Origin of the sequence: Muricoccus nepalensis, assembly GCF_006438825.1 — a bacterium.
Classification (GTDB): Bacteria; Pseudomonadota; Alphaproteobacteria; order Acetobacterales; family Acetobacteraceae; genus Roseomonas; species Roseomonas nepalensis.
The window spans coordinates 1-55,309 of sequence record NZ_RCZP01000014.1 but is presented as its reverse complement, the minus strand read 5'-3'; the positions used below and the strand labels follow the sequence as shown (position 1 = coordinate 55,309).

Annotated in this window: 53 protein-coding genes and 3 pseudogenes (1 of these 56 cut by a window edge); 26 read left to right on the top strand and 30 right to left on the bottom strand. The window is 71.0% G+C overall.

The window, feature by feature from the left end:
* The 3 genes from EAH89_RS33090 to EAH89_RS15280 all read right to left on the bottom strand — a co-directional run.
* On the bottom strand, positions 1 to 2,505 hold the 5' portion of the coding sequence (locus EAH89_RS33090) for a hybrid sensor histidine kinase/response regulator (protein ID WP_140884560.1). The gene continues 168 nt to the left of window position 1, outside the view; 2,505 of the gene's 2,673 nt are visible here — the first part of the coding sequence; it begins with the start codon at positions 2,503 to 2,505; the stop codon falls past the left edge of the window.
* A gap of 4 nt (positions 2,506 to 2,509) precedes the next feature.
* Entirely contained in the window at positions 2,510 to 3,676 is a 1,167-nt protein-coding gene (locus EAH89_RS15285; RefSeq protein WP_140884559.1) for a TRAP transporter substrate-binding protein, read from the bottom strand.
* Between the two features lie 115 nt (positions 3,677 to 3,791).
* Positions 3,792 to 4,757, bottom strand: a complete 966-nt coding sequence (locus EAH89_RS15280) for a Bug family tripartite tricarboxylate transporter substrate binding protein (protein WP_161993615.1) — start codon at positions 4,755 to 4,757, stop codon at positions 3,792 to 3,794.
* Between the two features lie 216 nt (positions 4,758 to 4,973).
* Between EAH89_RS15280 and EAH89_RS15275 the strand changes: the two genes are divergently transcribed.
* From EAH89_RS15275 to EAH89_RS15265, 3 genes are all read left to right on the top strand, one after another.
* A complete protein-coding gene (locus EAH89_RS15275; protein WP_140884557.1) occupies positions 4,974 to 5,219 on the top strand; it encodes a hypothetical protein in 246 nt (81 codons plus the stop codon).
* Positions 5,220 to 5,278: 59 nt separating this feature from the next.
* On the top strand, positions 5,279 to 5,518 hold the full coding sequence (locus EAH89_RS15270; protein ID WP_140884556.1) for a hypothetical protein: 240 nt from the start codon (positions 5,279 to 5,281) through the stop codon (positions 5,516 to 5,518).
* A gap of 208 nt (positions 5,519 to 5,726) precedes the next feature.
* Positions 5,727 to 6,197 carry a sugar transferase gene (locus EAH89_RS15265; protein ID WP_161993614.1) on the top strand — a complete coding sequence of 157 codons (471 nt, stop codon included), beginning with the start codon at positions 5,727 to 5,729 and terminating at the stop codon, positions 6,195 to 6,197.
* A gap of 262 nt (positions 6,198 to 6,459) precedes the next feature.
* On the opposite strand, the gene EAH89_RS15260 is transcribed toward EAH89_RS15265, so the two are convergent.
* From EAH89_RS15260 to EAH89_RS15250, 3 genes are all read right to left on the bottom strand, one after another.
* Positions 6,460 to 6,786, bottom strand: a complete 327-nt coding sequence (locus EAH89_RS15260; RefSeq protein ID WP_140884554.1) for a hypothetical protein — start codon at positions 6,784 to 6,786, stop codon at positions 6,460 to 6,462.
* A gap of 796 nt (positions 6,787 to 7,582) precedes the next feature.
* A complete protein-coding gene (locus EAH89_RS15255) occupies positions 7,583 to 7,963 on the bottom strand; it encodes a hypothetical protein (RefSeq protein WP_140884553.1) in 381 nt (126 codons plus the stop codon).
* Between the two features lie 310 nt (positions 7,964 to 8,273).
* Complete coding sequence (locus EAH89_RS15250) at positions 8,274 to 8,792, bottom strand: integrase core domain-containing protein (RefSeq protein ID WP_161993613.1); 519 nt, start codon at positions 8,790 to 8,792, stop codon at positions 8,274 to 8,276.
* A 433-nt stretch (positions 8,793 to 9,225) separates the two neighbouring features.
* Here EAH89_RS15250 and EAH89_RS15245 point away from each other — a divergent pair, with 433 nt between their 5' ends.
* The 4 genes from EAH89_RS15245 to EAH89_RS15230 all read left to right on the top strand — a co-directional run bounded on the left by EAH89_RS15245 (position 9,226) and on the right by EAH89_RS15230 (position 11,851).
* A complete protein-coding gene (locus EAH89_RS15245; protein WP_140884551.1) occupies positions 9,226 to 9,687 on the top strand; it encodes a curli assembly protein CsgF in 462 nt (153 codons plus the stop codon).
* A 3-nt stretch (positions 9,688 to 9,690) separates the two neighbouring features.
* Positions 9,691 to 10,608, top strand: coding sequence for a CsgG/HfaB family protein (locus EAH89_RS15240; RefSeq protein WP_140884550.1), 918 nt, complete (start codon positions 9,691 to 9,693; stop codon positions 10,606 to 10,608).
* A 43-nt stretch (positions 10,609 to 10,651) separates the two neighbouring features.
* Entirely contained in the window at positions 10,652 to 11,386 is a 735-nt protein-coding gene (locus EAH89_RS15235) for a hypothetical protein (RefSeq protein WP_140884549.1), read from the top strand.
* Positions 11,387 to 11,455: 69 nt separating this feature from the next.
* Entirely contained in the window at positions 11,456 to 11,851 is a 396-nt protein-coding gene (locus EAH89_RS15230) for a hypothetical protein (RefSeq protein WP_140884548.1), read from the top strand.
* 24 nt (positions 11,852 to 11,875) lie between these two features.
* Here the strand turns inward: EAH89_RS15230 and EAH89_RS15225 are convergent, their stop codons facing one another.
* The 3 genes from EAH89_RS15225 to EAH89_RS15215 all read right to left on the bottom strand — a co-directional run bounded on the left by EAH89_RS15225 (position 11,876) and on the right by EAH89_RS15215 (position 14,955).
* Complete coding sequence (locus EAH89_RS15225) at positions 11,876 to 12,631, bottom strand: glucose 1-dehydrogenase (protein WP_140884547.1); 756 nt, start codon at positions 12,629 to 12,631, stop codon at positions 11,876 to 11,878.
* 191 nt (positions 12,632 to 12,822) lie between these two features.
* Positions 12,823 to 13,731: a LysR family transcriptional regulator gene (locus tag EAH89_RS15220; protein ID WP_140884546.1), complete on the bottom strand. Its 909-nt coding sequence runs from the start codon at positions 13,729 to 13,731 to the stop codon at positions 12,823 to 12,825.
* A gap of 780 nt (positions 13,732 to 14,511) precedes the next feature.
* Positions 14,512 to 14,955, bottom strand: a complete 444-nt coding sequence (locus EAH89_RS15215; RefSeq protein WP_140884545.1) for a PACE efflux transporter — start codon at positions 14,953 to 14,955, stop codon at positions 14,512 to 14,514.
* Between the two features lie 89 nt (positions 14,956 to 15,044).
* On the opposite strand from EAH89_RS15215, the gene EAH89_RS15210 reads away from it, so the two are divergent.
* Both EAH89_RS15210 and EAH89_RS15205 read left to right on the top strand, forming a co-directional pair.
* The gene (locus EAH89_RS15210; protein ID WP_140884544.1) at positions 15,045 to 15,953 is read left to right on the top strand and encodes a LysR family transcriptional regulator; all 909 of its coding nucleotides are present in this window, start codon (positions 15,045 to 15,047) and stop codon (positions 15,951 to 15,953) included.
* A 569-nt stretch (positions 15,954 to 16,522) separates the two neighbouring features.
* Positions 16,523 to 16,987, top strand: a complete 465-nt coding sequence (locus EAH89_RS15205; protein WP_140884543.1) for a DUF427 domain-containing protein — start codon at positions 16,523 to 16,525, stop codon at positions 16,985 to 16,987.
* A 404-nt stretch (positions 16,988 to 17,391) separates the two neighbouring features.
* Here EAH89_RS15205 and EAH89_RS31275 read toward each other — a convergent pair whose 3' ends face one another.
* Entirely contained in the window at positions 17,392 to 18,888 is a 1,497-nt protein-coding gene (locus EAH89_RS31275) for a carbohydrate-binding domain-containing protein (RefSeq protein ID WP_161993612.1), read from the bottom strand.
* Positions 18,889 to 19,194: 306 nt separating this feature from the next.
* Between EAH89_RS31275 and EAH89_RS31270 the strand changes: the two genes are divergently transcribed.
* Entirely contained in the window at positions 19,195 to 19,347 is a 153-nt protein-coding gene (locus EAH89_RS31270; RefSeq protein ID WP_161993611.1) for a hypothetical protein, read from the top strand.
* A 921-nt stretch (positions 19,348 to 20,268) separates the two neighbouring features.
* Positions 20,269 to 21,064, top strand: a pseudogene (locus EAH89_RS15195) (IS5 family transposase).
* Positions 21,065 to 21,083: 19 nt separating this feature from the next.
* Here EAH89_RS15195 and EAH89_RS15190 read toward each other — a convergent pair.
* Positions 21,084 to 22,238 carry an epoxide hydrolase family protein gene (locus tag EAH89_RS15190; RefSeq protein ID WP_206667564.1) on the bottom strand — a complete coding sequence of 385 codons (1,155 nt, stop codon included), beginning with the start codon at positions 22,236 to 22,238 and terminating at the stop codon, positions 21,084 to 21,086.
* A gap of 787 nt (positions 22,239 to 23,025) precedes the next feature.
* On the opposite strand from EAH89_RS15190, the gene EAH89_RS15185 reads away from it, so the two are divergent.
* The gene (locus tag EAH89_RS15185) at positions 23,026 to 23,241 is read left to right on the top strand and encodes a hypothetical protein (RefSeq protein ID WP_140884540.1); all 216 of its coding nucleotides are present in this window, start codon (positions 23,026 to 23,028) and stop codon (positions 23,239 to 23,241) included.
* A 38-nt stretch (positions 23,242 to 23,279) separates the two neighbouring features.
* On the top strand, positions 23,280 to 23,951 hold the full coding sequence (locus EAH89_RS15180; protein ID WP_140884539.1) for a flavin reductase family protein: 672 nt from the start codon (positions 23,280 to 23,282) through the stop codon (positions 23,949 to 23,951).
* Position 23,952: 1 nt separating this feature from the next.
* Here EAH89_RS15180 and EAH89_RS15175 read toward each other — a convergent pair whose 3' ends face one another.
* The 3 genes from EAH89_RS15175 to EAH89_RS15165 are packed head-to-tail and all read right to left on the bottom strand — an operon-like array spanning position 23,953 to position 26,760.
* Complete coding sequence (locus tag EAH89_RS15175; RefSeq protein WP_140884538.1) at positions 23,953 to 24,492, bottom strand: 3-isopropylmalate dehydratase small subunit; 540 nt, start codon at positions 24,490 to 24,492, stop codon at positions 23,953 to 23,955.
* A gap of 11 nt (positions 24,493 to 24,503) precedes the next feature.
* A complete protein-coding gene (locus tag EAH89_RS15170; RefSeq protein ID WP_140884537.1) occupies positions 24,504 to 25,781 on the bottom strand; it encodes a 3-isopropylmalate dehydratase large subunit in 1,278 nt (425 codons plus the stop codon).
* A gap of 4 nt (positions 25,782 to 25,785) precedes the next feature.
* Positions 25,786 to 26,760 carry a Bug family tripartite tricarboxylate transporter substrate binding protein gene (locus tag EAH89_RS15165; protein ID WP_140884536.1) on the bottom strand — a complete coding sequence of 325 codons (975 nt, stop codon included), beginning with the start codon at positions 26,758 to 26,760 and terminating at the stop codon, positions 25,786 to 25,788.
* A 149-nt stretch (positions 26,761 to 26,909) separates the two neighbouring features.
* Here EAH89_RS15165 and EAH89_RS15160 point away from each other — a divergent pair, with 149 nt between their 5' ends.
* The 8 genes from EAH89_RS15160 (at position 26,910) to EAH89_RS15125 (ending at position 34,704) form a co-directional block, all read left to right on the top strand.
* A complete protein-coding gene (locus EAH89_RS15160; RefSeq protein WP_241667037.1) occupies positions 26,910 to 27,572 on the top strand; it encodes a glutathione S-transferase family protein in 663 nt (220 codons plus the stop codon).
* Entirely contained in the window at positions 27,565 to 28,797 is a 1,233-nt protein-coding gene (locus tag EAH89_RS15155) for a CaiB/BaiF CoA transferase family protein (RefSeq protein WP_140884534.1), read from the top strand. Before EAH89_RS15160 ends, EAH89_RS15155 begins: the two co-directional genes overlap by 8 nt.
* Positions 28,798 to 28,810: 13 nt before the next feature.
* Positions 28,811 to 29,419 (top strand): carboxymuconolactone decarboxylase family protein, encoded by a 609-nt coding sequence (locus EAH89_RS15150; protein ID WP_140884533.1) that lies wholly within the window; start codon positions 28,811 to 28,813, stop codon positions 29,417 to 29,419.
* Positions 29,420 to 29,429: 10 nt separating this feature from the next.
* The gene (locus EAH89_RS15145) at positions 29,430 to 30,218 is read left to right on the top strand and encodes an enoyl-CoA hydratase/isomerase family protein (RefSeq protein WP_140884532.1); all 789 of its coding nucleotides are present in this window, start codon (positions 29,430 to 29,432) and stop codon (positions 30,216 to 30,218) included.
* 1 nt (position 30,219) lies between these two features.
* Positions 30,220 to 31,374, top strand: coding sequence for an acyl-CoA dehydrogenase family protein (locus EAH89_RS15140; protein ID WP_140884531.1), 1,155 nt, complete (start codon positions 30,220 to 30,222; stop codon positions 31,372 to 31,374).
* A complete protein-coding gene (locus tag EAH89_RS15135; RefSeq protein WP_162861320.1) occupies positions 31,371 to 32,588 on the top strand; it encodes a CaiB/BaiF CoA transferase family protein in 1,218 nt (405 codons plus the stop codon). Before EAH89_RS15140 ends, EAH89_RS15135 begins: the two co-directional genes overlap by 4 nt.
* Before the next feature lie 162 nt (positions 32,589 to 32,750).
* Positions 32,751 to 33,626, top strand: coding sequence for a Bug family tripartite tricarboxylate transporter substrate binding protein (locus EAH89_RS15130; protein ID WP_140884530.1), 876 nt, complete (start codon positions 32,751 to 32,753; stop codon positions 33,624 to 33,626).
* Between the two features lie 7 nt (positions 33,627 to 33,633).
* Positions 33,634 to 34,704, top strand: a complete 1,071-nt coding sequence (locus tag EAH89_RS15125) for an acyl-CoA dehydrogenase family protein (protein WP_140884529.1) — start codon at positions 33,634 to 33,636, stop codon at positions 34,702 to 34,704.
* Between the two features lie 309 nt (positions 34,705 to 35,013).
* Here the strand turns inward: EAH89_RS15125 and EAH89_RS15120 are convergent, their stop codons facing one another.
* From EAH89_RS15120 to EAH89_RS15070, 11 genes are read right to left on the bottom strand one after another with little or no spacing between them, the layout of a single operon-like run.
* Entirely contained in the window at positions 35,014 to 35,358 is a 345-nt protein-coding gene (locus tag EAH89_RS15120; RefSeq protein ID WP_140884528.1) for a RidA family protein, read from the bottom strand.
* Positions 35,359 to 35,387: 29 nt separating this feature from the next.
* Positions 35,388 to 36,560, bottom strand: a complete 1,173-nt coding sequence (locus EAH89_RS15115) for an NAD(P)/FAD-dependent oxidoreductase (protein ID WP_140884527.1) — start codon at positions 36,558 to 36,560, stop codon at positions 35,388 to 35,390.
* On the bottom strand, positions 36,557 to 37,150 hold the full coding sequence (locus EAH89_RS15110; protein WP_140884526.1) for a hypothetical protein: 594 nt from the start codon (positions 37,148 to 37,150) through the stop codon (positions 36,557 to 36,559). The genes EAH89_RS15115 and EAH89_RS15110 overlap by 4 nt, the downstream gene beginning before the upstream one ends.
* Complete coding sequence (locus tag EAH89_RS15105) at positions 37,147 to 38,421, bottom strand: serine hydrolase domain-containing protein (RefSeq protein ID WP_140884525.1); 1,275 nt, start codon at positions 38,419 to 38,421, stop codon at positions 37,147 to 37,149. Before EAH89_RS15105 ends, EAH89_RS15110 begins: the two co-directional genes overlap by 4 nt.
* Before the next feature lie 53 nt (positions 38,422 to 38,474).
* Entirely contained in the window at positions 38,475 to 39,854 is a 1,380-nt protein-coding gene (locus EAH89_RS15100; RefSeq protein ID WP_140884524.1) for an FAD/NAD(P)-dependent oxidoreductase, read from the bottom strand.
* Entirely contained in the window at positions 39,851 to 40,171 is a 321-nt protein-coding gene (locus EAH89_RS15095) for a 2Fe-2S iron-sulfur cluster-binding protein (protein ID WP_140884523.1), read from the bottom strand. Before EAH89_RS15095 ends, EAH89_RS15100 begins: the two co-directional genes overlap by 4 nt.
* On the bottom strand, positions 40,152 to 41,270 hold the full coding sequence (locus EAH89_RS15090) for an NAD(P)/FAD-dependent oxidoreductase (RefSeq protein WP_140884522.1): 1,119 nt from the start codon (positions 41,268 to 41,270) through the stop codon (positions 40,152 to 40,154). The genes EAH89_RS15095 and EAH89_RS15090 overlap by 20 nt, the downstream gene beginning before the upstream one ends.
* Positions 41,267 to 42,076 (bottom strand): ABC transporter permease, encoded by an 810-nt coding sequence (locus EAH89_RS15085; RefSeq protein ID WP_140884521.1) that lies wholly within the window; start codon positions 42,074 to 42,076, stop codon positions 41,267 to 41,269. Before EAH89_RS15085 ends, EAH89_RS15090 begins: the two co-directional genes overlap by 4 nt.
* Entirely contained in the window at positions 42,076 to 42,939 is an 864-nt protein-coding gene (locus EAH89_RS15080; protein ID WP_140884520.1) for an ABC transporter permease, read from the bottom strand. Before EAH89_RS15080 ends, EAH89_RS15085 begins: the two co-directional genes overlap by 1 nt.
* Positions 42,936 to 43,982 carry an ABC transporter ATP-binding protein gene (locus EAH89_RS15075; RefSeq protein ID WP_140884519.1) on the bottom strand — a complete coding sequence of 349 codons (1,047 nt, stop codon included), beginning with the start codon at positions 43,980 to 43,982 and terminating at the stop codon, positions 42,936 to 42,938. Before EAH89_RS15075 ends, EAH89_RS15080 begins: the two co-directional genes overlap by 4 nt.
* A gap of 5 nt (positions 43,983 to 43,987) precedes the next feature.
* Positions 43,988 to 45,031 (bottom strand): ABC transporter substrate-binding protein, encoded by a 1,044-nt coding sequence (locus tag EAH89_RS15070; protein ID WP_140884518.1) that lies wholly within the window; start codon positions 45,029 to 45,031, stop codon positions 43,988 to 43,990.
* A gap of 99 nt (positions 45,032 to 45,130) precedes the next feature.
* On the opposite strand from EAH89_RS15070, the gene EAH89_RS15065 reads away from it, so the two are divergent.
* Positions 45,131 to 46,072, top strand: coding sequence for a LysR family transcriptional regulator (locus EAH89_RS15065; RefSeq protein WP_338325533.1), 942 nt, complete (start codon positions 45,131 to 45,133; stop codon positions 46,070 to 46,072).
* Positions 46,073 to 46,778: 706 nt separating this feature from the next.
* On the opposite strand, the gene EAH89_RS33435 is transcribed toward EAH89_RS15065, so the two are convergent.
* The 4 genes from EAH89_RS33435 to EAH89_RS15040 all read right to left on the bottom strand — a co-directional run bounded on the left by EAH89_RS33435 (position 46,779) and on the right by EAH89_RS15040 (position 50,772).
* The gene (locus EAH89_RS33435; protein WP_408906297.1) at positions 46,779 to 47,039 is read right to left on the bottom strand and encodes a hypothetical protein; all 261 of its coding nucleotides are present in this window, start codon (positions 47,037 to 47,039) and stop codon (positions 46,779 to 46,781) included.
* Positions 47,040 to 47,080: 41 nt separating this feature from the next.
* Positions 47,081 to 47,449: a transposase gene (locus EAH89_RS33430; RefSeq protein WP_161993610.1), complete on the bottom strand. Its 369-nt coding sequence runs from the start codon at positions 47,447 to 47,449 to the stop codon at positions 47,081 to 47,083.
* Positions 47,450 to 47,776: 327 nt separating this feature from the next.
* Positions 47,777 to 49,345 (bottom strand): ABC transporter substrate-binding protein, encoded by a 1,569-nt coding sequence (locus EAH89_RS15045; RefSeq protein ID WP_140884515.1) that lies wholly within the window; start codon positions 49,343 to 49,345, stop codon positions 47,777 to 47,779.
* A complete protein-coding gene (locus EAH89_RS15040; protein WP_241667036.1) occupies positions 49,342 to 50,772 on the bottom strand; it encodes an amidase in 1,431 nt (476 codons plus the stop codon). Before EAH89_RS15040 ends, EAH89_RS15045 begins: the two co-directional genes overlap by 4 nt.
* 499 nt (positions 50,773 to 51,271) lie before the next feature.
* On the opposite strand from EAH89_RS15040, the gene EAH89_RS15035 reads away from it, so the two are divergent.
* Complete coding sequence (locus tag EAH89_RS15035) at positions 51,272 to 51,820, top strand: cupin domain-containing protein (RefSeq protein WP_140884514.1); 549 nt, start codon at positions 51,272 to 51,274, stop codon at positions 51,818 to 51,820.
* Here the strand turns inward: EAH89_RS15035 and EAH89_RS15030 are convergent.
* Positions 51,801 to 52,271: pseudogene (locus EAH89_RS15030) on the bottom strand (SMP-30/gluconolactonase/LRE family protein); the annotation flags it as partial. The gene EAH89_RS15035 and the pseudogene EAH89_RS15030 overlap by 20 nt on opposite strands.
* Positions 52,272 to 52,291: 20 nt before the next feature.
* On the opposite strand from EAH89_RS15030, the pseudogene EAH89_RS15025 reads away from it, so the two are divergent.
* The 3 genes and pseudogenes from EAH89_RS15025 to EAH89_RS15015 form a co-directional block, all read left to right on the top strand.
* A pseudogene (locus EAH89_RS15025) lies at positions 52,292 to 52,849 on the top strand (IS3 family transposase); the annotation flags it as partial.
* A 125-nt stretch (positions 52,850 to 52,974) separates the two neighbouring features.
* Positions 52,975 to 54,027, top strand: coding sequence for an alpha/beta hydrolase (locus tag EAH89_RS15020; RefSeq protein WP_140884513.1), 1,053 nt, complete (start codon positions 52,975 to 52,977; stop codon positions 54,025 to 54,027).
* 712 nt (positions 54,028 to 54,739) lie between these two features.
* On the top strand, positions 54,740 to 55,309 hold a 570-nt coding region (locus EAH89_RS15015; RefSeq protein ID WP_277753838.1), incomplete at its 3' end, for an IS5 family transposase.

The window sequence follows — 55,309 nt, the reverse complement described above, 5'->3', positions numbered from 1 at the left end:
GTCGGCGTCGACGACGCCGGCGGTCAGGGCGACCACGGGCACGGCGCCCCCCTCCCCGGCCGGCCGGGCGCGCAGGCGCCGCGCGGCCTCCAGCCCGTCCAGGCCGGGCATGGAGAGGTCCATCAGCACGAGGTCGAAGGGGTCGCCGCACCGGGCGGCGCCCCGCACCGCCTCCAGCCCCTCCGCGCCGCCGGGGGCGAGCTCCGTGCGGTGCCCGGCGCGCTCGAGCAGGGCCTGGGCGACGAGCCGGTTGGTGGGGACGTCGTCGACCACGAGCACCCGGAGCGGGCGCGCGGCGGGCGGCGTGCCGGCGGCCGGGAGGGCGTCCGGCGCCTCCGCGGCGTCGAGGGGCAGCTCCACCCAGAAGAGCGAGCCGGTTTCGCCGCGGGCGATGGCCTCGGCGTCGTCCTCCACGCCGATCCGCCCGCCCATGGCCTCGACGATCCCCGCCGCGATGGCGAGGCCGAGGCCGAAGCCCTCCGCGCGCGGGGTGTCCCCGGCGCCCTCCAGCCGCACGAAGTCGCGGAACACGTCCGCGCGGCGCTCGGGGGGGATACCGGGGCCGGTGTCCAGCACCTCAATCCGGAGCCGCGCGCCGCGGCCCGCGACCCGGCTGCGCAGCACCACGCGGCCCCCGTCCGGCGTGAACTTCACGGCGTTCGAGAGAAGGTTCAGCACGAGCTGGCGCACCCGCATGGCGTCCAGCATCGCCCCCGGCGGGAGGGCGGGGTCGTGCTCGGTGAGGAGCGCGATGCCGGCGCGGAGCGCGGCCGGGCGGATGAGGGCGGCGCAGCCCTCCAGCAGCGGCGCCAGGGCGGCCGGCGCCCGGCGGAGCGGCATGCGCCCGGCCTCGACGTGGGAGAGGTCCAGCACGTCGTTCGCGACGCCCAGCAGGTGGCGCCCGGCGGCCTCCAGCAGCAGCGCGCGCTCGCGCTGGAGCGGGGACAGCCCGGGGTCGCCCGCCAGCGCCTGCGCCATGCCGAGCACCCCGTTGAGCGGCGTGCGGAGCTCGTGGCTCATCCGGGCGAGGAAGAGCGACTTCGCGGCCCCGGCCGCCGCCGCGGCGTCGCGCGCGGCCGCCAGGTCGGCCGCGGCGCGCTTCTGCTGCGTGATGTCCGTGCGGATGCCGACCGAGCCGCCGCCGGGCACCCGGCGCTCCGTCACGAGGATCCAGCGGCCATCGGGCAGGAGGCGCTCCAGCGGCGGGGAACTCCAGGCGTGCCGGGCGTGGGCCAGCGCCTCGGCCACGAAGCGCTCGTGGTCCGGGCCGGCCTGAGGGTACTGCCCGTGCCGGACGCCGTACCGCAGGATGTCGGCGAGCGTCGCGCCGGGCCGGATCGCGGGCGTGCTCTCGCGGTAGAAGTCGCGGTAGCGCTGGTTGCAGACGATCAGCCGGTCCTCCTCGTCCCACATGACGAAGCCGTCCGACATGGCCTCGATGGAGCCCTCGAGAAGCTGGCGGCCGCGGGCGCGCTCCGCCTCCGCCCGGTCGCGCTGAGCCAGCATGACCAGCAGGAGGGCGGCGATGCCGATCGTCAGCGCCGCGAGGCCGCCCCCGGCCATCAGGATCCGCCCCTCGCTCTCCTCCCAGGCCGCGAGCGCCGCGGCCGCGTCCTGGACGACGACCACCTGCATGGCGGGGTAGAGGGTGCGGCGGCGGCCGACGTAGCGGCCCGGCCCCTCCTCCCCGGCCTGGGCCTCGGGCACCGGCTGACCGATCCGGGCCTCGTCGTGCGGCGCGCTGGCCAGCAGCACGCCGTCGTCCGTGCGGATGAGCATCGCGCGCTGGCCGGGCGCCTCCCCCGCCGCGCCGCGGTTGCCGAGGCTGGCGGCGACCACGAAGATCGGCACCTCCGCCACGGCCAGCAGCGGCGGCAGGCCGGGCAGCAGGATCGCGCGCGGGCGGAACAGGGCCCATTCGCCGGTCGCCGGGTTGCGCACGGGGCCGGCGACGGTCGCGCCGCCGCCGGGGGTGCCGAGCTGGCTCGCGGCCTGCCGCAGCGCCGCGTGGGGCAGCGGCGGCGGGCGGCGGCGGGAGCCGGGCAGCGCCGCCGCGACGGGCGCGCCGCCGTCCGCGGGAAGCAGGACGAGGTCGCGCAGGCCGACGCTGCTGTCGACGAGCCCCGTGAGCACGCGGGAGAGCGCGACCGAGCGCCGGGCGGAGGGGCCCTCGGCCTCCACCCCCGGCAGGGCGGCCGCGAGCAGGCCGGACAGGCCGGCCAGGGCGCTGTCGGCGGCGAGGAAGCTTCGGTTGACGGCCGCGGCCGCGCCGTCCGCCAGGGCGGCGACCTCGGCGCGGGCGTTCGCGTCCGCCGTCGCCCGGCCGCGGTGGACGATCTGCCAGGTCGTCAGGCCCTCCAGGACGAGGAGCGCGACGGCGCCGAGCAGGATGCCCCGTCCCGCCGCCGGCAGGCGGAAGCGGCGCGCGGGCGCCGGGCCGGGGCGGGCGGCGGGCCAGGGAAGGGCCCGGGGCACCGCCGGGGCGTGGCCGTCGAACCCGCTCACGGCCTCAGCGCGGCTCCGGCGCCGGGATGCGCAGCTCGTCGCCGACGCGCGAGTTCCAGCCGTCGGCGCAGCCCGGCCCACAGCGGTCCACCCAGCGCGGCATGACGACCTCCCGCACGAGGCGCCGGCGGAGCGCGTCGTCGGCCGCCGTGGCCTGCACGACGGTCATCCGGCCGCGGGCGCGGGGCCCGGCCGGGCCGGCCATCAGCTCGGCCGGGCATTCCGGGCGCCCCGCGTCGCAGGCGAGGCCGATTCCCGTCTCGGCCTCGGCGGCGTCCCAGATCCGCGTCTCCAGCGCGGCGACCTCGGCGCGGAGCACCTCCCGCAGGGCGGGCGGCAGCGCCTCCCAGGCCGCGCGGTTCGCGCCGAAGATCGACACGCCCCAGTTGAGCGCCATGGCGTGGACGTGGCTGGTCACCTCGTTGAGGCCGATCTGCCAGCCCGACAGGGTGCCGGTGACCGCGCACTCGACGACGCCGGCGCGGACCGACGGCACGATCTCGGCGAAGGGGATCACGACCGGGACGGCGCCGAGCGCGGCCATCCACTCCGAGATGGCCGTGGAGGAGGAGCGCACGCGGCGGCCGCGGAGGTCGTGCAGGCCGGCGAAGGGGCGGGCGCAGAAGAGCACCTGCGCGGGATAGGCGTAGACCCCCAGCAACTCCGTGTCGTGCTGCTCTCGCAGCGTGGCCTGCAGCCAGCCGCGTTGGGCGGTGAGCACGCGCCGGAGCGTCGCCATGTCCGGCGACACGCCCGGCAGGTCCAGCGAGGAGAGCTCCGGCTCCTCGGCGGCCGCGACGGAAAGGATCACGGTGCCGAAGGGCGTGACCCCCAGGCGGAGCAGGCGCAGCGCCTCGGGCCCGCGAATGCCGCTGCGGTCGAAGGGGGCGATGTCCGCGACGACCTGCCCGCCCGTGGCCTCGGGCACGCGGCGCGTCCAGAAAGGCTCCTCGAAGCGGGCGTACTGGCTGACGCCGGCCAGGCCGCCGACGACCTGCAGGCGGATCGGCGCGGCGGCCGGGGCCGGCGGCGTGGCGGCGGGCGCCCCTTCCTGGGCGGGGGCGGGCGCGCCGGGAAGAATGGCCGCGAGGAGGGCGCCGAGGAGAAGCGGGGCGAGGCGGCGGCAGGCGCCGCGAAGGGCGCTGCCGATGGCAACCCGAAGCACGCGCATGGTGACCCTCCTTCCGCGACGTCCCCAGACGGCCGCGGGGGCGCGCGGGCCGCCGCCCGGGCCGGTGGCCGCGGCGCGGGCGGCGCGCCGGAAGGGCCGCCGGCGCGCCGCCGGGTCACTCGAGCCGGATGCCGGCGGACTGCACGAGGAGCCCGAGCCGTTCGGCATCCCGCCGGACCAGGGCTGCCGCCCCGGCCGCCGTGCCGCCGCCCGGGATATACCCGCTGTCGACCAACCGTCGGTTAATGGCGGGGTCGGCGATGCTGCGGCCGAGCGCGGCCTCCCAGCGCCGCACGATCTCGGCCGGCAGCCCCGCGGGGCCGAGCACCATGTACCAGACGGACATGTCGTAGCCGTCGAAGCCCGACTCCTGCACCGTCGGCACCTCGGGAAGGGCGGAGGCGCGTTCCGGCAGAGTGGTGGCCAGCGCGCGCATCCGCCCGGCGCGGATATGCGGCAGGTAGGTGGCCAGCGTGTCGATGTTCACGTCGACGTCCCCGCCCATCAGCGCCGTGACGGACTGGCCGGTGCCGCGGTAGGGGACGTGGGTCATCCGCCACCCGGCCTTCTGCGCCAGGAGCTCGCTCGCCAGGTGCTGCTGGCTGCCGACGCCGGAGGTGCCGTAGTTGAGGCCGCCGGGCTTCTCCCGGGCCAGCGCGCCGAGGTCGGCAAGGCTCCGGGCCGGGCTCTCGGCGCGCACCACCACCACCAGCGGCAGGGTGCCGACGAGCAGGATGGGCGTGAAGTCGCGGAGCTGGTCGTAGGGCGGCGGGCGCATCATCGGGGCCACCGCGCATTGGGTGCTGACGGTGCCGGTCAGCAGCGTGTAGCCGTCCGGCCTCGCCCGGGCCGCGGCCGCGGAAGCAAGCGTGCCGCTGGCGCCCGGGCGGTTCTCGACGGTGATGGGCTGGCCGAGCTCCTCCTGCAGGCGGGGCGCGAGCATGCGGGAGACGATGTCCGTGCCGCCGCCGGGCGCGAAGCCGACGAGCATGGTGATCGGGCGCGTCGGGTAGGCTTCCTGCGCCGCCGCGGCGAAGGGCAGCGCGGCAAGGCTGCCGACGAGGGCGCGTCGCGGGACCATGGGCTTCCTCCTGTTCTGTTGTCCGGCGAGGCTGGACCGGGGCGGGCACGACCGTCCAGGCCAACCGCGCGCACGCCCTTGCGAACCCGTCCGCGCTTCCGTGCAGGCCGGTCGCCAAGGGGGAGATCCGGCGGTGACCACCGGGCTGGCCGGGCCGGTGCGCGAGGGCTCAACATAGGTTGTGGAAGCCCGGCGGCGGCTCCGCATGGTGTGGCGATGGAACGAAGCAATCGCTCCCCTCCCCCGCCCGGCGCCGCCGGCGGCGGCCTCCGCGACCTCCCGGTTCTGGCCGAGCGCCGGAACGCCCTGCCGCGGCCCTGGCCCTGGGCCATGCCGCACGGCGCGCAGCGGGTGGCCGTTTTCAGGCGAGGCTCCGTGGGCAGGGAGGCGGCGGAGCAGCCGATGTTCGGGCGGATGGAGGCCCGGGCGCCCGGGCCGGTGCTCCGCCGGTGCCGGTCCTGAGGGAGCCTCCGGCCGCGGCGCCGGCGTGGCAAGAGGGTCGAGGGAGACGCGCGCGAGCCATGACACCCGAGAACACGTCCTGCGAGGAGGCCTTCCGCCGGGCGCGCGCCCAGAAGGCGCGGATCGCCCTGCAGCAGGAGGTCATCGACAACCTCACGGAGCGCGGCCTCACCGAGCTGCTGCCGCCCGCCCGCCGCGTCCTCGCGCGCCTCCAGGGCACGGACCGGCTTATCGGCGAGCAGCTCCGCGGCATCGTCCTGGCCCTGGCGACGTCCGAGGAGCCGCCGCCGGCCGGGTGAGGTCCCCAGGCCGCCTCGGCAGCGCCCGGGCGATCACGGAGCGGGGATCGCGGCAGGGGCACCACACCCTCGTCACACCTTCGCCCGATTGGCCGCCGATAGACCCACGCCTCGGGGACCGGACCATCCGATCCGCGCCGGACCGGGATGCGGCGCATCCCGCCCCACGGTGAAGGGACGTTTAGCCAGCATGCGGACAGCTTGCTTCGTGAACAGGCGGCGCGGCGCGCCACGGCCGGCGCTGGCGCTGCGGCTCGAGCCGACAGGGCACGCGCGGCCGGGTGGCGGCGGGCTGCCGCGGCGCCGGGCGGCGGGGCGGCGCGCGATCGACGTCACCGTGTCGGCGGCGCTCCTCGCGGTCACGCTCCCCTTGCTCGCGCTCGCCGCCCTCGCGGTCCGGCTGGACAGCCCAGGGCCCGTCCTTTTGGGCGAGCCGCATCTCGGCGAGGGCGGGCGGGTCTTCCGGCTGCTCAGCTTCCGCTGCACGGAAGGCGCCGGCGGCGCCGCGCTCACGCGGGTCGGCGGGCTCCTCCGACCGCCGCGGATCGACCAGCTCCCCGTGCTGTTCAACCTCTTCCTCGGCGACATGACCCTGGTTGGCCCGGCGCCCGTGCCCCTCGGCGCCCCCGGCGGGACGGCGGGCCGCCCCGGCCTGACCGGCTGGGCGGCGCTGAGCTAGGACAACGGAGCCCGGGCCGGCGGTCGCGGCGGATCAGCGCAGAAGCCAGCCGAAAAGCTTTCCCAGGCTCCACCACAGGCCCGCGGAGCCGAGGAAGACGAGGACCGCGCAGACCGGCCAGGGCAGTCGGCTGCGGGACCGGGCGCGGCGTTCCGCCGGGAGGGGCGTCATGGCCGGCCACGCGGGATGGCGGGCCGGAAGGGTCCGGGGCGGCGGCCCGTCCCGGTTGAGGCCGGTTCCGGTGACGTGCCGGAACCCGGCCTCATCGCGGATCGAGCCGCTTCTGCGCGCGGCGGAGCATCCAGCCCCAGAGGCCCGGCACCTTGCCGATCGCGTCCCGCAGGGCGCGCAGCTCGGCCTCTGCCCTCGACTTCGCGACGGTCGCCTCCACCGCCTGGCCGCGCGCGACCTGCCGGCCCTCCTCGAGCTCGGCGAGGCGGCGCGCCAGGAAGCTGTCCGACCCGCCCTGCTCGATCTCGCGCAGGCGGGTGCGGGCCTCCTCCAGCTCGCGGCGGAGCTGCACGATCTCGGCCTTCGGGTCCGAGCGGTGGCGGGACGCCCTGGCGGGCTTGGGAGGACGGCGCCTCATGCGTTTTGCTCCTGCGGTCGCGGCCCGGCCCTGGTGCCCCTCCCCCGCGCGAGGGCGTCCTGCCCCGTGCGGCCCGGCGCATCCGGGCCCGGCCGCCCCTACCTCGCAGGGCCCGCGCTCCAAGTCACGCCCCGCGCGGTCGTTTTGACGGCGGCACCCCGTCGCGCCTGCTTGGGGGGCGCACGGTGGTGTTCCCTGGCTTCTTCGTTCCGCCGATCTGCGAGGCTCATGTCTTGTGTCGCCTCTACTGGGTGTTGCCGTCCACTGGTGTCCTCACGGAGGGTAGAGCAGGGCGAGGCAAGTTCCATGCCCTCTGCACGGCGCCAATTTTTCAATAACTTGCGTTACCATGCTCATTCGAAACATCTGAGTTGTAAGGATTTTCGACTTCCGCGGGTCGAAACGGAAGGGGGTGCAGCCGGTCTGGACCGTGCCACGCCATGCACCGCGGGCACGGGGAGGATGGGGCGGCCAGGCGCGCGGGGAAGGGGCAACGGTCGCCGCGCGGCGCGAGTTGGGAGAGCACAGAGACCGGGCGGGGCGACGCCGTGCGAGGGGCTTCTCGGCCTTCGTCCGCAGAGGCATGGCAATCGGGCGCGCGCGACCAAGGACGTCGGAGCCCGGCGGTTAGCGCGGCGAATTACTGGCTGCGCATGGCGGTCGCCGTGGTTCCGATCCTTTCCCAATGCCGCCAGACAAGGTGGGCACTCGGATCCGGGATAAGCACGCCGGACACGGCGGGATCGCCCGCGAACTCGGCCTGTGCGTCAGCCAGACGCTTCACCGCGGAAGGCCGCTACTCGATCCTGCCGCGTTGGCAGGTGCCGGCCAGCGTTTCCTCCTCGGCCGTGCGCCCACCTTCTAGGTCGTCTGTCAGGAACACCGTGTTGAGTGTCGCCGCCTGCCCTTCTTTTGCGGCGACCAAGCGGTAGTGATAGGCCAGTTCTCCGGCTCGGTCGGGCAGGCTCCAACGGATGTCGTACCCGCTGGGGTTCTCGAAGACGTGGCTGTTTGCCTCAACGGGTCGCCCGTTCAAGCGCCGGAGCTTCCCCTGGTTCAAGGAAACCGAGACGGTCAGCGTGTCGCTGCGATTGTTCTGGAACACACAGGACAAGCCATAGCCGGGCAGCATCACCTCGGCCAGCATCTCGGCGGGCAGGGCAATGGGAGCGCTCAAGGAAGCCGGGCGCCGTGCCTCGACGACCCGACCTGTTGAACAGCCCGAGCCTGAAAGCGCCACTAGCCCAACGACGAGGTGAGTCATCCGTATCATTATTGATATTTGGCTAGGGGAACGAGAGTTTCAACGTATCGGTGCCGGCGTTGTAAACGCCCCTCGGGAAGGCGTTCACCAGGACCACAGGAGAAACGAGTGACTGGGGTGGCAAGCCGCCACGCGGTGGACTGGGTCGGATGTTGATGGCGCAATCGCAGGAGCCGGGCTGAGGCGAGGGTGCTTTGGCGGTGTGGTGGCGTTCCAGGGTGCGTCAGGACGAATCCCCGCGCGGGCGGTAGCGGAGCCAGGAGTGTGGGCGGGGGGTGTTGTCGTGCCGCCGCCACTGCTCGATGAGGAGCTTGGCTTCGGCGAGGGTGTTGAACAACTCGGCGCTGAACCGTTCGTCACGCAGCTTGCCGTTGACGCTCTCCAAATCGTCGTCCTTCCAGGGACTGCCGGGGTTGATGAACGCGGCCCTCGCACCCACGCCGCTGAACCAGTCTTTCACGTCCATGGCGGTGAACTCGGGTCTGTTGTCGGACCGCACATGACCCGGCCCGCCGCGCTGAATGAAGGGGGCGGAAGCGTCGATCACGTCCGCGGCCCTGCGTTGTCGGCCCAGGCGGGTGACAAAGTCCTCGCGGGTGAGATCGTCGATCTCGGGAGAACGGCTGGTTTGGTCACGTTCAACAGCCGGAACTTGCGCCTGTCCCGGGTAGGGTCCTTCACGAAGCCGCAGGTGCAGGCCTAGTTCGGCAACAGGCACGTGCAGAAGCTGTCGTTCACCCACGGCCGCTCGAGCCTGTGCCGGCGGGCGGGCAGCTTCAGGCCTTTGCGCGCCCAGCTACGCTCCACGCGCTTGATCTAGCCAACTTCAGGCTGCCGTACTCGCTCCGCCAGTGGTCGTAAGTCTGCGCCGCCACCCCGATCATGCGCACCGCCCCCAACACCGGCTTGCCCCGGGCGATCAGCATCGAAACCTGCCGCAGCTTGGCGACGGCTGAAGGAATACCTTCGGCCCGCCGGCTCGTGGCGGTCCCTGGTCGCCTCAACATTTCCTCTGGTTCCGACGGGCTCACCATGCCGGCAAATGGCTCCCACAGGGAAAGGCCGCACAATACCGTTTCGATTTTCTTATGAATCCTTGTTTAACGAAACCGGCTCGGGTAAGCCTTCTCGAATTCGCAACAATCACGTATGCGTGAGCCACGCTGGGAAGAATAATGCAAAGGTCTGCTGCATCTGCCGTTGCCTTTCTTCTCCTCGCCTTCTCTCCGCCGCAACAAGTCCTCGCACGTGATCTCGTCTACCAGCCTGTGAACCCGGCCTTCGGGGGCAGCCCACTCAACGGTTCCTTCATCCTCGGGCAGGCGAGCGCCAACAACTCGCGCTACGTGGAAAGTCCGCAAGCCAAGCGCCAGCGTCAAGCGCAGGAAGCCTCGGGGCTCAACTCGAACGACCCGGCGGCTCAGTTCCAGCGCCAGATCACGTCCAGCCTCCTGAGCCAGATCGCGTCCACCGTCAGCCAGCAGATCCTCGGCGAGAACGCCCGCGACAGCGGCCAGTTCTCCGTCGGCGGCACTTCCGTGGTGTTCAACCGGGTCGGCGGCCAGATCGTCATCGACATCAACGAGGGCAGCACGGGTGGACGAACCCAGGTGACCCTCCCGGTGCCCAACTTCTGAACCATGACGAGCCTTGGCTCTTCAGCGGCGGCTGCGTGCCTGCTCGCGCTCGCCGCCTGCGGCACCATCCCCGCCACGATGCTGGCCGAGAGCCCGACGCTTGGGCGCCGGACCGAGACGGTCAATGAGCTTCGCGCCCTCCCCGCGCCCCAATCGCAGCTTGACGTGGCGGTGTTCAGCTTCCTCGACCAGACGGGGCAGCACCGGCCGAACAACAGCTTCGCCGAGTATTCCTACGCGGTCACGCAGGGCGGCGCGTCCATCCTCATCAACGCCTTGATGGAGGCCGGCCGCGGCGATCATCCCTGGTTCCACGTGCTCGAGCGCAACCGCGTGGCCGACCTGCTGCAGGAGCGCCAGATCATCCGCGCCAACCGCGCGGAGAACGTGGGACCGGACGCGCGCCCCCTGCCGCCCCTCGGACCGCTCCGCAACGCGGGACTGATCGTGACGGGCGGCATCATCGCCTACGACAGCAACGTCCTGACCAGCGGCTTCGGCGCCACCTATCTCGGCATCGGCGCCTCCACGGAGTACCGCCGCGACAACGTCTCGGTTTTCCTGCGCGCCGTCTCCGTGCTGTCGGGAGAGGTGCTGGTCAGCGTCACGACGGACAAGACCATCTACAGCGTCGGCCTCAGCAGCGGCGCCAACCGGTATGTCGGCTTCAACCGCCTGCTGCAGATCGAGGGCGGCGTCACCACCAACGAGCCCCGCCAGCTTGCGGTGCGCCAGGCCATCGAGAAGGCCGTCCACACGATGATCGTGGAGGGCGCGAGCAAGGGCTTCTGGGGTTTCGCCGACGAAGCACGCGGTCGCGACCTGGTCCGTGAGTACGAGACCACGCGCGACGGCCAGATTCCGCCACAGGTCACCGCTGAACCTCCTCCCAGCGGATCAATGCCCCGTGGCGGGGAATAAGAAGGAGGAACGAACCATATCATCCCGGAAAGACACCTTCACCATGAGAAAAATTCTCCTCGCGGGCGTGGCCGTCCTCGGCCTGTCCTTCGGCGCCATGGCGTCCGACAACACCGCCCAGATCGACCAGGTCGGCAGCTACAACGTGAACCAGCAGACGCAGCTCGGGACCTTCGGCAACGTGCGCGCCAGCCAGGCCGGCAACTTCCAGAGCAGCACCCAGACGCAGGCGGCCGGCAGCACGCAGAATCGCGCCCGGGTGATCCAGACCGGCGGCAGCAACACGGCCTCGCAGGTCCAGAACGGGTCTCAGAACAACGGCGTCTATGGCTTCAACAACCCTGAAGGCGCCTTGATCAACCAGTCCGGCACGAACGGCAGGGGCACCCAGACGCAGTCCGGATCGAACAACTACGTCCGGATCACGCAGTCCGGCGACTCCAACGCCGCCAGGCAGACCCAGAGCGGAAACATGAACTATGCCCGGGCCGGGCAGGTCGACGGCTCGCGCAACACCATCACCCAGACCCAGTCGAGCTCCTCCAACATGACCAGTGCTGATCAGTTCAATGCCACGAACAGCAGCGCCACGCAGAGCCAGAGCGGCAACGACTCCAACTCGGCCTACACTCAGCAGCAGAATGGCGACCGGATGACGGCCGTCGGCACGCAGGTCGGCTACGGCAATAACTACTATACCATCCAGAGCGGCAACAACCAGCTTGCTCTGGTCAACCAGAACGGCAACAGGAACCAGTCCTACGTGACCCAGCGCTAGTTCCTTAGCCTCCGGCGGGGGAGGGCGCCGCCTTGCCCCGCCGTTTCCCTGAAAGACGCGAAGGTGAGAGTGTTTCTCCTCGTTCTGGCCGGCATGACGACGGGACCGGCCTTGGCGGCGGACACCCAGACCATGACCGACCAGGTGACCCAGCGCGTCATCTCCCGCGGCGGTGCCGGCCAGGTCACGGGCGCCACGCAGCAGGGTCCGGGCAACTGGGGCGAGACGAGCCAGAGCGGCACCAACAACACCGCCCGCATCCTCCAGCAGGGATCGGGCAACCTCTCCGTCATCACCCAGAGCGGCAGCAACCTCTCGGCCGAGAGCCTGCAGACGGCCGGCGCCCGGGTGCGGATCGATCAGACGGGTGCAGCCGGCGGCATCCGCGTGCAACAGACCGGCCCGGGCGCGGGCGCCGCCTCCATCTTTTCCTCCGGAGCCCCCGTCACGGTCACCGTTCGCTAGGGCGGCGCGCTTTCCCCCCGCCCGTCAGAGTGACCATCCGCCGTCGACCGAGATCGACGCGCCGGTGACGAAGGCGCCCAGGTCGGCGCTCATCCACAGCACGGCGTCCGCGATCTCCTCCGGCTTGCCCAGCCGGCCGACCGGCTCCAGGTCGATCGCCTTCTGAATGTCGCCGCCGGTGAAGCGGTCCATCATCGGGGTCTCGATGTTGCCGGGTAGGATGGCGTTCACCCGGATGTTGGACTTGGCGTAGTCGAGCGCGGCGGACTTGGTCAGCCCGATGATGGCGTGCTTGGAGGCGGCATAGGCCGCCCCGCCGGCGACCCCGCGGATACCCGCGCCCGACGAGGTGTTGATCACCACGCCGCTGCCCTGCCGGAGCATCTGGGCCAGCTCGTGCTTCATGCAGAGGAAGGTCCCGCGCAGGTTGATGTCGATGATGCGGTCCCACTCGTCGAGGTCGATGTCGGCGACGGGCGAGGCCTTGTTCTCGACGCCGGCGTTGTTGAAGGCGATGTCGAGGCGACCAAAGGTCTCGACGGTCCGCGCGACCGCCGCCTCGACCTGCTCAGGCTTCGATACGTCGCAGGCAAGGGTCAGCACCTCGCCGCCCGACTGCCGCACCGCGGCCTCCGCGTCGCGCAAAGCATCCGCGCTGCGGTCAAGGAGGGCGACGCGCGCCCCCTCGGCCGCGAAGGCGACGGCGGTCGCTCGGCCGATGCCGCTGGCCGCGCCTGTGATGAGGGCAACCCTGCCCTGGAAGCGGTGGAAAGGGGGCATGAGGGGCACCTTGCATGAGCGATGGTGGAGAGGATGGACTGGCCGCGATGTGGGGGAGAAGGGCCCGACAAGGAGGCGCAGGGCGTTCAACGGACCGATGAGCATGGCTCACCGTGCGAGCCGCGTTTGCGGTCCGAAGCTCGGTGAGCTCGTCCGCCCGCGAACCCGCAGGCCAGGCAGACCGGGTGTACTCAGAAGCCGAGCGGGCGAAGCTCGCGGATGGTCGCGATGAGGAGGCGCAGGGCGGCCGGCACCTGCCGGCGGCCCGGGTAGTAGATGTGGTAGCCGGGACCGGTGGTGGCCCAATCCTCCAGCACGAGTCGAAGATCGCCCCTCTCACAGAAGGGCGCGAAGATCGGCTCCAGGCCGTACATCAGGCCCATGCCCGCCAAGCCCAGGGCGAGCATGGCCCTCGTCTCGTCGATGGTGATCCGGCCGGGGACCGGCACGGCGAACTCTCCGTCCGGTCCCTTGAACTCCCACCGGTACAGATTGCCATCCCCGATCCTCACCCGCAGGCAGCGATGCGCCTGCAGGTCCTCGGGGCGCTCGGGAGTGCCGTGGCGATCCAGGTAGGGTGGGGCGGCCGCCACCACCCAGCGCAGATCGGCCGAGAGCCGCTGCGCGACCATGTCCTCGGGCACCGTGCCGCCGTGCCGGATGCCGGCGTCGAAGCCGTTGTCGACGATGTCCAGCAAGCGGTTGCTCGCCACGATCTCGACCTCGACATCGGGGTACCGGTCCATGAAAGCCGGCAGGACCGGGGCGAGCAACAGGGGTGCCGCGTCGACGGGCACGTTGAGGCGTATGCGGCCGGTGGGGGCGTCGCGGAAGCGGTTGAGGTTCTCGGCCGCTTGGCCGATTGCCTCGAACGGCGTCGCGATGGCGGCCCGCAGTTCCTCACCGGCTTCCGTCAAGGTCACGCTGCGGTTGGTCCGGTGGACGAGCCGAACCCCAAGCCGGCTTTCCAGCCCTTTCAGGGCATGGCTCAGGGCGGAGGCGCTGACACCCAGCTCGAGCCCGGCGAGCCGGAAGTTGCGGTGCCGCGCGATCGCCAGGAAGTAGCTGAAGTCGGCGAGGTCCGATCGGGTGACGGTCATGGTGCGCCTGTCCGCTCAAGCGCGCCGTCGCAGGCTTCCCGCGCGGGCGAAGCACGACCGAAAGCGTTGCGTTGGAGCGGCCGCGAGCGGCTCGAACAGCATCATCTAAGCCTTTCGACCCTGATCTTTACCGCCTCCGGCGGGTGGGAGATGCTGGCGTCCCGTAACGCGGCCAAGATCGACGATACCAGTGGATGGGACCCAGCCGCCACGGGTGTGGATCACGAAGTGATCGGTGCTCCAACGCCTCAGGATCCCAAGCGCGAAGTGCCCCCCACGCGATTTCTGGAGGAGGCGTGGGCAGTTTGGCGGCTTTCTTCGGGCCCGGGTGGTCACGCCTGCCAAAGGTCGGAGGTAGCGTGCTCCGCAGCGATCGTGCCGCGGCGTTGTCGCTCATCCCGGCCGTCACCTCTCCCCAAGGGGAGGTGATCCGAACGCGCTCCTGCGCCGACGCTGGTCCTGCGAGCGAGGGTTGCGCCCAATTCAGTCGTCCATTAGCCAAAACGGAAGGGCTGAGAGGGCGCACCGCAGGGGGGTGGAAACGGCCTCCGCGATCGACATAGGCGCTCACGGGCGGCGCCGGAGGTCATCCGGTTCTCACTTCCTCGGTGTTACGGCCTCTGCCGAGCCATGCTGGCGGGACACACGCCGCGTGCACCGTCAGCAGCTTGGGACCCGTGGGACAACGTCCTCCCCGCCATCCGGGACCTGCCCCTGCGAATGCTGATGGCGTCGCACGAACGTGGCACCGTGCCCCGCGGACACCGGTCGCGCGCATTCTCAAGGCGACAGTTCCGCAGCGGCGTCGTCCCAGCTTTGCAGTGGGAAGGCCTGGTCGTAGGCGAGGTTGAAGACGAAGGCGTAGGCCACGTAGAAGGCCGCGATCGCGATATCCATGACGAAGGCCTGGGCGAGGCTGATGCCCAGGTACCACGCGATGGGCGGAAGCAGGATCACGAGCAGCCCCGTCTCGAACAGCACGGCGTGAGCCACCCTCAAGGGAAGGCTCTTGCGGGTGTGTCCGGCCCGACGCTGCATCGCGTGGTCGAAGCCGAGATTGTAGACGTAGTTCCAGGCCGTCGCAGCGAGGGCGCTGCCGACTCCGATCACGCCCATTTCGGAGGCGGGCAGCCCGAAGAGCAGGGTCCCGAGCGGGATGATGAGCGCAAGGCCGATGACCTCGAACAGAACGGCGTGGCGGATACGGTCGCGTGTGCTGCGCATGGTCTTGCCCCGAAATGCCTGGGTGGTCCGCCGATTTCTATCGGTGATACTCGGGACATCAAGTTGGTTTATATCTGGAAGACAGATAGATGGGTGTCACGTTCGATCAGCTTCAAGCCTTCGTTGCGGCGGCCGAGGCCGGGTCCTTCTCCGGCGCGGCCCGAGCGCTTCGCAAGGCGCAATCGGCCGTCAGCACGCAGGTGGCGAACCTCGAGACGGATCTCGGCCTGGACCTGTTCAGTCGGGTGGGTCGGAACCCGGTGCTCACCCCGGCGGGGGAGCGGCTCTTGCTGGAGGCACGCGTGGTGCTCGACCGGCGCGAGCACCTCGTCGGCGTGGCGACCAGCCTGGAGCAGCGGGTGGAGAGCCGGCTCGTGGTCGCCATCGACGAACTCTACCCCGAGCACGCGCTGGGCGCCCTCTTCGCGGAGTTCGCCCGGCACTTCCCCTTCGTCGAGCTCGAGCTGCTCTTCCCGCTGATGGAGGATGTCAGCCGCATGGTGCAGTCCGGCACGGCCGACCTGGGTGTGATGTGGCGGCAGGAGGGACTGCCGACGGAGCTTGGATTCCAGACACTCGGCTGGGTGCCTCTCAAGCTCGTCTGCGGGCGCGACCATCCGCTGGCGAAGGAGAGGGTCGCTTGGGAGGAGCTGAAGCGCTACCGCCAGATCCTCGTGGCCGCGCGTGGCGACGGGCCGGAGAAGCGCCGCCTGAGGGTGGCCGCCGAGGTCTGGTGGGTGGAGAGCCACTGGGTGATCCTGGAGATGGTCAAGCACGGGATTGGCTGGGCCTTCGTCTCCGACCACGTGATCGCCTCCTCCCCCGCCGCGCCGGACCTCGTCACGCCGGACCTGCAGTTCGACAAGGGTGACTGGCCCGTGGCGCTGGAACTGGTCTGGCACAAGCAGCGGCCCTGCGGCCCCGCCGCGACCTGGTTGCGGGAGCGCCTCGCGGCGCAGCGGATCGGTGGCTTGCCAGGCAAGGATAGCGCCGGCTGAGGATTGAACCCTGCGCCGGGCCGCAGCGGCACGCGCCCTTGAATCGATGTTCGCTCCCCCGCACCGGTAGCTCGGAAGCAAACAGGCTCCTCTCGGCTAATCCAGCCAGGACAGCCGTGTTCCCACTTCAGCAGTCTGACGGCGATTGCCCGCTTCCCGGATGCGTCCGCTCATCCCGCCAGCACAGCCGTCGTTTTACCCTCGCGCCTTGAGTTTCGATGGCCGACATCGACAAACGGGACCTGAACGAGCTGGCCGCATCGCATGCGGCGCTCGGCGAGGCCTGAGGGCGCCCCACTGCCGCCCTCTGCCATGCCCAGCAGTTCCGCGGGCAGCTCGCCGATGTTGCCCCAACCGGAGCATGGCCGTGCCCGGCCACTTGCCTGCTCGCTGATGGCCTGCTCGCCCAGAAAAAAGCGTGAGGTTCCACGCCCGGTAGGTTGGAAGCGGCGATGACGGGTTCATCTGTGTTGATGACAGTGCGCCGCGAGCGTCGCGCTGGTTCGTCAGGCGCTGTGCGGACGTGCCGCCCACCGGCACAAGGCGGTAATCTTGGGGGACGAGGAACGATGGAGAACGTTTGGGACTACCCGCGGCCACCCGCATTCGAGCCGGTCTCCAAGCCAATTCGGATCGAATTTGCAGGGCGCGTGATCGCTGTGACAGACGCAGCCTTCCGCGTTCTGGAGACCTCGCATCCCCCCGTCTACTACTTACCCCGCTCCGCCTTCATCGGCTGTACCTTGGAGCCCGTGTCTGGCCGCAGCTTTTGCGAGTGGAAAGGCGACGCAGTCTACTTCAACGTCAGAGTGGGAGATCAAGTGGCGGAGCGGGCGGCCTGGAGCTACCCGGATCCGACGCCGCCGACCTTCGCCGCGATCCGCGACCACCTAGCCGTTTACGCCGGGGCCATGGACCGGTGCTTCGTTGGCGATGAGGCGGTTACACCGCAACCCGGCGGGTTTTATGGTGGTTGGATCACGAGCGACCTCAAGGGCCCCTTCAAGGGCGGACCTGGCACCATGGGGTGGTGAGGACACCCGCTGAGAGGGTGTCGGAAACGGGCAGAGAGACGCCTTGACCGTCTCTCTGCCCACGGCAGCTTGAACCTGACACGGAACCGAGCAGGACTGGCGCTCGCCCACGAACCGCACGCCCTGCTCGAGGTCGCTGTTGCCATCTTGGACGCACCGACAGGCGCCGCGGGATAGAATTGGCCATCGCTGTCCACGCGTGTGACCGCATACTCGAAACCACACTGCCGGCGTATGCCCGCGTCAAATGAATGCGGACGGGCCCGAAGCCTTCTGCTGCTGCAAGGTGGTCCATGCAATGCCGTCGCTTCCTCCCTGCCTCCCACCGAGACGCTTGCCGCGCCGGTGGAGCGGATGATCGACCACAACGAGGACGGCTCCTGCGTGCTACACCTTCCCGACACCTACCCGATGAGGTGGATATCGCCCGCGTGGAGGGTGGTTCCGGGGGCGAAGGTGGCGACGGTGACGGGGGCAGCGGCGCCGGTGCCGTCGGCGTCCCACCAGAGCTTGGCGGCGTCGGTCTCGTAGACGAACTGGCCGGTGCCGGCGGGGGCGGTGGCGAGGCCGGTGGTGTTGGCGACGAAGCGGGTGGCCACGTCCAGGCCCAGCGTCAGCTTGCCGCCGAAGCCGGCGACCGAGACCTCGATCGCGTCCGTGCCGGGCGCGAAGTCGGTGATGCGGTCGCCCGCCTCGGCGAGGCTGTCGAAGCGGAAGACGTCGGCGCCGGCGCCCCCCTCGAGCGTGTCGGCGCCGAGGCCGCCGACCAGCGTGTCGTTGCCCGCGCCGCCGGTGAGCTTGTCGCTGCCGGCGAGGCCGCGGAGCACGTTGTCGAGGTCGTTGCCGTAGATGAAGTTGTTCAGCTCGTTGCCGCTGCCCGACACCGCGCCGGTGCTGAGGTCCAGCCGCTCGACGTTGGCGGCGAGGCTGATGGCGGAGAGGCGGCTGATGACGCGGTCGATGCCGGCGTCGGCCGCCTCGACCACCACGTCGCCGGTGCTGTCGACGATGTAGCTGTCGTTACCCGCGCCGCCCATGAGGCTGTCGGCGCCGGCGCCGCCGTCGAGCAGGTCATTGCCGTCGCCGCCCCAGAGCACGTCGTTGCCGTTGCCGCCCCAGAGGCTGTCGTTGCCGAGGTTGCCGAAGATCTGGTCGTCGCCACCCTTGCCCTGCAGCGCGTTGTCGAGCGCGTTGCCGACGATCACGTTCGCGCCCTCGTTGCCGTTGCCCGCGGTCGCGCTGCCGTCGAGGTCGAGCCGCTCGACGTTGGCCGCGAGCGTGTAGCCGGAGACGCTCGCGACCACGCGGTCGGTGCCCCCGCCGGCGACCTCGACCACGACGTCGCCGAGGTGGTCGACGGTGTAGACGTCGTCGCCGTTGCCGCCCACCAGCCGGTCGGCGCCAGCGCCGCCGTCGAGCTGGTCGTTGCCGTCGCCGCCCTCCAGCGTGTCGCTGCCGTCGCCGCCCAGCAGCGTGTCGTCGCCGGCCAGGCCGACGAGCCGGTCGTCGCCGCCCAGGCCCTTGATCGTGTCCGCCACCGCCGTCCCGGTGAGGGTGTTGTTGCCGGCGTCGCCCGTCAGCGCGGTGGCGGGCACGGCGACCCCCACCGTGTCGGTCCGCTCGATGACGAAGCTGCCGTCGGGCACGGCCTGGCCGTTGTAGGCGATGCCGTCGACGTGGAGGTTGCGGTCGGTGCTGGCCGAGCCGCCCCAGGCGTCGTTCAGGAAGCTCACCTCCACCGTGTGCGCGCCCGTGCCCCAGCTGCCCTTCAGCGTCAGCGTGTCGGACTGCCCGAGCGCGTGGCTCGCCGCCGCCGTCAGCGTGCCGCCGATTGGCGCGCCGTCCACCTTGACCGCGTACTGCGCGTGCCCGTTCCAGGCGTCCTCGCTGATCTTGAGCACCAGCGTGTCCGGACCACTGCCGATCGTGGTGTTCGTTGGGACTGGAGTAGCTGGGACGGGCGTTGGCGATGATGCGCCGGAATCCAGCCAGGGTGACGACGTGTTGAATTCAGGTTCAACGGCCAGGTAGGTCGTTCCGGAGACATTCGCCTCCGAAGCCGACGCGATTTGGTTAGCGGTCAGGCCGAAGACAGCGTTATCGGCGACAGTAGCGATGATTCCCGATTGATTGAGCAGCAACTTAGCGTTTGAGGATCCCAAGTCGTTCAGGACTGTGTTGCCCGTAACCTCGAGGCTGGATTGCGCGTGTGGCGCACCCTCTCCGCCGAAGTGGATGATAGCCGGGTTCTGCGTCTGTGCTCCCTGCTCAATGATACTGTTCTTGATAACGGCACGGCCGCCGACTGGCAGGTCGATGCTGTAGCTTCCGGTACCGTCAGGACCTTCGGCAATCCGTGAATTTGTGATGATCGTGTTCAGAGCACGACTTTTCAGCTCGTTCCCCACCACAACATCATGAAAGTAGCTGTTCGTGACGGATAGGGTGTCGATGATCCCGACGTACAGATTGTGTGTGTAACCGTCGCCCGTACCGTTGTAGGCGAACTCGGAATTCAGAATGTTGATCGTCCCACCCACACTGGCGCTGGAGAGCAGCCCATTCTGGTTGTGGTGGAAGTAGCTGTTCGTGATGGTCAAGGCGCCTTGCTGATAGCGGATGCCTGCTCCGTTCCCGTCCGCGACACTCGCGCCTGAAAAGGAAAAATGGTCCACGGTCGCGTTCGCGTTCGTGGTCATTATCGCCTTGCCGTCAGGGGGCGATACGGTCGCGACCATGTTGACCATGCCACCGACACCTTGGAGGGTGATCGCTGTATTCACCGTCACGAAGTCGTTCGTGTAGGTGCCAGCCTGGACCTGAACGACATCTCCGTCGCGGGACGCGGCGACAGCCGCGGAAACCGTGGAAAACTGTTGGCCGGATCCGACCGTAAGAATGGCCACCTGCAACTCTCCTCAAGAAGATCGGATCAATCGGAGCAAGCAGAAGGCGAGTAGGTCTTTGCAGTGCGCCCAATTCTACGGAGGGCGGCAATGCAACCTGATCTGACTGACTTGGGGACCATCGCGAAACCGACAGATGACCTTTCGCTGTCCTGCTCACTCTTCTTGCCGTTGCCCTGATAACGGGTTCGCAAGGAGTGAAGCACTAGCCTTTTCGATCCTCAACCAAAACTACTCGCTTTTCCGTGATCTTTTGCTCATTCTAGCGGAACGGCCTCTCAAACCGAGGTATTTTAAGAATTTATCCCTTTTTGTGCCAAGCCTGTGGTTGCCCAAAGGTTGTCACAGGCCTGCGGGTGTCCTCGTTTCAGACAGTTGCCTCCCCGCAAGCCATCCCCGCTCGATGTGCCTGACGAGGGGTGGGCGCTGGTCGCGCCTGGCCTGATGCTGCTGCCCGAGGAAGCCGGGCGGCGCGAACACCCGCTGCCGAAGGTATGCAAGGGGCTGCGCTACTTGGTGCGCTACGGCGTGGCTTGGCGGGCGATGGCGAACGATCCTCGGCCCTGGCACGCGGTTGATGACGAAGCCCAGCGCTGGCTGCGGGAAGGCTGCTTCGAGGTGCTGGCGTAGGATCTTCGCGCCCTGCTGCGGCTGGCCCAAGGTCGCGCGGAGAAGCCGGCCGCTGCCGTGCTGGACAGCCATGACCTCCGCTCCACCCAGGAGAGCGGCGCCAGAGCGGCCTGGGACGGGCACGAGCGGACCAGGGGCTCGAAGCTGCACCTGGGCTCGGTCACCTGCTGACGCTGCACGTCACGCCCGCCAATGCCAGTGACCGGTCGGCCGTCTCCACCTTGGCCGAGGCCATTCAGGACTCGACCGGGAACAGCGTGGACCTGGCCTATGTCGATCACGGCCACATCGGTGAGCGGCCCACCCAGGCCGCGGCCGCCCATGGCATCACCCTCGAGGTCGTCAAACTGCCCAAGGCCAAGAACGGCGTCGTGCTCCTGCCCCGGCGCTGGGTGGTCGAACGCGCCTTCCCTGGATCGCCCACTTCCGCCGTATCGCCCGCGACACCGAGCAACTGCCCGAAACCCTCGCAGGACTGCACCTCGTCGCCTTCACCATCGTGCTGGTCCGGCGCACCGCAGAACTCGCAACCAGTGCGTAATACCCTCCAGCCTTCCGGTTCACCTCGTTCGAAGGGGACGGAAGAACGTCCGGACTTCCTCCGCAAGAGCATCAGGCTGTTCCATCGCGGCGAAGTGGCCGCCGCGTGGCATGACGCTCCAGCGGCGGATGTCCGCGTAGGTGCGCTCGGCAACGGAGCGGGGCGGACGGATGATCTCCCTTGTGAACTGGCAGTAGCCGGTTGGCACGTCGACCCTGTCCGGGATTGGCCATGGTCCGTGCAGGCGGGCGTAATAGGGGTGGAAGGATGCGCCGATGCAGCCGGTGAACCAGTAGAGCGAGATGTTGGCCAGCATTCGATCCCGGTCCACCGCGCCATCCGGCGTCCCGTCGTTGTCCGTCCACATGCGGAACTTCTCCGCCATCCAGGCGGCCAGCCCCGCCGGGCTGTCGGTCAAGCCATAGGCAAGGGTCTGCGGCCGCGTGCCCTGAATCGATTGGTAGCCGGTCTCTTCCTTCAGGAAAGCCGAGAGTTCCTGGAGGTAGCGGCCTTCCTCTTCCGTGGCGTTCTCCGGCGGCGTGGGGTCGCGCGGCACGGCCAGGAAGTTGAGGTGTATGCCGATCATCCTCGCCTTGTGTGCAGCGCCGAGGCGGGACGACACGAAGGCGCCCCAGTCACCGCCCTGGGCGGCGAAGCGCTCGTAGCCCAGCACCTCGGTCATGAGGTCCGCGAGGCAGTCGGCGATCGCCTCGATGCCGAAGCGTTTCTGCCCCGGGCGGAAGGACAGGCCGTACCCCGGGAGCGAGGGAGCCACGACGGTGAAGGCGTCCGCGGGATCGCCCCCGAACTTCGACGGCTGCGTCAGGCGGGGGATGAGGTCGAGGAACTCGAAGACCGAACCGGGCCAGCCATGGGAAAGCAGCAGCGGCATGGGGGCGTTTCCCTCGCCGGGCACGTGCAGATAGTGCAGGTCGATGCCATGCAGCGGGACACGGAAGCCTGGAAAGGCATTCAGGGCTGCCTCCTGCGCCCGCCAGTCGAACCCGTGACCCCAGTGATCAAGGAGGCCGCTCAGGTATCCGAGGTCGGTGCCGTAGGTCCAGGGCGGCTCGGGCGCCTGGTCTGGCAGGCGCGTTCGGGCGAGCCGTTCGTGAAGGTCGGTGATCGCCGCGTCGTCCACATGCAGGGTGAAGGGGAGTGGTGCCGAGGTCACGGGTTCCTCCATTGCTGAGGGGTGACTGGATACTGTCCGCCCCCACGCAACAAGGCGTGCGGTGTGGCTGATGACGTCGGCCAGCAAGCCGTACCGAGGACAGGTGGCTAAATCTGTCGTCATCTGGTCAGGCTGCCTCAGTCTGGTCGTTCCGGCCATCGGACCTCAACATGCGAAGGGCTTTCTGTTAGCCAGGGCCCTCCTTCCGGCTTATGTCGCGCCGTGCGATGCCCAACTGAAATTGCGCTGATGATCCCATGCGTCGGTTGTATGAAGAGCGTGTCCCCCGGCCAGGAACGCCGCCACGGCCGCGTTCAACAGCTTGGGATGCTTGATGCAAGGCATGTGGCCCGCACTGGGAAACTCGTCGGAGCGAGCGTCCGGTATAACCCCGCCATGCCGCGCATCGTCTTCGGCCTGGCGCTGTCCATCTCACCCGCCATCAGCAGAACGGGCTGATGCACGCTCCGTAGTTCGGCGTGGAGGTCGTAGATCTACGTCTCGTCGCTCAAGGCAGTTCTACGCTCAGTCCGGCGTCATACCCGTCTCGCCACAGGGCGTCAAAAGGTCATCCTATTGACTTAAACGGCCAATAGGACGAACTTATCGGATGTGAAGGAGCTGGTCCCTGAGGAACGTGGGAGGCAAGCCGCTTTATGTTGCCTGCTCTTGGGCGCCACACCGCGCCATCCCTCCTTGGCACCGCTGCTAGCCAAGCCTCCTCGCCGACGTCCTTCTCGACACGCGCCTCATCCCGCTGGTGAGGGAAGCGGAGCTCCGCAGCACGATGGCGCTGCGCCTCGTCTCCGACCTAAAGGGCGTGCAGGCGATGGATGCGTGGCAAACGCTGACCATCGGCGTGGAGAGCGCGGGCGCGCTGCGGCTTCCGCGGAACGCGCACGTCGCCGGCGTCCGCCGCGCGGCGCTGGACACAGGGGAACGCTCGTCCTCGTCGCGGACGGTACCTACCGAAGCGACGTCGTGCGGACCAACATCAAGCTGAAGACGGCGCGCGACGCTGCGCCTCCTGGAGGGACCGGCATGACGGCCGAGGATAGGTTTCGTTTCATCGACGGCGAGGGGCTGGACACGGCCGTCGCCTACAAGCTCATCGTCGGCTGCGTCGTGCCGCGTCCGGTCGCCTGGGTGACGACGGTGGACACGGAAGGGCGCGTGAACGCCGCTCCCTTCAGCTCCTACAACTACGTCGCCACCTCGCCGCCGATGCTGGCCATCAACATCGCCGCCCGCGCGGGCGATGGCGCGATGAAGGACACGGCGCGCAACATCCAGGCAAGCGGCGAGCTGGTGGTGAACGTGGCGACGGAGGCCACGATGGAGGCGATGCATGCCTCCGCCGAGGAGTACCCGCCGCATGTCAGCGAGGCGGAGGCGCTGGGGATTGGGCTGCTGCCCAGCCGCCGCGTCCGCCCGCCGCGCATCGCGGCCTCTCCCGTGCAGATGGAGTGCCGGCTGGACCGGATCGTGCCGCTCGGGCGTGGCGTGAACACGCTCTACATCGTGGAGGTGGTCGCCTTCCACCTCTCCGCCGAGATCTTCGACGGCTCCCGCGTGGACAGCGTGAAGATGCGACCCATCGCGCGGCTGGGCGGCCCCTACTACGCCGCCCTGGGCGAGATCCTCCATCGCCCGATGCTGCAGCGCCCGCCCGGCGGCGAAGGCTGGGCAGCGGGCGCGGCGGAGAAGCCCTAGGTCAGCGCGCGGCCGCGGCGGCGCGGCGCTCGGCGAACTCCCGCTGCAGCAGCGGGATGGAGCCGCCGGCGCGCCAGATCTCGACCATGCGGGGCGAGAAGGGCCGCGAGGGCAGCACCCGGCCATCGGCGGCGCGGATCAGGCCCGTGGCCGGGTCCGCCTCCAGCACGTCCCCGTCCTCCACCGCGGCGGTGATGCCGGGGCAGGTCATGACGGGAAGGCCGACGTTCAGAGCGCGGCGGATGATGCCGGACTCGCAGGACTCCACCACCACGGCGGCGATGCCGGAGGCCTTGATGGCCACGCTCACCTCCACGTGGTTGTGGTGGCCGAAGTTCCGGCCGCCCACCACGATATCCCCGGGCCGCACCTGCTCCGGGAACTCCGGGCGGAGGCGGCGGAAGCACATGGCGCGCAGCGCCGCCTCGTCAAAGGCCTTGCCGAAGCCCTCGCGGATGATGGAGAACTCGATGATCCCGTCGTCACCGCTGATGTTGTCGCCAAACTTCCATACGCGGCCGCGCAGCAGCGTCTCGTCCATCGCCGCCATCCTCACGCCGCCACGGCCAGCATCGCGCGCGGGTCGATGATGCGCCCCGCCACGGCCGCCGCGGCCACCGCGTAGGGGCCGGCGAGGTAGACATCGGCCAGCCGGCTGCCGTTGCGGCCCTGGTAGTTGAACTGCTGGGTGGAGATCAGCACCTCGTGGTCGTTCAGCTGGCCCTGGTAGCCCCAGCAGGTGGTGCAGCCCGGCGCGAGCACGGTGGCGCCCGCATCGGAGAAGACCTCCAGCAGCCCTTCCCGCGCGGCCGCCGAATAGACCTCCCGGCTGCCGGGCGTGATGTAGAGCGTGACGTGCCGCGCCACCCGGCGCCCTCGCAGGATCTCGGCGGCGGCGCGCATGTCGTCGATCCGGTTGCCGGCGCAAGAGCCGATCGTCGCCTGGTCGATCCGCTGCCCGCTCACCGTCTCCACGGGCACGCCGCCGTGCAGGTCCGGCGGCCGCGTCACCATCGGCGTGATCGCGGAGAGGTCGTAACGCGCCTCCAGCACGTAGTCCGCGTCCGCGTCCGCCTCCACGACCCGGTACGGCCGCCCCTCGGCGCGCGCCGCCACATAGGCCATCGCGGCCGCGTCCACCGGCATGACGCCGGTGTAGGCGCCGCTGTGGAAGAGCGAGGCGAGGATCGTCTGGCGGTCGTCCATCGACAGGTTGGCGATGGCAGGGCCGGTGAACTCCACGCAGCAGCCCAGCAGCCGGTCCGTGGCGCCGAAGTCGCGGATGATCGTCTGGATCAGGTCCCGCGCGGTCACGCCGAAGGGCAGCGTGCCGGTCAGGGCGAAGCGGGCGGAAGGCGGCACGGCCAGCCAGTTCCGGTCCTCGATAAGGGAGACGATCACCTCCGTCGAGATCGGGATGTTCAGCGCCCCCACGGCGCCGAGGCTGGCGATGTTGCCTTCGTCCGAGAAGATCAGCAGACCTGGCCGCGCGAAGCCGCGCTCCACCATCACCAGGTGCCGCAGGCCGCTGCCGGGGCCGAAGAAATTCTCGATACCCTGCGCGTCGCACCAGTCGCGCAGCGTGCGGTGCGTCTCGTGATGGTGCGATCCCATGGCGGCGGAGGTGGAGTGGTCGATCACCATCACCGCCTTGTCCGGGCGGGGGATGCGGTCCACCCCGATCCGCTCCAGGTTGCGCTTGTGCCCCGGCCAGAACAGCTCCTGGCACACGGTGTGGTCGGCGGAGACGGTGACGTATTCCCCCACCTCCACCGCCTCCCGCCCGAGGGCGTGGGCGATGATCTTCTGCGCGATGCTCTGCCCGGCCATGGCGTCAGTCCGCCCTTGTCCCGGCCGCCCGCGAGACCTCCGCCCAGCGGGCGATCTCTCGTCGGACGTGGTCCATCAGCGCCTCCGGCGTGCCCGGGGCGGGGTTGGCGCCCTGGGTCGCGAAGACCTTCCGCACCTCCGCATCACCCAGGGACTCCAGCACCGCGCGGCGCAGCACCGCCAGCCGCTCCGGCGGCACGGCGGCCGGGGCGAGCAGGCAATACCAGTTCTCCAGCTCCAGGTCGGGCAGGCCCGCCTCGGCCATGGTGGGCACTTGCGGCAGCGGCGCCAGGCGCGCCCGCGTCGTCACCGCCAGGGCACGGAGCTGGCCGGACTGGATGAACGGCATCATCGCCGGCCCCTCGCCGATCATCATCTGGATCTGCCCGGCGATCAGGTCCGTGGTGGCGGGCGCCGCGCCGCGATAGGGCACGTGGACGATGTCGATCCCCGTGCGCATCCGCATCAGCTCGCCCGCCAGATGCGGGCCGGTCCCGTTCCCGCCGGAGCCGTAGGAGAGCTTGCCCGGTTGCGCCTTCGCGTAGGCCACGAGCTCCGCCACGCTGCGGGCGGGCACGCCGGGGTGCACGGCGAGGATTTCCGGCACCGTCGCCATCATGGAGATGGCGGCGAAATCCTTCAGCGGGTCGTAGGGCGTCTGCGGCATGAGGCTGAGCGTGCCGGCCAGGGAGCCGGTACCGCCGATCCCCATGGTGTAGCCATCCGGCGGGGCCTTCGCGACGGCCTCCATGCCGATCACCCCGCCGGCGCCGGGGCGACTCTCCACGACCACCGGCTGCCCCAGCCGCTCCGTGATGCCGCGCCCGAGCGCGCGGCTCAGCGCGTCGGTCGGCCCACCCGGCGCGTAGGGCAGGATGATGCGGATGGGGCGGCTCGGGAAGGCCTCGCCCTGCGCCAGGGCGGGGCCGGCCACGCCGAGGGCGGCGAGGCCAAGGCCGGCGAGTTCTCTGCGGCGCATCCGTTTCCTCCTGGCGCGCGCCCCGTTCGGGGCTTGGGCGGATTAGAGCAGCGGATCGCGCCTTTACACAATAGGTCAACTCATAGGCCTTTTGCGGCGCGGCGGCGGGTTGGGGCTGGACGCGGCCGGGGCCGAACCATAAAAGGCATATGACTGACCTAACGAATATTGAGGAACGCCATGCCTGCCCGGACCCCTCGCGCATGAAGCTGCACTGGTCCCCGCGCTCGCCCTTCGTGCGCAAGGTGATGATCGCGGCGCATGAGCTGGGCCTGGCGGACCGGATCCACACCGTCCGCACGGTGGTCCGCCTAGGCAAGCCGAACGACGACCTTCTGCCGGACAACCCGCTGAGCAAGATCCCGACGCTGGTGCTGGATGACGGGAGCGCGCTCTTCGACAGCCTGACCATCGTCGAGTACCTGGACGACCTCGCGGGCGGCCGGCTTTTCCCGCCGAAGCCGGCGCGCTTCGAGGCGCTGACGCGGCACGCGCTCGGCACCGGGCTGCTGGACCTGCTCATCCTGTTCCGCAACGAGCGCGACAAGCCGGCGGAGCGGCAGACGGCGGAGTGGCTGGAGAGCTTCGCGGCGAAGACGCGGGCCTCCCTCGACCGGCTGGAGAGCGAGGCCCCTTCCCTCTCCGCCAAGCCCTTCGACATCGGGCACATCGCGATCGGCTGCGCCCTCTCCTACCTCGACTTCCGCTTCGCCGACCTGGACTGGCGGGCGGGGCATCCCGCCATCGCGGGCTGGCACGCGGAGTTCAGCGCGCGTCCCTCCGTGCGCGCGACGGAGGCGGTGGATGACTGAGGCGCGACAGGGCCCGCTCTCCCATCTGCGGGTGCTCGACCTCAGCCGCATCATGGCGGCGCCCTGGGCGACGCAGATCCTCGCCGATCTCGGGGCCGACGTGATCAAGGTGGAGCGCCCCGGCGCCGGCGACGACACGCGGGGCTGGGGGCCGCCCTTCCTGAAGGACCGGGACGGCAACCCGACGAAGGACGCCGGCTACTTCCTGGCCGTGAACCGCGGCAAGCGCAGCGTGACGGTGGACATGGCCAAGCCCGAGGGCCAGGCGGTGATCCGGCGCCTCGCCGAGGGCGCGGACATCGTGCTGGAGAACTTCAAGGCGGGCGCGCTGGCGAAATACGGGCTGGACGCCACCTCGCTCCGCGCCGTGAATCCGCGGCTCATCTACTGCTCCGTCACCGGCTTCGGGCAGGACGGGCCGCGCGCGGACCAGGCGGCCTACGACTTCGCGATCCAGGCGATGGGCGGGCTGATGAGCGTGACGGGCGAGCGCGACGACGCGCCCGGCGGCGGCCCGCAGAAGGTGGGCGTGCCGATCGTGGACCTGATGACCGGGATGTACGCGGCCGTCGCCGTGCTGGCCGCCGTCGCGCGCCGCAACGAGACCGGCCTGGGCGAGACGATCGACCTCGCCATGCTCGACGTGCAGGCGGCGTTCCTGGCCAACCAGGCGACGAACTGGCTCCTCTCCGGACGCGCGCCGAAGCGCGGCGGCAACCGGCACCCCAACATCCAGCCGCAGGACGTGTTCCCCTGCGCCGACGCGCACCTCGTGCTCGCGGTGGGAAACGACGGGCAGTTCCGCAAGCTCTGCGAGGCGATCGGGCGCCCGGAATGGGCGGATGACGAGCGCTTCGCCACCAACGCCGCGCGCGTGCGCAACAACCCCGCGCTGACGCCGCTGCTGGCCGCGCGCTTCCGCGACTTCCCGCGCGCGGAACTGATGGCCGCGCTGGACGCGGCCGGCGTGCCCTGCGCGCCCATCAACACCGTGCCCGAGGTCTTTGACGACCCGCAGATCCGCCACCGCGCGATGCTGCGCCACCTGCCCCACCCCGTGGCCGGGACCGTGCCGCAGGTGGTCAGCCCGCTGCGCTTCGCCGAGAGCCCGCTGCGCTTCGACCGCGCCCCGCCTACGCTGGGCCAGCACACGGACGAGGTGCTGGCGGAGCTGGGGCTGGACGCGGGCGAGATCGCCGGCCTCGCCGCCCGCGGCGTCACCTGAGAGGAGAGCCAGCATGGCCCGCATCCCCCTCCCCGGCCCCGATGAGCTGAGCCCGGAGCAGCGCAAGGTCTATGATTCCGTTGTCGCCGGCCCTCGCGGCCAGGTCATCGGCCCTCTTCGCGCCGTGATCCACAGCCCGGACCTCGCCGCGCGCTGGTCCGCGCTGGGCGAGATCCTGCGCTTCGGCACCGTGCTTCCGAAGCGGCTGAACGAGCTGGCCATCGTGGTCACGGGCCGCCGCTGGTCCAGCCAGGTGGAATGGTGGGTCCATGCCCGCGTGGCAGCCGAGGCCGGCATCCCGCAATCCGCGATCGACGCGATCCGGCGCGGCGAGCCGCCGGTCTTCGATGATCCCGAGGAGGCGCTCGTCTACGAGTTCGCGCGGGCCCTCCAGCTGGAGGGCCGCGTGCCGCCCGCGACTTACGACGCGGCGCGCGCGCTCTGGGGCGCGCGGGGCGTCGTCGAGCTCACCGCGGTCATCGGCTACTACACGATGGTGTCCATGACGCTGAACGCGCACGAGATCCCGTTGCCGGACGGCGTCGCGCCGGTGCTGGCCGCGCCGGAGAGCGGCCTCGCGCCGCTTCCCCCCGCGCAGCAGCCCGCCAACGCCGCGGAATGAGGAGAGAGGGATGATCCCGGGTCTGGAGGGGCTCGAGCGCTTCCGCGTCGAGCTGGAAGAGCACGTCGCCACCGTCACCATTACCGCGCCGCCCGTGAACGCGCAGGACCGGCGCTTCCGCGAGGAGATCGTCCGCGTCTTCGACGTGCTGCACGACACGGCCGCGGTGCGCGCCGTGGTGCTGACCGGCGAGGGCCGCGCCTTCTCCGCCGGCGCGGACCTGCGCGAGCGGCCGAACCTGGCGGAGGAGCCCGGCGGCTATCCCCGCCACAACCGTCTCGTCCGCGCCTCCTTCGACGCGGTGATGGAGTGCGGCAAGCCGATCGTGGCCGCGGTGAACGGCGCGGCCATCGGCGCGGGCTGCGTGCTGGCGCTGTGCTGCGACATCCTGGTGGTGGCGGAGGACGCCTTCCTGTCCATGACCGAGGTGGATGTGGGCCTCGCCGGCGGCGTGCGCCACGTGCTGCGCTTCTTCGGTCCGTCCGACGCGCGGCTGATGATCTACACGGCCAAGCGCATGACCGGGTCCGAGCTTTACCGGATGAACGCGGCCTCCCTTTGCGTGCCGCGCGAGCGGCTGGTGGAGGAGGCGACGGCCATCGCCCGCCAGATCGCCTCCAAGGCACCGCTGGCCGTGCAGGCGGCCAAGCGCTCCTTCAACCTGACGGAGGAGATGCCGCTGCGCGACGGCTACCGCTACGAGCAGAGCCAGACGGTAGCCCTCGCCCGGACCGAGGACACGCGCGAGGCCCAGCGCGCCTTCGCCGAGAAGCGCAAGCCGGTCTTCCAGGGGCGCTGACGTGCAGGACCTCTCCCTCGACGAACTGGCCGCCCTGGACGAGGACGGCTTCCGCCGGCACGTGCGCGGGTGGATCGAGGCGAACTACCCGCTGGAGGTCCGCCACCCCACGCGCCGCCTCCACTGGCACGAGAACAGGCCCTGGTACCTTGCCCTCTCCCGCAAGGGCTGGCTGACGCCGGGCTGGCCGCGGGAATACGGCGGCATGGGCCTGGATGCCGCGCGCCAGCTCGTTATGATCGAGGAGATGGAGCGCTTCGGCGCCGCGCGCGTGAACGACATGGGGCTGGTCATGCTCGGGCCCATGCTCATCCGCCACGCCAGCGAGGAGCAGAAGCGCCGCTTCCTGCCGCGCATCCTCTCGGGCGAGGACATCTGGTGCCAGGGCTATTCCGAGCCCAACGCCGGCTCCGACCTCGCCGCCCTTCGCCTGGACGCGGCGGATGAGGGCGACCACTGGGTGCTGAACGGCCAGAAGACCTGGATCACCCTCGCCAACGACGCCAACTGGATCTTCGTTCTCGCCCGCACGAACAAGGGCGGCCGGAAGCAGGAGGGCATCTCCTTCCTGCTGCTGCCCATGGACAGCCCCGGCGTCACCGTGCGCCCCATCGTCAACCTCGACCTGCACGACGAGTTCTGCGAGGTCTTCTTCGACAATGTCCGCGTGCCCAAGGACATGGTCGTGGGCGAGGTGGACAAGGGCTGGAACTACGCCAAGGCCCTGCTGGGCTTCGAGCGCATCGCCATCGGCTCGCCGAAGCTCTCCTCCTCGGGCCTTGCGCGGCTGAGGGCGCTGGCGGCCGCCATGGGGAAGGATAAGGAGCCCGCCTTCCTCGACAGCTACGCGCGCTTCAGCATGGAGCTGGCCGACCTCAAGGCCCTGTACGAATCCTACGTGGAGCGCCTCAAGCGCGGGGAGCCGATCGGGCCGGACGTCTCCATCCTGAAGATCGTGCAGACCGAGCTGTTCCAGCGGATCACGGACGCCATGCTGGAGATCGCGGGCGGCAACGCCGGGCTGCTGGAGCCGATGGAGGAGGGGCTGCACCCCGCCGGCTCCTTCCTCCTGGCGCGGCCCTCCACCATCTTCGGCGGCTCCTCGGAGATCCTGCGCAACATCCTCGCGCGCAGCGTGCTGGACCTGCCGGCATGAGCGGCGCCCTGCCCCGCATCCGCGTGCTGGACATGAGCCGCGTCTTCGCCGGCCCCTGGGCCGCGCAGATCCTCGCCGATTTCGGCGCGGAGGTGGTGAAGGTGGAGCACCCCAAGGGCGGCGACGACGTGCGGCGCATGGGCTTCCCGCAGAAGGACGCGGAGGGCAAGCCGACCGGCGAGATGTCCTCCTTCCTCGCGATGAACCGCGGCAAGCGCTCCATCGCTCTCGACATCGCGACCCACGAGGGACAGGCCACCCTTCGCGCGCTCGCCGCGAAGGCGGACGTGCTCATCGAGAACTTTAAGGCCGGCGGGCTGGCGCGCTACGGGCTGGACCACGCCGCCCTCTCCGCCCTCAACCCGCGCCTGGTCTACTGCTCCATCACCGGCTTCGGGCAGGACGGCCCCTCCGCGGCGCTGCCGGGCTACGACCCGATCTTCCAGGCCATGAGCGGGCTGATGAGCGTCACCGGCGTCCCGGACGGCGAGCCCGGCGCCGGGCCGGTGCTTGCGGGCTACAGCGTGTCCGACATCAACGCCGGCTTCTACGCCACCATCGCCATCCTCGCGGCCCTCCACCACCGGGACACGGTGTCCGGGCGCGGCCAGCACATCGACCTCGCGCTGCTCGACACGCAGCTCGCGGCCCATTCGCACATCGCCATGAACTACCTCGTCTCCGGCCGGATGCCCGTGCGGGCCGGGACGGCGTCCCAGATCAACACGCCCTGGCAGGCCTTCGACACGGCCGACCGGCCCCTCATGGTGGCCATCGGCAACGACCGCCAGTTCGCCAGCTTCTGCGAGGCCCTCGGCCTGCCCGACCTACCCGCCGACCCGCGCTTCGCCACCAACGCGCAGCGCTTCGCCCACAAGCCCGACCTCCTGCCGCGGCTGCAGCAGGCCCTGCTGGCGCGACGGGCGGACGAGTGGGTGGCGGCCCTGAACGCCGTCGGCATCTCCTCCGCGCCCATCAACGACTTCGGCGCGGTGCGCGAGGACCCGCAGCTCCGCCACCGCGGCATGTGGCGGGAGATGCCGCATCCCCGCGCCGGCACCATGCCCTTCGTCGCCAACCCCGTCCGCTTCTCCGAGACGCCCGTCGCCTACACGCGCGTCCCACCCCTGCTCGGCGAGCACACGGAGGAGGTTCTCGCGGACTGGCTGGGCCCCGAGGCGTCCGCCGACCCGGTGCCCCCCACGCGGACCTGACGGCCGGTTGGTGAACGCATGACAGCAGGACGCCGCCATCCGGCGAACGGAGGAACCAGAATGCTCACCCGCCGCTAGGGCCTCGCCCTGCTCGCCCCCGCCGCCGCCCTCCCCGGCTTGCCCGCCCTCGCGCAAGCCAGCTTCCCCGACCAGCCCCTGCGCATGATCGTCCCCTTCGCGGCCGGCGGCCCCGCGGACATCATCGCCCGGCTCATCGGCCCGGCCATGACCCGGGAGCTGCGCCAGCCCATCGTGGTGGACAGCCGGTCCGGGGCCGGCGGCATGGTGGGGGTGGAGGCCGCGGCGCGCAGCCGGCCGGACGGCCTCACCACGGTCCTCGCCTCCACTGGCGCGCTGGTGGTGCTGCCCCAGCTCATGCCGCGCATGGCCTACGATGTGGCGAAGGACCTCGCGCCCATCACCCACGTCCTCTCCGTGCCGCAGCTTCTCGTCGTCAGCCCGAAGCTCGGTGTGAAGTCGGTGGCGGAGCTGGTGGCGCTGGCGAAGCGTCAGCCCGGCAAGCTCACCTACGGCTCGGCCGGCAACGGCAGCTCCCTGCACCTGGCCGGGGAGCTCTTCCGGCTGCGGACGGGCATCGACATCGTCCACGTGCCCTATCGCGGCGCCGCCCCCGCCGTGACGGACCTGCTGGGCGGCACGATCGACATGATCCTGGCCGACGTGCCGGTCGTCATCGCCCATGTCCGCGGCGGAGCCCTGCCGGCTCTTGCCGTCACGGCCGACCAGCGCCTGCCCTCCCTGCCCGAGCTGCCCACCATGGCGGAGGCGGGCGCGAAGGACGTGATCTCCGAGACCTGGTACGCCCTCTTCGCGCCCGCCGGAACGCCGCCGGACCGCCTCGCCACCCTGCACCGCGCGGCCGTGACCGCGCTGCGGGACACGGAGACGCGCCGCAACCTGATGGACCAGGGCGGCCTCGTCGTCGGCGGCACGCCGGAGGAGCTGGCGGGCTTCGTGCGGTCGGAGACCGCGAAGTGGGGCGAGATCATCCGCCTCGCCAACATCAAAATCGATTGAGGCCCGCATGCCCGCCACCGCCACGGAGGAGCGTGCCGAAGCGCTCCGCATGATCCGCGACAGCGCCGCCGTCGTGGTGCCGCCGGATGGCGGGCTGGGGCGGGTGCGCGGGCTGCGCTTCACCCTGCCGGGGATCGATCCCGCCGTCTGGAGGTCCATGGGCGCGATGGGCTGGATCGGGCTGCGCCTGCCGGAGGAGGCGGGCGGCGCGGGGTTGGGCATGGCGGAGGCCTGCGCGCTGCTGGAGGAGCTGGGCCGCGCCCTGGTGCCGGAACCGCTGGTCGCCGGCGCCCTCTCCGCCCGGCTGCTGGCCGCGGGCGGCGACACGGCCCTGCTGCCCGCGCTGCTCGCCGGGGAGAGCCTCGTCCTGACCGCCTGGCAGCAATCCGCGGACAGCCTGGAGGCGCCCGGCGATCGCGAGGGCGCGCGCCTCTTCATCCCCATGGCCGCCGCCGCGCAGGCGTTCCTCCTTCCCGTGCGGGAGGGCGGCGCGCTCGCGCTCTACGCGGTGGAAGGGGTGCGGCCGGAGACCCGGCGGACGCAGGATGGCGGCCATGTCGGCAGCCTGCTGCCGGACCTCGCGGCTGCGCGGCGCGTCGCGCCCAATGTGGGGGAGGCGATGGCGCTGGCGCTGGACGAGGCCGCGCTCGGCACCGCCGCCTACTTGCTGGGGCTGATGGAGCGCTGCTTCGCCATGACGCTGGACTACCTTCGCCAGCGCCAGCAGTTCGGCAAGCCGCTCGGGTCGTTCCAGGCGCTGCAGCACCGGGCTGCGGACCTGAAGATCCAGCTCGTGCTCACCCGCGCCAGCGTGGAGGGCGCGGCGGCTGAGCTGGACGCGGGGGCCACCGGCGACGCGCGCCGCGCCCTGGTCTCCCGCGCCAAGGCCCGCGCCGCCGAGGCCGCGATGCGCGTGACGCGGGAGGCGGTGCAGCTCCACGGCGCGATCGGCTACACGGACGAGTACGATATCGGCCTGTTCTTACGGAAGGCGATGGTGATAGCGAACGCCTTCGGCTCCGCCGCGCTGCACCGCGCCCGCTACATGCGCTGCGCGTCCCATCCCGGGGCGGCGTGAGAGACGGCCTCGGCCTCGGCGCCGAGGCGTCTGCCGGAGCCGGCACGCGCGCACAGCTCCAGCGTGCGGCTGCCGCCCGCGTGGCCGAACTCGCCGGCCCGGGCGCTCAGCCCAGTCCCGATCGTCTCCGGTAAAGCCGCGGGGGCGGACGGGGCCTTGAAGTGGCGAGGTGCGGCGTCGCGGGTGTCGTGAACGGCGCAGTCGGTGAATGAGGCGCCAACGTCTAAACCGATCCGACGCATGCTGGATTCCGCAACCTGCCTTCCGCGGCCAGCGCCGCGCGGAAGCGTTCCGCGCGGCACGGGGCGCCTAGCGGGCGGCGGTGACGACCACCTCGATCAGCGTGTTCGGGCCGAGCTCCGCGACGCCGAGAGTGGCGCGGGCGGGCAGGTCCTCCGGGCCGAACCAGGCGGTCCAGGCCTCGTTCATCGCGTCCTTCTGGCTCATGTCGGTGACATAGAGCGTCGCCGCGAGAAGCTTGGTCTTGTCGCTGCCGTTCTCGGCCAGCAGCTTGCCGATCTTCTCCAGGATGTCCGCGGTCTGCTCCTTCATGCCCTTGGAACGGTCGTCGGCCACGATGCCGCCGAAGTAGAGCACCCCGTTGTGCTCGACCACGCGGTGCATGATGGGCGTGCGGGCATGGCGTCGGATCATCGGTCTTCCTCTCTTGGTGATGCCGGGCGTCAGCCGGCCGGCTGCGGCAAGGCGGCCCTGGGCGCGGCCGCTGCCGGGCCGCCGAGGCGGTCGGAGGCGAAGCGGCCGGGCGCGAAGGCGGCGATGGGGCGGTTCGTGGAGCCCTGGGTGGCGAGCTGGGCGACGATGTCGCCCACCAGCGGGCCCAGCTCGAAGCCGTGGCCGCAGAAGCCGAAGGCGTGGATCACGCCCTCGGCCAGGGCGGAAGGACCGATGACGGGAATGTCGTCCGGCGTCACGCCCTCGATGCCGGCCCAGGCATGGACGATCCGGGTTTCCGCCAGGATGGGGAAGAGCTCCAGCGCCGTGCGGGCGGAATAGGCGAGCCGCTCCACGTTGAGCGTGGTTGCCCCGGACTCGAGGCTGCCGATGCCCTTGTGGCCGCCGCCGATCATCACCTGCCCGCTCTCGGCCTGCTTGAAGGAGATGGGCCGCGCGGTGGCGCCGACCACGGGGGTGACGAAGGCGGGTAGGCGCGCCGTCAGCATCATCATGAAGGCGTTGAAGCCGAGCGGGATCTCCTCGCCGAGGTGGCGCGCCAGGCGGGCGCCCCAGGCGCCGGCGGCGTTCACCAGCACGGGGGCGGCGTGCTCCGCGCCATCGGCGGTGCGGAGGTGCCAGAGGCCGTCCCGGCGCTCGGCGGCGATGACGCGCGCGCCCTCCACGATCTCGGCACCCAGGCCGCGGGCGGCGCGGCCGAAGGCGAGGCTGGTGCGATAGGGGGAGGCAAAGCCGTCCCGCCGCACGACCATGCCGCCCACGGCGTGGGGCGCGACGGCCGGGAGGAGGCGGCGCAGCCCGGCGGCGTCCACCATCTCCTCATGGGCGTAGCCGGCGGCGCGCAGGGCGGCGGCGCGTTCCTCCAGCACGGCGAGATCGGCCTCGCTCTCGGCCACCTTCACCTGGCCGGAGGCCCGGAAGCCGCAGTCGTCGCCGACCAGCTCCTCGATGCGGTGCCAGAGCTCGAGGGCCTCCAGCGCCAGCGGGATCTCGGCGGGGTGGCGGCCCAGGGTGCGGACGCCGCCGGCGGAGAAGCCGGAGGCGTGCCGGGCGAGGCGCCCGGCCTCCAGCACGCGCACGCGGCGGCCGCGCCGGGCAAGGTGGAAGGCGGCCGAGAGGCCGTGCAGCCCGCCGCCGACGACGAGAACCTCCGGCCCGCTCATGCCAGCCCCCCGGCGTCGAACTGGACGGGTCCGGGCTCGGGCATCTCGCGGGCCATGGCGGCCAGGGCCGCGAAGCCGACCGGCAGGGCAAAGGCGACCGGGCCGACAAGGGCGCCTTGCGCCAGCACGGCCGCGTCCCGCGCGGGGCCGGGCGGTTCCTCCAGCAGCGCTGCCATCGCTACGGGATCCAGGCGCTCGGCCGCGGGCAGCGGGCGGGGGCAGGCCTCGATGCGGGTATCCTCCGGTTGCCCAGCGAGCGCTTTCGCGGCGAGGCGGGCCTGGGCGAGCGCTTCCGCGCCCGTGACGCCGAGGGCCGGGCCGGCGGCGAAGACCCCGGGCTGCGAGGTCCCGCCCTGCCCGTCCACCACCGGCACGCCGCCATCGAAGGCGCAGCCGAGGGCGGCGAGGATGAGCGGCACGTCGTCCAGCACGAGCAGGCGGTCGAAGGGCAGCGCGCGCACCCCGCCCTCGTCCTCCACCCAGAGGCGTCCCGGCTCGGCGTGCCAGGCCCGCGGCACGACCGCGGCGCCGGGCAGGTGCCACGACGCTTCCAGGGCGGCGGGGCCGCTGCCGAGGATGGCGGGGCTCATTCCACGATGGCCTGGTAGGCGAGGGCGTTCAGGAGGCGGCGGTAGCGCAGCCGCGTCTCACCCGGCGTGAGGGTCATCAGCACCACGGCCATCTCCTCCTTCGGGTCGACCCAGAAGTGGGTTCCGTAGGACCCGCTCCAGGAATAGTCGCCGGGGTTGCCGAGGAGGTTGGTCCCCCGCGCGTCCCGCCGCACGGCGACGGTCAGGCCGAATCCGTAGCCCGCCTTGGTCGGGTCGGTGACGCCGACGCTGCCGCGGGCGTCGGCGGGCAGGCGATCCGTCACCATCGCCTCGACGGCGCGGGGGGAGAGGATCCGCCGTCCCTCCAGCGTGCCGCGGTTCAGCAGCATCTGGGCGAAGCGGATGTAGTCGGCCGCGGTGGTGCGGCCGCAGCCGCCGCCGCACTCGAAGCCGAGCGGCTTCGACAGGTCCGGCACGGTTTGCGGCCGCCCCGTCGCCGGGTCCTGCGGCAGGGGGCGGGCGACGCGGCCGGCCTTCTCCGCCGGCACGGTGAACCCGGTGTCGGCCATGCCCAGCGGGCGGAAGATCCGCTCCTCCATGAAGGCGCCGAGGTTCTGGCCCGACACCTCCTCGACGAGCCGCCCCAGCACGTCGACCGACAGGCCGTATTCCCAGGTGGTGCCGGGCTGGCTCACCAGCGTGGCCTCGCCGATCTTTCGGATGAAGTCGGCGCCGCTGTAGCCGGTGCCCGAGCCGATGGAGGAGGGCGGGAAGGTGCGGTAGGCCGCCGAGCGGTCGCTGCCATAGGGGATGCCGGAGGTGTGGCGCATCAGGTCCTGCACCGTGACCGGCTGCGCCACGGGCACGGTCGCCGTCCCCTCCGCGCCCTGGTCCGGCGCCGCGACCCGCATCGCCGCGAGGGGTGGAAGGTAGGTGGCGGCCGGGTCGCCGAGGGCGAGCCGCCCCTCCTCGAGCAGCATCATCGCGGCCACGCCCGTGATGGGCTTCGTCATGGAGGCCATGGCGAAGATGGCGTCCAGCGGCATCGGCGTCCCGGCGGCGCGATCCAGGTACCCGTAGGCCTGATAGTGGACGAGGCGCCCGCGGCGCGCGATCGCGACCACCGCGCCGGGCATGCGCCCCGCCTCCACCTCCGCCCGCATCGCCGCCTCGAGCCGGCCCAGCCGCTCGGAGGACATGCCCACCTCCTCCGGCAACGCGCGCGGCAGCGGGTCCGCCGCGCGCGCCGAAGGGACGGCGGCGCCGAGGGCGAGGGTGAAGGCGCCCAGCAGGGCGAGGGACCGCAGCATGCTTCTCTCCTCGGAGGGTTCGGGCGGGATCGCCGGGCGGACGACGGGCGCGGCTAGCCCACCTCTTCCGGCGGAAGCGCGGCGAGTTCGCCCACCGTCAGCGGCTTGAAGGGCGCGCGGGGCCGAAGGGTCCCGGCCTGCTCGATGGAGATGCCGCGCTCGGCGGCGATCACGGCGGCGACGGTGGTGCCGCACATCCGCCCCTGGCAGGGTCCCATTCCCGCGCGGAGATAGGCCTTGGCCTGGTTCGGGCCGGTGGCGCCCAGCCGGGCCGCCTCGCGCACCTGGCCGGCGGTGATCTCCTCGCAGCGGCAGACGATGGTGGAGTCGTCCCGCGGGGCGAGCACCTCCGGCGCGGGGGCGTAGAGGCGGTCCAGGAAGGGACGCAGCGCGAGGGCGGCGGCGAGCCGGGCGCGATGCGGCGCGGCGCGGCGCGCGGCCTCGGCGGCGGGGAGGCGGCCGAGGCGGCGGGCGGCGTCAATGGCCGCGAGGCGCCCGGTGGCGGCCGCCGCTTCCCAGCCTCCTATGCCGCCGCCGTCGCCCGCGACCGCGACGAGGTCGTGGCTGCTGGCGCCCCATTCGTCGAGCGCCGGGCGCCAGCAGCGCTGCGCCTCGTCCCAGTGGTGCTCCAGCCCGAGGGCGCGGCTGACATGGGTGGAGGGGATGACGCCCTCGTGCAGGAGCAGCGTGTCGCAGGCGAGCTCGCCGCCGGCCCAGCGGACGCGCCGGACGCGGTCCTCGCCCTCGGCGCGCAGGTCGCGCACGCCGCGCACGACCGACAGGCCGTGGCGCCTGGCCTCGCGCACCAGGCCGATGCCCTTGGTGAGCAGGCGCCGGCCGGTCCAGAGGCCGCCCGCCCGGAAGGCGTCCCAGAGCGCGCCCTTGCCGCCGGTCTCGAGCAGCGTCATCGGCCCGGCGCCGGCGCGGAGAAGCTGCACGGCGAGGAGCCAGGCGAGCGGGCCCTGCCCCGCGAGGACCACCGGGCCCTGGGGCACGGCGCCGGCGGTCTTCAGCAGGATCTGGGCGGCGCCGGCCCCCATCACGCCCGGCAGGGTCCAGCCGGGGATGGGGACCGGGCGTTCCTGCGCGCCGGTGGCGAGCAGGAGGCGGGAGGCCTGGATCTCCTCCGAAACGCCGTCCCGCAGCACGGAGATCACCCCGGTGGCAAGGTCCACGTGCCAGAGAGCGGTGCGCGGGCTGTAGTCAACGCCCGTGGCGCAGCGGAAGCCGCGAACCAGGGCGCCGCCGTCGTCGAGGAACTCGCCGGCCAGGGCGGGGTCGGCGCCCGCGGCCTCCACGGCCCGGAAGACCTGGCCGCCGGGGGCGGGCTGCTCGTCCACCACGAGCACGGAAAGGCCGAGCGAGGCCGCCTCGACCGCCGCGGCCATTCCCGCGGGGCCGGCGCCGGCGATGGCGAGGTCGTAGCGCCTCATGCCGCGATCCCCGGGGCCGCGCCGGGGCGGGCCTGGCGGGCGCCCCGCTGGGCGGCGATGCGCATGCCCGGCGCCACCGTGACCATGCAGGCCTGGCGGCTGGCCACGCCGTCGATCTCGGCGAGGCAGTCGAAGCAAACGCCCATCATGCAGTAGGGCAGCCGCGGCGCGCCCCCCACGGGCGTCTCGCGGATGGCGGGGAGGCCGGCGAGCAGCACGGCGGCGGCGGCCGAGGCGCCTTCCGGCACCAGGACGGGGCAGCCCTCGACGAAGACCTCCACCGTGGCGGGGCGAATGTCAGGCCGCGGAGCGAACATCGTGGAAACGCCTTGCGCTGAAGGGGTCCATCTCCGGCGGCAGGGCGCCGGCGGCGATCATGGGGGCGAGGAGGTCGGCATGGGCGCCCGCGAGGGTGACGCCGGAGTGGCAATTGGCCGTGAAGGCGCCGGGGAAGCGCTCGGCCTCGTCGTAGATGGGCAGGCCGTCGGGCGCCATGACGCGGAGCGCCGACCAGGCCCGCACGATGTTCAGCTCGGCGATCCAGGGAAAGGTGAGGACCGCGCGCTGCGCCATCGTGCGCATGATGCCGGGCGTCTGGGTGAGGCTGTCGTAGCCCGCCTCCTCCTTGCTGTCGCCGATCAACACCGAGCCCTCGTCGGTCTGCCGGACGGTGGTGGTGGGCATGGGGAGGAGCTGGCGCGTGCGCTCGGTCACCAGCACCTGGCCGCGCTGCGGGCGCACCGGGGCCTCCAGGCCGAAGCGCGGCGCCAGCGAGGCGTTGCCGAGGCCGGCGGCGAGGACGATGCGCGGGGCGCGGTGCGTCTCGCCGCCCGCCCTCACCGAGAAGTCGCGCGGGGCGGCCGTGCCCTCGGAGACGCCGGCATTGGGGCGGTAGGTTCCGCCCGCGTCGCGGAAGGCGGTGTGCAGGGCGCGCAGGAGGTGCAGGGGGCTGGCGTGGCCGTCATAGGGCGTCCAGCTGGAGCCCACGACGGCACGGCCGATGCCGGGCAGCCTCTCGGCCGTCTCCGCATGGTCGAGCATGCGGTACTCCATGCCGAGGTTGCCGGCCTCGCGCTGGAGCTGCGCCATGTAGGCGGCGCGCTGCTCGAACTCCTCCTCGGAGAGGCAGACATGGAGGCCGCCGGGCTGGTGCAGGGCGGTGTCCAGGCCCGTGCGCTCGGCGAGCTCCGCCGCGAGGCCCGGCCAGGCCTCGGCCGAGCCGCGGGTCCAGCGCTGGTAGTGCGGCGCGCCGAGCCCCTTGGACTGCACCCAGACAAGGCCGAAGTTGCCGCGGCTGGCGCGGTGGGCGACGTCGCCCTCGTCCAGCAGCACGGTGGCCAGGCCGCGCTTCTGCAGCCCGTAGGCGATGGCGGTGCCGACGAGGCCGCCGCCGATGACGATGGCGTCGTGGGTCACGCGCGGCTTTCCCCCGTGAGCAGGCGGTCGATGGGATAGAAGCGGTCCAGCACCAGCAGCAGCACCGTCGTGCCCGCGATGAGGGCGGCGGAGACGGAGGCGACGAGCGGGTCCGTCATCTGGTCGATGTGGGTGAAGAGCCGCACGGGGATGGGCGTGTAGGAGGGGGAGGCCAGGAAGAGGCTCACGGTCAGCTCGTCGAAGGAGGTGATGAAGGCGAGGATCCAGCCGCCGGCGAGGCCGGGCAGGATCAGCGGCAGGGTGATGCGGCGGAACACGGTGAGGCGGTCCGCACCCAGGCTCTCGGCCGCCCGCTCCACCCGCGGGTCCAGCCCCATCAGCCCCGCGGAGACGAGGCGAAGCATGTAGGGGGTGATGACCACCAGATGCGCGGCGACGAGGCCCGGGAAGGATCCGGCGAGGCCGAATCCGGAGAAGAAGCGCAGCAGGGCGACGCCCAGCACGACGTGCGGGATCATCAGCGGCGAGACGAGCATCGCCGCCAGCACGTCCCGCCCGCGGAAGCGGTGCCGGGCGATGGCGAGCGCGGCCGGTACGGCGATGGCGGCGGAGAGGGTGGCGGAGGTGAGCCCGAGGCCGAGGCTGACCCAGAGGCTCTCGACGAATTGCGGGTTGTCGGCGATGGCGGCCCACCAGCGGAAGGAGGCGCCGTCGAAGGGCATGGCGAGATAGCCCTTGTCCGTGAAGGAGACGAGGACCACCACCACCAGCGGCGCCAGGATGAAGGCCGCGAAGAAGAGGTGGAAGACGAGGGCAAGGGCGCCGTTGCGGTCCCGGCGGTTCATCACGCCCCTCCCAGACGGCGGAGCGCGCGGCGCTCCACGAAGCGGGTCCAGAGGAGGGTGGCGGCGAGGATGGCGGCCAGCAGCAGGGTGGCGATGGCGGCCCCGAGCGGCCAGTTCAGCGTGTTCAGGAACTCGTTGTAGGCCATGCTGGAGACGACCTTCAGCCGCCGCCCGCCGAGCATGGCGGGGGTGGCGAAGGCGGAGGCGGAGAGGCAGAACACCATCAGCGCCCCGCCGAGCACGCCCGGCATGATGTTGGGCAGGATGACCCGGCGGAAGATGGTGAGCCGGCCCGCGCCCAGGCTCTCCGCCGCGAGCGAGAGCGAGGGGTCCAGCCGGCCGAGGCTGGCCCAGACCGCGAGCACGACGAGCGGCACCATGACGTGGACGAGGCCGAGGACGACCGCGAACTCCGTGAACATCATGCGGAAGGGCGCATCCGGCACGCCGAGGGCCACGAGCGCCCCGTTGATGAGGCCGTTCGTGCCCAGCAGCACCATCCAGCCGAAGGTGCGCACCACGACGGAGACGAGCAGCGGGCCCACGACCAGCAGCAGCATCAGCCCGCGCCAGCGCGGCGACATCCGGCGGATGATCCACGCCTCCGGCACGCCGATCGCCAGGCAGATGACCGTGGTGACGAGGGCGATCCGGAAGGTGCGCGCCAGCGCCTCCTCGAAGAGCGGGTCGGTGAAGAGGTCGGCGTAGTTGGCGAGGTCGTAGCGGGGCAGGATGCCGCGGGAGAACTCGAAGCCCTGCAGGCTGAGGACGAGCACGCTCGCCAGCGGGACGACGAGCGCCACCAGGTAGACGACGCCCGACGGCGCGGCCAGCAGTGCCGGCGAGGTCCGGCCCGCGCTCATGCGGCCTCGAGCTGGCGAAGGCTGTGGGGATCCCAGGCGAGCGAGACGCGCGCGCCCTCCTCCACCGGCGGGGCGCCCGTGTTCTGGGCGGTGACCATCATCGGGCCGAGCGCCGTGTCCACGCGGTAGAGCCAGGAGGCGCCGAGGAAGACGCGGGAATGCACGCGGCCGGGCAGCGCGCCCGCGTCCTCGGGCTCGATGCGCAGGCGCTCGGGCCGGATGGTCAGCATCACCTCGCCCCGCGCCCCTGCGAGCTCCGGCGGCAGGGCGAAGCGCCGGCCGGCGGCCTCCGCCATGCCGTTCGCGGCACGCGCCGGCAGGCGGTTGCTGCGCCCGAGGAAGTCCGCGACGAAGCCGTCCGCCGGCACCTCGTAGGCGCGCCAGGGCTCGTCCACCTGCATCACGCGGCCGGCCTGCATGACGGCGACCCGGTCGCACAGCGCCATCGCCTCCTGCTGGTCATGGGTCACGAGGATGGTGGTGACGCCGACGCGGCGCTGCAGCTCGCGCAGCTCCACCTGCATCTCCTCGCGCAGCTTGGCGTCGAGGTTGGAGAGGGGCTCGTCGAGCAGCAGGAGCTGCGGCTCGATCACCAAGGCCCGGGCCAGCGCTACGCGCTGCTGCTGGCCGCCGGACATGTTGCGGGGGAAGCGGTCGGCGAGGTGGGAGAGGTGGACGAGGTCCAGCGCCTCCGCCACCCGCCGCGCGCGCTCGGCCCTCGGCACCCGGCGCATCTCCAGCCCGAAGGCGACGTTCTCCGCCGCCGTCATGTGCGGGAAGAGGGCGTAGGACTGGAAGACGAGGCCGATGCCGCGCCTGGCCGGCGGCGTGTCCGCGAGGTCCTGGCCGTCGAGGACGATGCGGCCCTCGCTGGGCGTCTCGAAGCCGGCGATCATCTGCAGCGTGGTGGTCTTGCCGCAGCCGGAGGGGCCGAGGAGGCCGAGGAACTCGCCCCTGGCCACCTCGATGGACACGCCCTGCACGGCGGTGATGGGGCCGTAGCGTTTGGCGACGCCGTCGAGGACGAGGTAGCCGGGGCGCATGGGGCTCAGCGCTCCACTTCGCGCTGCCAGCGTCGCGTCCACTCCGTGCGGTTGGCGTTGATGGTGTTCCAGTCCAGCGAGACGAGCTCCCGCACCTGCTCCTCCCCATAGATCACCTTCCCGGCGACATCCGGCGGCAGCTGCGTGTTGCGGTTGGTCGGGCCGGAACCGTACTGGCGGGAGAAGGTGGCCTGCACCTCCGCCGAGACGAGGTGGGCGAGGAACTTCTGGGCGAGGTCCGGGTTGGGCGCGCCTTCCACGGCGCAGGCGGCCGTCATCAGCACCACCCCGCCCTCCCGGGGCCGCACGAAGCCCATGGGGAAGCCGGCCTCCACCATGGCCGCCGCACGGGAGGAGCCCCAGACGGCCAGCCAGATCTCGCCGGACTGGAACATCTCGCTCATCTTGCCCGGGCTGCTCTCGTAGGCCAGCACGTTCGGGTTGATCCGCTCGCGCATGGCGCGGAAGCCGGGGTCGATGCTCGTCTCGCTCCCGCCGTTCACGCGCGCCATCATGGAGAGGATGTGCAGGCCGTAGGTGTTGTCGATGCCGGGGATGGCGAGGCGGCGGCGGAACTCAGGGCGCGCCAGGTCCATCCAGGAGGCCGGCACGGGCAGGTTGCGCTCGCGGAAGACCTTCGTGTTGTAGGCGATGCCGGTGTAGCCGAAGCCGGTGCCGAGGGCGCGGCCCTCGCCCATCACGGCGACCGGGTAGAGGCTGGCCACCGCCGCCTGGTCCGCCGCCTTCTGGCAGAAGCCGAGCGAGATGGCCTGGGTCATCGGCCCGTCGTCCAGCACGGCGACGCCCACCTCCTGCCGGCCGCGCTGGGCCTGCAGGCGCGCGAGGCTGTCGGAGGAGTTGCCGGCGAGGTAGTCCACGCGGGCGTTGTTGGAGCGCTCGAAAGCCGGGATGACCGACTGGCGCATGATGCTCTCGTAGGAACCGCCATAGGCCGCGACGACGAGGCGCTGCTGCGCCCTGGCCGGTGCCGCCAGGCCGCCGGTGATGCCGATCGCGGCCACGGCGGCCAGAAGAAGCCTGCGCACCATTGTCACTCCTCGTCCCGTCACGAGACGCCGGTGCCTGTCCGGCGGTCGACGCTGCGTCCGTCTGAACGCTGGCATTCTTCGGCCTCACCGAGCAAATTCATAAAAGTCCCCTTTTCATTCCCTGGAGTAGCGACGCTGACCCCTCGCCGCCTTCATCAGCTCGAGGCCTTCCGCGCGGTGATGCATGGTGGGTCCGTCACCCGCGCGGCGGAGATTCTCTCCCTCTCGCAGCCCGCCGTGACGAAGCTGCTGCGCGCGTTGGAGGAGGAGACGGGACTGTCCCTCTTCGACCGCAGCCGGCGGCGTCTCACCGCGACCCATGAGGCGCACCTCTTCGAGGCGGAGGTGGCGCGCCTCTTTGCTGCGGCGAAGCGCGTGGACCGGCTGGCCAACGACATGCGCTTCGCGGGGGTGGGCGAGCTGCGGGTGGCCGCCCTTCCCTCCTTTGGCATCGGCTTCATCCCCGCGCTGCTCGCGCGCTTCGCCAAGACCGAGAAGGGGCCGCGCGTCTCGCTCACCGTGACAAGCTCGCTCGAGGTGCATGACATGGTGCAGTCCGGGCAGGCCGATATCGGCTTCGCCTTGCCACTGGGGGCGGCCGGTGCGCTGAACGTGGCGCCGCCATTCCCCCTCCCGGGCGTGCTCGCCCTTCCGCCGCGGCACCGGCTTGCAAGGAAGGCCGTGGTGGAGCTGCGGGACTTGGAGCGCGAGCCCTGCGTCTCGCTCGGGCGCCAGTACCGGCTGCGGGATATCGTGGATGAGCTGTTCGAGCGACACGGCATCGCGCCCATCCAGGTGGCGGAGACGCAGAACGGCGCCGCCGCTTGCGAGATGGTGGCGCAGGGTTTGGGCTTCACGATCGCCAATCCCGTCACCGCCGCGGATTTCGGCAAGCGGCTTGTGTTGCGACGCCTGCGCCCGACGGTTGAGTTTCCGGTGCATGTTCTGTCACCTCCGGGCCGGCGGATGTCCCGCACCGCCACGCAGTTCCTGGAGACGGTCCAGGAGGCGACTGCGCCGTTTCTTAAGCAGTGGGGCTGACGGATTGTGGTGCTTGGGACGTCAAGACGTTGATGGCCGCTGAGATCCGCCCCGGTTTAGGGTGAAGGCGCCACTTAGTGGCGGCGGCGTTCGAGCAAACCCTTCGACGTCTTCGATCCCGCGGCTGACGAGCGGCCGCTCCTTCCTTGGCCCAGCGCCGCTACCCCGAGTTTGGATGATGCGAGGATTGTGGGACCAATCGCAGCCCGAACGGGGTCGACGACTGCACTGACCAGCCCTCACAATGAGATCCAGGCAATTTTTAGTGGAGCATGGCTGCGGCGAGCGGTGCTGCGTGCCCTGCTGCATGGCTACTGGCAGGGGTTGTCAGCCGGAGCCCAGGAGAAGCTCACAAGGCGGAGGCGCTACCACCCGCCTCCGCTCTGACCCGCTATTTTCCATTCTGCCGGCCTGAGCAATGGCCGGACAGGCCCCCCCGAGACCGAGCGCCACGGCCAGGATGCAGCGTAGCAACTCACTGATCTGCCGGAGAAAAGCATGGTGGGCGCAGTAGGGCTTGAACCTACGACCCGCTGATTAAAAGTCACCTCACCATCTACACCGCACTTTCATGCAGCCTTCCGCAGCCTTCCGCAGCCTTCCGCAACATACTGCTCTTTCATACCGTCGTGCGGACTGCGCGACCCACAAGCCTACCCCGCCCCCCGCTTGCCTCCGCACTGAATGTCCGACCAATGTCCGGGTATTAGGATCGGGAGACGTCCGCTTGAATATACCGCGAGAGGACGGGGTAGGGATGGATAAGGCTTCCAAAGAGAGCGGGACCTTGCGGCTCTTGCTTTGACGGAATGCAGGGCTGGATGCCGCGCTCGGCGAGCGCCTTGCGGAAGCGGTTGCTGTCGTAGCCCTTGTCGCCGAGCAGCTCCTTGGCGCGCGGCAGACTGGGCAGCATTAAGGCTGCGCGCCTGTGGTCGCTCATCTGCCCTTCGGTGAGCAGCAGGACCACGGGGCGACCCTTGCCGTCACAGACGGCGTGGAGCTTGGAGTTCAGGCCGCCCTTGGTGCGCCCCATACGGCAGGGAACATCCCCTTTTTGAGCAGGCTTGCCGCCGTCCGGTGCGCCTTGAGGTGGGTGGCGTCGATCATCAGGCGCTCCGGCTCGCCCGCTCGGCCCGCAAGCCCGGCGAAGATGCGGTTGAACACGCCGAGGAGGCTCCAGCGCACGAAGCGGTTGTACAGGATCTTGTGCGGACCGTAGGCCGCCGGGGCATCGCGCCAGCATAGCCCGTTGCGGATGACATGAAGAATGCCGCTGACCACCGGCTGATCGTCGACCCGGGGCACCCCGTGCGAGAGCGGGAAGAGGGGTGCGATCCGCCGGATCTGCGCCCTCGTCAGCCAGAACAGGTCAGCCACGGCAGCACCTCCGGCCACCATGGAATCAGCCATCCACATCAGCCGCTAGCCCCAATTAATAGGTCCTGACCCAAAACCATAAGGTCCCGCCGCTCAGTCAACTCGGCCGAACCGCAGTCCAAGCACTCCATTTCAAGCTTCCACCCGCCCATCAACCCGTCAGCAGCTTAACCCTTGCCTTCCCTACCTCGCCGATCTTACCACCCATAGCGTGAGAGCCGACAAAACCATCCGTCGGACGAGTGAGCACGGCGGAGCCATGAGGCGCGTGGGTTTGCTGGTCGAGTCAAGCGTAAGCCCTCGATGGTTAGGACCACGTCCACTTCTTCAGCGCTTCTCGATGTTCCAGAAGACGGGCACGGGCGAGGGCAGCACGCCCGAAAGGCTGGAGCGGTAGGCAACCATGGTGAAGGATTGGCCGAGCAGCCGGTAAGGATGCACCTCCGCGAGACGCCGGTGCAGGCGCTCCAGCAAGGCCGGACGGTTGGCGTCCGGCGCGTTCAGGTACTCACGCCGCAGGGCCTCCGCCGCCTCGTCACAGGGCCAGCCGGCGAAATTGCTGCGGTCGCAGGCGGTATTCACGCCGATGTTCGTAATGGGGTTCCACATCAGCGGGCCGGGCGCGCCAGTGACGTAGACGTTCCACCCGCCTTGATCCGGCGCGGCCTGGCTGGAGGTGCGCGTGATGACGCTGGGCCAGTCCATCCATTGCAGGTCAACGTTCAGGCCGGCCTGGCGCATGGCCGCCGCCGTCACCTCCGCCATGCGGCCGAAGAAGGGGATCTCGGTCGTGGTCGGGAAGACGATACGCTCGCCGCGGTAGCCGGCCTCGGCGAGGAGCTGGCGAGCGCGGGGAAGGTCGCGGCCGAAGCCCTCGGCGCCGGCCTCGGTGCCGTTGGGGGAGCCGCAGACGAAGAAGGCGTTGCAGCGGCTCCAGTAGGTCTCGTCGCCGTAGCCGGCCGCCAGCGTCTCCGCCTGATCGACGATGTAGGCGAGGGCCGCGCGGGCCCGGACATCGTTGAAGGGTGGGTGCAGGCTGTTGGGGCGCAGCATGGCCTGGCCCGCTAGGTCGGTCAGGCGGGTCACCCGAATGGCGCGGCTGCGCGACAGGACGGGCAGGAGGTCGAGCGAGGGGCGCTCGATGAAGTCAACCTCGCCGGCCTGCAGCGCCGTTGCGGCGGTGGCGGGATCGGGGAGGATGCGGAACTCCACGCGGTCCACCTTCACCACCCGGCCCCCGGCGAGGCCGTCGGGCGGCTCGGCACGGGGCACGTAGTCGGGATTGCGGTCGTAGACGACGCGGTCGCCGCTGACCCTTGCGGCGGCGTTGAAGCGGAAGGGGCCAGAGCCGATGAGGGTGGTCGCCGGGCGGCCGCGCTCGGGGATGTCGGCCGCGCGCATGATCGCGGCGAAGCGCGACGGCGCCGCGGCGAGGACCGAGACCATCGCCGGGAAGGGTTCCCGGAGCGTCCACTCGAAGGTGCGGTCGTCCACCACCGTCATCCCCGTGGTGATGGCGGCGATGCGGGTCGCGGTCGCGTCGATGGTCATCCAGCGGCGCAGCGAGGCAACGACGTCGGCGGTGGTGACGGGCGAACCGTCGTGGAAGCGCAGGCCCTCGCGCAGGGTGAACCGCCAGCGGAGCCCGTCCTCCGAGACGCCCCAGTCCGAGACCATCTGAGGCCGCGGCTGCATCCTCGAATCCCACGCAAAAAGGGACTCCCAGACCATCGTGCCGTGGATGGTCGAGATCCAGGCCGTCCCGAAGACAGGATCGGTCACGGCCACGTCGGCCTGCGGGACGACGCGCAGGACGCTTCTCGGTTCCTGCGCGCCCACCGGCGTGGAGAGCAGGGCGGCCGCCAGCGCGGCGGCGTGGAGGACGCGGGGGGTCATGCGGAGGTCTCCTCGTTCTCTTCTTCTGCTTCGGCGCGCCCGAAGGCGCGTTCCAGGGTCCGGCCGGCTCGCAGCACCGTAATCTCGTCGAACGGTTGACCGACAATCTGCACGGCCAACGGCATCCCGCCCCGCCCGAAGCCGGCCGGGACGCTCATCGCGGGGTGCCCCGTGACGTTGAAGGGGCTCGCCTGCAGCGGCCAGGCGGTGGGTTCCGCGCCCTTTGCCGCGAGGGGCGCGACGTCGAGCGAGATGGCCGTGAGGAGCAGGTCCACACTCTGCATAACGCCGTCCACCGCCGCCGTCAGGCCGCGGCGCAGGCGCCGCGCGTCGAGGTAGTCGGCCGCGCCGATCGCGACGCCGGCCGCGAAGCGCCGCGCGGTGATCGGCGCGAAGGCGCGCGGGTCGCGCCGGAGAGCGGGCGCGTGGATGGCCAGGGCCTCCGCCGTCATGATCACGCGGTTGACGGCCAGGAAGAGGTCGTAGTCCGGCAGGGTCACGTCCGTCACCGTTGCGCCGGCGGCGCGCAGGTGGCCGATCGCGGCCTCGATGGCGTCGCGGGCTTCGGGCACGAGAAGGGGCGAGGCCCCGAAGAAGTGCCGGGGGACGCCGACCCGCAGGCCCGCGACGCCGTCGCCCAGGCCGGCGCGGTAGTCCGGCACGGGACGATCGACGCTCGCCTCGTCCCGGGGATCGTGGCCGGCCATGACGCCGAGGGCGATCGCGGCGTCCTCCACGCTCCGGGCCAGGGGACCGACGTGGTCGAGGGTGGGCGCGAGGGGGAAGGCGCCGCGGCAGGAGACGCGGCCGCGCGTCGGCTTCAGCCCGACGATGCCGCACCAGGCGGCTGGGCCGCGGATGGAGCCCGCGGTGCAGGATCCCGGCGCCATCCGGATCATCCCCGCGGCCACGGCGGCGGCCGAGCCGGAGGAGGAGCCGCCCGGGATGCGGCCGGGGTCCCAGGGGTTGCGCGCCGGGGGGAAGCGCGCCTCCTCCGTCGGGCCGCCAAGGGCGAACTCGTAGGTCTCCAGCTTGCCAAGGAAGACGGCGCCGCCCGCCCGCAGCCGGGCCACCACCCCCGCGTCCTCGGCGGCCGGCTCGTCGGGGCGGCTGCGGGAGTTGCAGGTCGTCGGCCAGCCCGCGACGTCGAGGATGTCCTTGATCGCCGTGGGGATGCCGTGGAGGGGGCCGCGGTCGAGACCGCGCGCGAGTTCTGCGTCGGCCCGCGCGGCGTCGGCGAGGGCGGCGTCGGGATCAAGGCGCACGAAGGCGCGGATGACGGGATCGACCGCCGCGATCCGGGACAGGGCCTCCCGCGCCAGGGCGACGGCGGTGAGGCGGCCGTCGCGCAGCCCGCGCGCCGCGGCGACGAGGGAGGGTGCGCCCTCGACGCGGGCGATGGGGCAGGAATAGGCTTCCGACCTCACCGCCCGCCGTCTCTCGGCAAGAGGCGGGGCGGCGCGAGAGCGGGCGGGAACGGCATGCCAGAGCGGAATCGGGAAACGGACGGGGCGGCGAAAACCGATCGGACGGAGGCTGAGCTGATCGGCGCCTTAGCCCGGGCAGAGATCGCCCTGCCGCCGGAATGGATCGCTGCAACGGCCGCCGAGTACCAGGACATTCGGGCCAAGATCGCCCGGCTGCGCGAGTAAGCAGTCCATCGCGTTTCGTGCCTGCCCGACGCCTCCCGAAGGGGCGCGCGCCGCTTTCGCCAGGAAGGACCGGCGAGGAGCGTCGACAGGATGTGGGGAGGTCGCAGCCACACGGTATCATGGGCGGGCATGCCAGCCTCCTCGGGCGGTAGCGCCGGCCGCCGAGGCGGTCCGCGCGGGCATACAGGGTGGCGCGGCCGCCCCGCCGGCCGGAAGTGGGCAGGCGCGGCGCTGTCGATTATCCTCAACGCTCGTCCCTGGCAGGAGGCGCCCCATGGCGATGGTCGGCACGGAACTGAAGGCCCTGCGGACGCGGCGCGGCCTCGGCCTGCGGGAACTCGCGGCGCGGTCGGGCGTGTCGCACTCGGCGATCTCCCTGATCGAGCGGGAGCGCATGAGCCCCTCCGTGGACACGCTCGGCGCCATCCTGGGCGCCCTCGGCACCACCCTGTCCTCCTTCTTCGCGGAGCTGGAGAGCGGGCAGCCGAGCCGCCCCTTCTACCGCGCCGACGAGCTGGTGGAGATCGGCCGGCCCGACCGGGTCTCCTACCGCCTCGTCGGCATGGACTACCCTAACCGCCGCATGCTGATGCTCGCCGAGCGCTACGCGCCGGGCGCCGCGACGGAGGCGAGCGTGACGCACCGGGCGGAGGAGGCGGGCATCGTCACGCGCGGCGCGGTGGAGGTGACGGTGGGCGAGCGCCAGGCGGTGCTGCGGGCGGGCGACGCCTACTACTTCGACAGCCAGCAGCCCCACCGCTTCCGCAACGTCGACCCGGGGGTGAGCGAGATCGTCAGCGCCATCACCCCGCCCACCTACTGAACCGGCCGACCAAGCCGGACAACCGAGCCGGGCTGCTAAGCCGGCGATTATCCTGTCCGCCCCGAACCGCCCGCTTGCGCCGCTCCGCCCGACCGGGCTGTGTTCCGGGGGCATTGTCAGCATGGGCCACCAGCAGGGCGCCCTCCGCGTCCAGCGCCAGCCCGTCCGGCCTGCTCGGTCCGCCGTGGAGGTGACAGAAGATGCTTGCCTTGGTCACGCTGCCGTCCGCGTGCAGCGGCAGACGCCAGATCTGGTTGGCCCGCGTCGCCGCCACCAGCAGGAAGGAGGCGTCGGGCGCGACGACGAGGCCGTTGGGGCTCGGGACCGTGCCGATGAGGCAGTCCAGGCGCCCGTCCGGGCCCAGGCGGTACACGCGCCCCGTCGGGTCCTGCAGCCCCGTCTGCCCCTGGTCGGTGAAGTAGAGCTCGCCCGAGGGGCCGAAGACGAGGTCGTTGACGCCCTTGAACCCCTCGGAGCGCGCCGGAGCGGCCGAACCAGGTCTCGGCTTATGACTTCGTGGAGGACCGCACCCAGGACGGGCGCAAGTTCCGGATGCTGAACGTGGTGGACGAGTTCACCCGCGAGTGCCTGGCCATCCGGGTGGGCCGACAACTCAGGGCCGCCGACGTCAACGACGTACTCTCCGATCTGTTCGTTCTGCGCGGCGTGCCGGGCCATGTTCGTTCAGACAATGGACCTGAGTTCGCTGCCACGGCCGGGAAGAGCTGGATCCGCGGCGTGGGCGCGAGAACGGCGTTCATCGAGCCGGGTAGCCCCTGGGAGAACGGCTACGTGGAGAGCTTCAACGGCAAGCTGCACGACGAACTGCTGAACGCCGAGGTGTTCAACACACTCGCCGAGGCCAAGGTGCTGATCGAACAATGGCGACGGCACTACAACACCGTCCGTCCTCACTCCTCCCTCAACTACCGCCCGCCCGCGCCAGAGGTCGTCCTCACGCACCTCGGCATGCCATCACACCGCCAAAGCGCCCCTGCCTCAGCCCAGTTCTTGCCGATGCGCCATTAACATCCGACCCGGCGCACCTCGTGGGGGCTTGTCATAGACCAGGCCTGCATCCGCTTGCGGCGCGGTTGGTGCCGGTTCAGTGTCCCAAGGAGCAGAGGGGTTCCAAGACCCCCTGGGGGACGTCCATGATCGCTCAATCGCTCCGCTTTGCCTTTACTATGACGGCAGCCTTGCTGATGGCCGCACCGGGGTCGGCCCAGACCCCTGCGCCCCGTGAGGTACCGGCAAAGACCTTGCCAGTCCCGGCGACGGTCAGCCCGCCGATGCAGGCGATCATCGCCCAGCCGCTCCGGACCAACTGGGACAGGCCGCCGACGACGCCGGAGGGATGGCGCCAACTCGCCGACAGCACCGCGGCCACGGTTGCACCGCAGATCCCGCCGATGGCCGAGCGGATGCGGGTGACGATCGAACCGTCCACGATCGACGGCGTGCGCGTCTACACCATCACCCCCGCCGACATGCCGGCGCAGAACCGGAACCGGCTCGCCGTCCACGTTCATGGTGGCTGCTACGTCCTGAACCCTCACGAGGCGGCCCTGCCAGAGGCCATCTTCCTGGCAGGGTTCGCTCGGATGAAGGTGATCGCGGTCGACTACCGCATGCCGCCGGAGGCGTATTTCCCCGCGGCACTCGACGATGCCATGACGGTTTACAGGGCGGCGACCAGGATGGTGCCTCCGGCAAACATCGCTGTCTTCGGCAGCTCCGCCGGCGGCGCGTTGACGCTGGAGATGATGCTGCGCGCCAAGCAGGACAGATTGCCGATGCCGGGCGCCATCGCACCCGGTACGCCCATGTCGGATGTGACCAAGCAAGGCGACTCGTTCCAGACCAACGCCATGGTCGACAACGTCCTCGTCTCGCCCGACGGGTTCTGCGACGCGGCCACACGCTTCTATGCCAACGGCCATGACCTGAGGGACCCCATGCTGTCCCCGGTCTACGGCGACGTTCACGGCTTCCCGCCCACCATTCTCACCACCGGGACCCGGGACCTGCTGCTGAGCAACACGGTCCGCATGCATCGGGCCCTGCGTCAGGCCGGCACCGAAGCGACCCTGCAGGTGTTCGAGGCCCAGTCGCACGCGCAGTACTACCGCGACGACCGCATCCCTGAGGTGAAGGAGGCCTTCCAGGAAATCGGACAGTTCTTCGACCGGCACCTCGGGAGGTAGCCCGTCGCTCGCGCGGCGCTGGCCCTACCAAGCTGCGTCGTTGAGGCATCCATTCTGCGGATGCAGTCCGTTCACGAACACGACTGAACGGGACTGGAGACGGCGGTACCGTCCTGGCCAGTAGCCTGCACCCCGTCAGTCGCCCGGGCGGATAGGGCGCTTGCCGCCTCTCTCTGTGCTCGAGCCGGAACGAACAGGGGTTCGGCGGCCAGTTACCACGCGATCCCGCTCGGCGTTTCCTCGCGCTTCAGCAGAAAGGTGCGAAGGCGTGATCCTCTGGCGTGGTTGGGGCATCCTGACGTTCCCCATTGTGGCTCTGACCGGCGGGCTTGTCGTCTCGATCCTCCACAATCTGATGACAGGAACGGGGCGCTACGCTGGCCTGGCTTTGAGGGCGGGCCTGCTCACCGCGGCCGCCGTCAACTGGTTCGTTGGCATCTTATCGCACAGGTCGCCCGATTGGGCGCCTTTGCGTAGGCTGACACAGGGACGATCTCTCGGACCGTTAGAGACGCCCGTCATGCCCTTCAAGGCCAAGGCTGACCGCCGGCACCGCATCCCCAAACAACGCCAGAGGGTAACCAACTGGGCTGAGTACGACGCCGGCCTGCGCGCCCGCGGCAGTCTCACTGTGTGGTTCACGGCAGAGGCGATCGAGGGGTGGCGAGCTGAGGCGCGCAGTGGCCGGGGTGGCTAGGCGAAGTACTCGGATCTGGCGATCGCAACCGCCCTGACGTTGCGTGCTGTGTTCCGCTTAGCGCTGCGTCAGACGGAGGGTCTGATCGCCTCGATCTTGCAGCTACTCGGTCTTGATCTGGCGGTGCCAGACCACCCCACCCTCAGCCGTCGGGCGGAGACGCTGGAGGTGCTGCGGCCGAAGTCGGGCAGCGAGCCAGTGCACCTTCTGGTGGACAGCACCGGTTTGCGGCTGTGCGGTCCCGGCCGATGGCTGGAAGAGAAGCATGGCAGCAAGCGCCGCCGGGCCTGGAAGATGCTGCACCTTGCCACGGACGCCGACACGGGCGAGATCGCCGCCTCGGTGCTGGCTGGCAGGGATGCCGATGACGGCTTGCAGATCGGCCCCTTGCTCGAGCGGGCTGGTGGTGCCGTGGCCTCCTTCACGGGCGACGGCGCCTACGACCGGGAGGACGTCTATGCCGAGGTCGTGGCGCACCACCCCGATGCGGCTGTGGTTGTGCCACCCCGCGCGAGTGCTGTGCCAAGCGGAGCCGCACAGTCCGCACCAACGCAGCGGGACGCGCATCTCCGATGCATCGCCCAG

Coding starts and splice junctions, on each gene's coding strand:
- EAH89_RS15285 (WP_140884559.1), bottom strand. CDS start 3,676: ATGCGCGTGCTTCGGGTTGCCATCGGCAGCGCCCTTCGCGGCGCCTGC.
- EAH89_RS15280 (WP_161993615.1), bottom strand. CDS start 4,757: ATGGTCCCGCGACGCGCCCTCGTCGGCAGCCTTGCCGCGCTGCCCTTC.
- EAH89_RS15275 (WP_140884557.1), top strand. CDS start 4,974: ATGGAACGAAGCAATCGCTCCCCTCCCCCGCCCGGCGCCGCCGGCGGC.
- EAH89_RS15270 (WP_140884556.1), top strand. CDS start 5,279: ATGACACCCGAGAACACGTCCTGCGAGGAGGCCTTCCGCCGGGCGCGC.
- EAH89_RS15260 (WP_140884554.1), bottom strand. CDS start 6,786: ATGAGGCGCCGTCCTCCCAAGCCCGCCAGGGCGTCCCGCCACCGCTCG.
- EAH89_RS15245 (WP_140884551.1), top strand. CDS start 9,226: ATGCAAAGGTCTGCTGCATCTGCCGTTGCCTTTCTTCTCCTCGCCTTC.
- EAH89_RS15240 (WP_140884550.1), top strand. CDS start 9,691: ATGACGAGCCTTGGCTCTTCAGCGGCGGCTGCGTGCCTGCTCGCGCTC.
- EAH89_RS15235 (WP_140884549.1), top strand. CDS start 10,652: ATGAGAAAAATTCTCCTCGCGGGCGTGGCCGTCCTCGGCCTGTCCTTC.
- EAH89_RS15225 (WP_140884547.1), bottom strand. CDS start 12,631: ATGCCCCCTTTCCACCGCTTCCAGGGCAGGGTTGCCCTCATCACAGGC.
- EAH89_RS15220 (WP_140884546.1), bottom strand. CDS start 13,731: ATGACCGTCACCCGATCGGACCTCGCCGACTTCAGCTACTTCCTGGCG.
- EAH89_RS15215 (WP_140884545.1), bottom strand. CDS start 14,955: ATGCGCAGCACACGCGACCGTATCCGCCACGCCGTTCTGTTCGAGGTC.
- EAH89_RS15210 (WP_140884544.1), top strand. CDS start 15,045: ATGGGTGTCACGTTCGATCAGCTTCAAGCCTTCGTTGCGGCGGCCGAG.
- EAH89_RS15205 (WP_140884543.1), top strand. CDS start 16,523: ATGGAGAACGTTTGGGACTACCCGCGGCCACCCGCATTCGAGCCGGTC.
- EAH89_RS15185 (WP_140884540.1), top strand. CDS start 23,026: ATGGCGCTGCGCCTCGTCTCCGACCTAAAGGGCGTGCAGGCGATGGAT.
- EAH89_RS15180 (WP_140884539.1), top strand. CDS start 23,280: ATGACGGCCGAGGATAGGTTTCGTTTCATCGACGGCGAGGGGCTGGAC.
- EAH89_RS15175 (WP_140884538.1), bottom strand. CDS start 24,492: ATGGACGAGACGCTGCTGCGCGGCCGCGTATGGAAGTTTGGCGACAAC.
- EAH89_RS15170 (WP_140884537.1), bottom strand. CDS start 25,781: ATGGCCGGGCAGAGCATCGCGCAGAAGATCATCGCCCACGCCCTCGGG.
- EAH89_RS15165 (WP_140884536.1), bottom strand. CDS start 26,760: ATGCGCCGCAGAGAACTCGCCGGCCTTGGCCTCGCCGCCCTCGGCGTG.
- EAH89_RS15160 (WP_241667037.1), top strand. CDS start 26,910: ATGACTGACCTAACGAATATTGAGGAACGCCATGCCTGCCCGGACCCC.
- EAH89_RS15155 (WP_140884534.1), top strand. CDS start 27,565: ATGACTGAGGCGCGACAGGGCCCGCTCTCCCATCTGCGGGTGCTCGAC.
- EAH89_RS15150 (WP_140884533.1), top strand. CDS start 28,811: ATGGCCCGCATCCCCCTCCCCGGCCCCGATGAGCTGAGCCCGGAGCAG.
- EAH89_RS15145 (WP_140884532.1), top strand. CDS start 29,430: ATGATCCCGGGTCTGGAGGGGCTCGAGCGCTTCCGCGTCGAGCTGGAA.
- EAH89_RS15135 (WP_162861320.1), top strand. CDS start 31,371: ATGAGCGGCGCCCTGCCCCGCATCCGCGTGCTGGACATGAGCCGCGTC.
- EAH89_RS15130 (WP_140884530.1), top strand. CDS start 32,751: ATGATCGTCCCCTTCGCGGCCGGCGGCCCCGCGGACATCATCGCCCGG.
- EAH89_RS15125 (WP_140884529.1), top strand. CDS start 33,634: ATGCCCGCCACCGCCACGGAGGAGCGTGCCGAAGCGCTCCGCATGATC.
- EAH89_RS15120 (WP_140884528.1), bottom strand. CDS start 35,358: ATGATCCGACGCCATGCCCGCACGCCCATCATGCACCGCGTGGTCGAG.
- EAH89_RS15115 (WP_140884527.1), bottom strand. CDS start 36,560: ATGAGCGGGCCGGAGGTTCTCGTCGTCGGCGGCGGGCTGCACGGCCTC.
- EAH89_RS15110 (WP_140884526.1), bottom strand. CDS start 37,150: ATGAGCCCCGCCATCCTCGGCAGCGGCCCCGCCGCCCTGGAAGCGTCG.
- EAH89_RS15105 (WP_140884525.1), bottom strand. CDS start 38,421: ATGCTGCGGTCCCTCGCCCTGCTGGGCGCCTTCACCCTCGCCCTCGGC.
- EAH89_RS15100 (WP_140884524.1), bottom strand. CDS start 39,854: ATGAGGCGCTACGACCTCGCCATCGCCGGCGCCGGCCCCGCGGGAATG.
- EAH89_RS15095 (WP_140884523.1), bottom strand. CDS start 40,171: ATGTTCGCTCCGCGGCCTGACATTCGCCCCGCCACGGTGGAGGTCTTC.
- EAH89_RS15085 (WP_140884521.1), bottom strand. CDS start 42,076: ATGAACCGCCGGGACCGCAACGGCGCCCTTGCCCTCGTCTTCCACCTC.
- EAH89_RS15080 (WP_140884520.1), bottom strand. CDS start 42,939: ATGAGCGCGGGCCGGACCTCGCCGGCACTGCTGGCCGCGCCGTCGGGC.
- EAH89_RS15075 (WP_140884519.1), bottom strand. CDS start 43,982: ATGCGCCCCGGCTACCTCGTCCTCGACGGCGTCGCCAAACGCTACGGC.
- EAH89_RS15070 (WP_140884518.1), bottom strand. CDS start 45,031: ATGGTGCGCAGGCTTCTTCTGGCCGCCGTGGCCGCGATCGGCATCACC.
- EAH89_RS15045 (WP_140884515.1), bottom strand. CDS start 49,345: ATGACCCCCCGCGTCCTCCACGCCGCCGCGCTGGCGGCCGCCCTGCTC.
- EAH89_RS15035 (WP_140884514.1), top strand. CDS start 51,272: ATGGCGATGGTCGGCACGGAACTGAAGGCCCTGCGGACGCGGCGCGGC.
- EAH89_RS15020 (WP_140884513.1), top strand. CDS start 52,975: ATGATCGCTCAATCGCTCCGCTTTGCCTTTACTATGACGGCAGCCTTG.